Origin of the sequence: Methylobacterium sp. Leaf85 (genome assembly GCF_001422125.1) — a bacterium.
Classification (GTDB): domain Bacteria; phylum Pseudomonadota; class Alphaproteobacteria; order Rhizobiales; family Beijerinckiaceae; genus Methylobacterium; species Methylobacterium bullatum.
The window spans coordinates 114,514-168,559 of the sequence record NZ_LMME01000033.1; the positions used below are offsets into that span (position 1 = coordinate 114,514).

The window sequence follows — 54,046 nt, forward strand, 5'->3', positions numbered from 1 at the left end:
CCGGCGCGCGCCGGGAACCATCGGTCATCGCCGCCGCGTTGCCCCGGCATGGTCCTCGATGACGCCACGCGCGATCCTGTCTCTACCGGCCCTGAGCGGCCGGTCTTCCCTCTGTCACGCCCGTCGAACGCCCCCGTCTCAGCCCGCGCCCGTCTTGCCGTCTGCATCGAACCGGGTCCGCGCGGCCTGGATCGTGGGCAGGTTCGCGAAGGCCCAGGAGCCGAGCGCCTGGACCGGCACCTGAAGCGAGCGGCCGAGCTCGGTGAGTTCGTAATCCACGCGGGGCGGGATTGTCGGCGTGACCGTGCGCGAGACGAGGCCGTCGCGCTCCAGGCCGCGCAGGGTGAAGGTGAGCATCCGCTGCGAGATGCCGCCGATGATCCGCTTCAATTCGTTGAAGCGTCGGGGGCCGTCCGTGAGCGTCATCACCACGAGGATGCTCCACTTGTCGCCGACCCGCGCCAGCACCGTACCGACCACCCGGCAATCGCCGGGGCGGTGAATGGGCTGTGCCTCGGTTACCTCCGTGTGTCCGGGTTCCACGAATGTGCCTCCTTGTGCGAGCGCTGCTCCGGTACTCTATAGCGCCTCGGTATCATTCTGATACCGAGGATCGAACATGAATCTTCTGCACATCGACAGCAGCATCCTGGGCGAGCATTCCGTCAGCCGCGCCGTCTCGGCCGCCATCGTCGCCCGCCTCCGCACGGGAGCGCCCGATCTCGAGGTGACCTATCGCGATCTGGCCGCCACGCCGATCCCTCATCTCTCTGGCGCCTATCTCGCGGGCCATCAGCCCAACGCCACCAACACGCCCGACATCCAGAACGACGTCGCGCTCGGCCGCGCGGTGCTGGCGGAGTTCCTGGCCGCCGACATCGTGGTGATCGGCGCACCACTCTACAATTTCACGATCTCGACGCAGCTCAAGGCCTGGATCGACCGCATCCTCGTGGCCGGCCAGACCTTCAAATACACCGAGAGCGGCGCCGTCGGCCTCGTGCCGGAGAAACGCATCATCGTCGCCGTTGCGCGCGGCGGCCTCTACGGCGCGGGTTCACCCGCCGCCTCGGCGGAGCATGCCGAGACCTATCTACGGGTCGTCCTCGGCTTCATCGGCATCACCAACCCGGAATTCGTCATCGCCGAGGGGATCGCCCTCGGTCCGGAAGCCCGCGAGAAGGCCCTCGCCGGGGCGCTCGACGCCGCCTCCGTTCTGGCTACCGCCTGAAGGCCTAGCGCCGGCCGAACAGCCGCTCGATGTCGTGGAGTTTCAGTTCCACGAAGGTCGGGCGGCCGTGGTTGCAGGTGCCGGCGAAGGGCGTCGCCTCCATCTCGCGCAGGAGCGCGTTCATCTCCTCGGGGCGCAGGCGCCGGCCGGCGCGGATCGAGCCATGGCAGCTCATGCGCGAGAGGATCGCGTCGAGGCGCCGCCCGAGGGGGCCGCCCTCGGTGCCGTCCGCACTCCCCTCCTCCAGTCCGCTCTCGTCGAGGGCGTCGAGGATGTCCTCCAGGAGATGGCGGGTGGACGAATCGGCCAGCGCCACCGGAACCTCGCGCACGAGGACGGCGCCGGTGCCGAAGGCCTCCAGAGTGAGGCCGAGACGGTCGAGGTCGGGGGCGGCCGCGATCAGGCGCTCGGCGTCCTGGGGCGCCATCTCCACCACGTCGGGGATCAGGAGGCCCTGGCGGGCGATGCCGCCGGCGGCGCGCTCGCGCTTCAGCCGCTCGTAGACGAGGCGCTCATGGGCCGCGTGCTGGTCGACGAGGACGATCCCGTCATGGGTCTGGGCGACGATGTAGGTCTCGTGAAGCTGCGCGCGGGCGGCCCCCAGGGGATGCTCGCTGTCGGGTGGTTCGATCTCCGGCTGGCGCAGGTCGGCGCCGGGTGGTGCGAGATCGCCGGAGAACAGCGCCTGCCCGGCTTCCTCGAACCCTGTCTCCGGCCGGCCGAACGCCGCTTGCGGGGCCTCGAACAGGCCCCCGCGCGCACCGAAGGACGATGCCGGCGCGAGGCCGGCGGGCGCGCCGAACGAGGGCAGGCCCGGCGGAAGCGGCACACTGCCCGACCAGGCGCCACGACCCGAATGCGCCTGCATCGCCGGTCGCATCGTCGGTGAGGGATGGCCCGGGCGCAGGGCGTCCAGGGTCCGGGACGCGCCGGTGCTGGCGTTGCGCGCTCCCACCTGACGCAGGGTCTCGTGAATGGCGCTGACGATGAGGGCGCGCACGAGGCCCGGCTCGCGGAAGCGCACCTCCGTCTTGGCGGGATGGACGTTCACGTCGACGAGGGCGGGATCGCAGGTGATGGCGAGGCCGAGCACCGGATGACGGTCCGAACTCATCGTGTCGGCATAGGCCCCGCGCACGGCGCCCAGGAGCAGGCGGTCGCGCACCGGGCGGCCGTTGACCGTGAAGTGGATCTGGTTGCCCGCGCCGCGATGGTAGCTCGGCAGGCCGATATGGCCGGACAGGGCGAAGCCCTCCCGCGCCATGTGGAGGGGGGCCGAGCTCGCGCCGAAATCCGGCCCCAGCACCGCCGTGAGCCGGCGCAAGGCCGCGTCGTCGCCGGTCTCGGCGGAAAAGACGAGGGGGCTGCCGCTCTCGGAGCGGAGGGCGAAGCGGATCCGGGGCTGCGCCACGGCGAGGCGCCGCAACCCATCGGCGATGGCCAGCGCCTCGGCGCGGTCGGATTTCAGGAATTTCAGCCGCGCCGGCGTCGCCGAGAACAGGTCCGTGACCTCGATCCGCGTGCCGCGCGGGCTCGGCGCGGGACGGACCTCGCCCTTGATGCCGGCATCCACCACCAGGGTCGATCCGCTCTCGGCCTCGGCCGTGCGGCTGGTGAGGGAGAGGCGGGCCACCGCCCCGATGGAGGGCAGCGCCTCGCCGCGAAAGCCGAGGGACTCGATGCGGCTCAGGTCGCCACCGGGAAGTTTCGAGGTGGCGTGGCGCTCCACCGCGAGGGCGAGATCGTCGGCGCTCATGCCGGCGCCGTCATCCACCACGCGGATCAGCCGGCGGCCCCCCGCCTCGATGGTCACCTCGATGCTGGTGGCGCCGGCATCGATGGCGTTCTCAACCAGTTCCTTCACGGCGGAGGCCGGGCGCTCCACCACCTCGCCCGCGGCGATGCGGTCCACGAGGATCGGGTCGAGGCGGCGGACGGGGCGGAGCACGGGCGGCATTCCCCCAAGCATAGGCGAGCGCGCCGCCGCCTCAAAGCGCCGCCGACGTCATCGCGGTGGGAAGGATGCGATCAACCGAAGGGAAAGGCGAGACCACGCCCCGCCTGGACCCAGGCCCCCGCGATGACACAGCAGAGGAGGCAGGCCGCCAGGGGCACGAGCACCCGTCGCCTCGGCAGGCCGAGGGCGATGAAGGAGGCGGCGGCGAACGGCACGATCTGTTCCCCGTGCATGCCGAGGAAATGGGCGATCCTCAGGTCGCCGCCCGCCCGGTTCCAGCCGAGCAGGGGCAGGCTCGCACCGGTCGGGCCGACCGCATGGCCATGGTTGGCGCTGAGGGCGATGCCGGTGGCGGCCCCGAGGATCACCGTCGTCGCGAGGCCGAGAATGACCGCCAGACGCAGGCTCGGCTCGAGGCCGGGACGTGGCCGGACCGCCACCGCGATGGCCAGGGGAATCTTGGCAGCGAGCAGGGTCAGGGCCATGAACCCCATCAGGGCGTAGAGGGCGGCGTGCAGCGGATCGCCGTCGTTGAAATGCGATGCCTCGGCCCGCGCCGCCTGCAGGGTGATGTAGGCGAGCTCGAACCCGCCGGCGACGACGAGCAGGAACCGGCCGATCCGCAGCGAGCGCGAACGGCGCCGATCCGGCCGGACGTAGCCGGTGAACCAGGCGAAGGTCACGGCGTACACACCGACCGAAACGAAGAACTTCGCGGGCTTCGCCCAGACGAAGGCGCCATCGATGAGCCTCCCATCGACGAGGGGGAGTGCCAGGGTGACGGCGCCGGTCAGCAGGCAGGCGAGGCCGAAGGCGGTGAGGACGGGATCGTCCGCCCGAAGCCGGGCGAGTGCCGTGGGGCGGAGAGCGTCTCCGCCGAGGGTGAAGGCGATCATGGCCGGGTCTCCAGGCCGAGCCTGCCGGTGCTGAACCCGATGACGAGGGCAAGAAGGAGACCGGCCGGGCCGACCAGGAAGGTGAGGACGAGGCAGGGCAGGAGCAGCAGCGGCGAGATCCCCGCCCCGATCCCGGCGCGGGCGATCCAGGTGCCGACGAAGAGGTCGAAGGCGAGATAATGGATCCAGCCGGCGGTGAGCGCATGGTCGTCCGCGAACAGGGAACGCACCGCCTCGATGGAGTCGAAGCCGCCTTTCGCGCCGCCCGCCAACCCTGCCGCCAGGATGCCGATATAGGCCACCGCCAGAAGCGCCGGCAGGACGAGGCCGGTGCCGATCCAAGTGGCCCTTCGGAGCCGGGGAGCGAACAGCGCGATGGCGAGGGCGACCCAGCCCAAGAGGGCGATCGTGCTGCAGAGGGAGAACAGGCTCGCTGCGGGGATCACGTCTTGCCCATCCTTATCTTGACATCGTATAGATCGAGCATGAGTGAGCATCTTGACACTGTCAAGTCATCGAAGGGCGTCGCAGCCACGGAAGCCTCGGCCTACCATCACGGCGATCTGCGGGCCGCCTTGATCCGGGCGACGACGGCCATCCTGCGGGAGCGCGGGATCGACGGGTTTTCCCTGAGGGAGGCGGCGCGGCGGGCGGGCGTCTCGCCGGCGGCTCCGCAGCATCATTTCGGCGATGCGCGCGGGTTGCTCACCGCCGTGGCGACGGAGGGCTTTAGGATGCTGGGCGACGCGCTGGCCGCGGCCGATTCCGCCGCGACCGACCGCGACGGGCGCATTCGCGCGCAAGGCCGGGCCTATGTCGCCTTCGCCCTCGACCATCCGGCCGAGTTCGACACGATGTGGCGCTGTGCGCGGATCGATACGGGCGACGCGGCTTACGCGGCGGCGGCCGGTCGCGCCTTCGGGCTCCTGAAAGCGGCGGTGGCCGGAACCCCTTTCGAGGATGACGGGCTACCGGCGGCGTCCAATCATGCCGCCCCGGACCCGAGGGCCATCGCCTGCTGGTCCCTGGTCCATGGTCTCGCCCGGCTCGCCCTCGACGGTGCGCTGGGACCGGCCGAGGTGGCGCGTGGGGCCATCGACGGGATGCTGGAGCCTATCCTCGACTGCCTGACGGTGTGATGCCGGGACAGCGCGGCGCGACGCCAGCGCTCATCGCGAGACCATTGGCGGATCCGCTCCAGACTTCGCCGGGTAGGACCCGTCGTCAGGCGACCCCGGCCCGCAGCAGGTCGTGATAATGGACGAGGCCCACGGGGCGCTCGTTCTCGACGACGATCAGCGAGGTGATCTTCATCGATTCCTGGATTTCCAGGGCCTTGGCGAGAAGGGTCTCCGGGCTCACGGTGCGCGGCCGGACGCTCATCAGCGCCTCGACCACGAGGCTGTCGAGATCGGCCCTGAACACGTTGCGGCGCAGGTCGCCGTCGGTGAGGATGCCGGCGAGGCGGCCGTCTTCTTCCACCACCACCACCGATCCGAAGCCCTTGGCGTCGATCTCGGCGATGGCGGCCCGCATACCCGTGCCGCGCCGGACCACCGGCAGCTGGTCACCCGCATGCATCACTTCGCGGACCTGCCGGAGCGAAGCCCCCAGGCGTCCGCCGGGATGGTAGATGCCGAACTCGCGGGCGGAGAAGCCGCGGGCCTCGAGCAGGGCGATGGCGAGGGCGTCGCCCAAAGCGAGCTGCATCGCCGTGGAGGTGGTGGGCGCGAGCCCGTTGGGGCAGGCCTCGCGGGCCTTGGGCAGGGTGAGGCAGATATCGGCCTCACGCCCGAGGGTCGAGCCGGCATTCGCCGTGATGGCGATGAGGCCGACCCGATAGCGCCGCGCATAGCCGATGATGTTGGCGAGTTCCGTGGTCTCGCCCGACCAGGACAGGGCGACGACGACGTCCTGCGGCTGAATCATGCCGAGATCGCCATGGCTCGCCTCGGCCGGATGGACATACAGCGCCGGCGTGCCGGTGGAGGCCATGGTCGCCGCGATCTTGCGGCCGACATGGCCCGATTTGCCCATGCCGGTGAGGATGGCGCGGCCCTTGGCGGCGGAGATGCGCGCGACGGCGTCCGAGAAGGCGGTGCCGAGACCGTTGCCGATGGCCTCCATCAGGCAGCGCAGGCCCTCGCACTCGGTCTCGATGGTGCGCAGGGCCGAGGCGATGGCGGGCGCATGGCCGGCATCGGGGGGCGTCATCCGCTTCTCCGCTGCAGCACCGCCCATGACAATCCTCGCCTTCGCCGGCGCGCGCGGCGCCATGACGTGCCGCCTATGCAAGGCGAATGTGGTCGGATGGGGGCTTGGGCGCGTGGGACGCCGCGCACCGGAATCGGCGGCGGGGCGGAGAAGAAGGTATCGGGGGCCGGCGGGAGGAGGCTCAGACCGGCGGATGGCCTGTAATACGCCGACGTTAAAATATTTCCAATGACAACAAGTGATCGTTAACCGTTCGGCTGGAATGTCAAATCCAAAGTAAAAGCTGATCGTCGCGATCCGCGGTCAGGAAGAGGTTTTCATGTCGATCCAGGCTCTCTCGATTCGTGCCAAGCTCATCACGGCATTCTCCCTGCTTACTTTGTTCGTTGTTGGCCTGGGAGTGCTTGGGATCGTCAGTACGCAGCGCATGCGCGAACAAGCTCTCGACATCGAAAACAACTGGCTCCCCAGTGTTCGTGTCCTCGGCGAGATCGATACTCTGACGGCCCGCAACAACGGCGTCATGCTGCGTCATACGCAGGAAACCGACCCCCAGAAGCTGGCGACCATCGAGGGCGACCTCGCGCGGTTCGGAAAGAGGATCGACGAGAAGAAGCTCGCCTACGAGCGGATGATCGCCTCTCCCGAAGAGCGCGAACTCTACGAGACGTTCACGCGCGAGGCCGCCAAATTCGCCGCGATCCGCCAGACCATCCTGGATATGTCCCGCAACGGGGAGAAGGCGCAGGCCTTCTCGTTCTACGAGACCAAGGGGATCACCATCCGCCGGGGCATGTCGGACGCCCTCGAGAAGCTGGTGAGCCTGAACAATGTCGGGGCGGATCAGGCGCAGGCGCGGAGCAAGTCGGTCTTCGAACAGGCCCGGACCCTGGGCATCGCCGCCATCGTCGTCGCGGTCCTCCTCTCCGTCCTGTCCGCCTTCCTGATCATCCGCGGCGTGACCCGAGGCATCGATTCCGTGGTGCAGCCGATGCAGGCCCTCGCCGCCGGCGACCTGTCGGTGACCATCCCGCACCAGAACGCCAGGACCGAGATCGGGCGCATCGCCGACGCCGTGCAGGTGTTCAAGGACGGATTGCACCGGATGAAGGCTCTGGAAGACGAGACCGTCCTGGTCCGTGCCGGCGCGGAAGCGCAGCGCAAGGCCGCCATGCGGTCCATGGCCGACGGCTTCGAGTCCGCCGTCGGCGGGATCATCCAGACCGTGTCCAGTTCGGCGACGGAGTTGCAGGCTACCGCGCAGGGCATGGCCGGCACCGCGACGCAGACCGCCGCGCAATCCACCAGCGTCGCCGCCGCGGCGGAACAGGCCGCCTCAAACGTCACCACCGTGGCGGCGGCGGCCGAGGAACTCGGCTCGTCGGTGCAGGAAATCGGCCGTCAGGTCAGCGCCTCGGCCAGCCTGGCCCATGTCGCCGTCGAGGAAACCGCGCGGACCGCGCTGCTCGTGAAGGACCTGAACAGCGCCGTGGCGAAGATCGGCGACGTGGTGACGATGATCAGCGCCATCGCGGGCCAGACCAACCTCCTGGCCCTGAACGCGACCATCGAGGCGGCCCGTGCCGGCGAGTCGGGGCGCGGATTCGCCGTCGTCGCCGCCGAGGTGAAGGAACTCGCCAACCAGACCGCCAGGGCGACCGAGGAGATCGGCGGCCATATCGCCTCGATCCAAGGCTCCACCGATCAGGCGGTCTCGGCGATCGGCGGCATCACCACCCGCATTCAGGAGATCAGCGCCGTCGCCACCACGATCGCCGCCGCGGTGGAGGAGCAGGGCGCCGCCACGCAGGAGATCGTCCGCAACGTGTCCCAGGCCGCCACCGGCACGGGAGAGGTCACGGTGAACATCGCGGGCGTGGCCGGTGCCGCCGAGGAGACCGGCGCTGCCGCCAGCCAGGTGCTCGGCGCGGCATCGGAGCTGTCGCGCCAGTCCGAACATCTCAACTCCGAGCTGGGCCGCTTCCTCGCCACGATCCGCGCGGCCTGACCGGGGTCGGGCTCCCGCGGAGGGAGCGCCGTCTCCCTCCGCGACAGGTCTGGTCGCCTCATGGGTTCGCCACGAGCGTCACGTGGCGATTGCCCTCCGGGTCGCCCATTCCGACTCGGAAGGCGACGGCGCGGCGCCGGATGCCCCTAGGTCGACTGGCGAAATCCTCCCCCGGCGCGGTATGCCTTTCGGATGCAGCGCGTCATCGTCATGGGGCCGCCCGGAAGCGGGAAATCGACACTGGCGCGGCGTCTCGGCGCCGCGCATGACCTGCCCGTCTTCCATCTCGACCAGGCCTATTTTCGTCCCGGCTGGGAGCCCGTGCCGGCCACCGAGTTCCGTACCGAAGTCGAGCGCCTCGCGGCCCTCCCCCGCTGGATCATCGACGGGAACTACACGGACCTCATCGGGCCGCGCTTCGAGGCGGCGGATACCCTGGTCTATCTCGATCTCCCGGCCTGGCTGACGATGGCGCGCGTGATCCGGCGCCTGGCGGCGAGCTATCGCCGGGTCCGGCCGGACGCGGCCCGCGGATGCCCGGAACGGCTCGACGCCGAGTTCCTGCATTACGTCTGGACCTGGAACCGCAAGAGGCGAGCCCGGAACCTCGCCCTGATCGAGAGGTTTTCCGGCAAGGTCATCATCTTGGCGAGCCGGGCGGAGCAGCGGCGGTTCGGAGGTACGTGACCTTTCTCCGAACGGCGCTCGCGTGGTCGGGGGCGGCTGTCATCGCCGGCCTGCCCTCGCTAAGAGTGCCTCACAAAACTCCCGATTACGGTCGGTTCTTGCTCCGAGCAGGACAGCGCGGCGGGAGTTTTGTGAGAGACACTAAGCAGGTTCGCTTTGGCAAGCCGACGCTTCACCCTGCTTAGCTCTCTGATGGGTCGCAGGTTTTTATCGCAGAACCGGCGGCCACTTCTGCGAAACCTGCTTAGTGTCCCGGCCGTTCTCGTAGGAACCCCTGCCCGCCCATGCCATCACCACGCACCGCCGCGAAGCACGCCGAACTCGGCCCCGATTTCTACGACGTCGTCGCCGCCGCCGACTTCCCGAAGACGATCCTTCGCTACCGGAACCGGCCCTGGTCGGCGCGGGTGGGGCTCGACGACCTTTCCGACGAATCGTGGGTGGCGCATTTCGGCCGGTTCCAGCCCCTCGCCGGCAGCCTGCCCCAGCCTTTGGCGCTGCGCTATCACGGCCACCAGTTCCGCTCTTACAACGCCGATCTCGGCGATGGGCGCGGCTTCCTGTTCGCCCAGCTTCACGACCTCGCTGACGGTCGCCTCCTCGATCTCGCCACCAAGGGCAGCGGCACCACGCCGTGGTCGCGCACGGCCGATGGCCGCCTCACCCTGAAGGGAGGCATGCGCGAGATCCTCGCCACCTCCATGCTCGAGGCCCTGGGCGTCGACACCTCGAAAACCTTCAGCCTCATCGAGACCGGCGAGGAACTGGAGCGGGGCGACGAGCCCTCCCCCACCCGGTCCAGCGTTCTGGTGCGCCTCAGCCATTCCCATATCCGCATCGGCAGCTTCCAGCGCCTGCTGGCGCTGGACGAGCCGCACAACATCGAGAAGCTCCTCGATCATGCGGTGCGGACCTATCTGCCGGAGGCCTGGCGCGACGAGACCGCGCCCCGTGCCGTCGCCTTCCTGGAGGAGGTCTGCCGCCGGGTCGCCCGCACGGGGGCCCAGTGGATGGCGGCGGGCTTCGTCCACGGGGTGCTCAACACCGACAACATCAACATCACGGGCGAAAGCTTCGATTACGGTCCGTGGCGCTTCACGCCGACCAGCGACCCGGGCTTCACCGCCGCCTATTTCGACGTCCATGGCCTCTACAGTTTCGGCCGCCAGCCCGAGGCCCTGTTCTGGAATCTCAGCCGGCTCGCCGAATGCCTGATGCCGCTCGCCGACCGCGACGCCCTCGAAGGCGCCCTCAAAGTCTTCGGATCGAGCCTTCAGGATGCCTTCGCCGAGGCTCTCCTCGCTCGGCTGGGCTTGGCAAAGCCGGCGGACGAGGCGGATTTGCACCGGTTCGTCGCCGCCTTCTGGGGCTTCCTGGCGAAGAGCCGGGCGCCGTTCGAGCAGACCTTCTTCGACTGGTACGGTGGTCTCCTCAGCGCCGACCGTGCGGCGGCGAGCCCTTCCTCCGCCTTCTACGAGCGCGAGGATTTCGCCGCCGTCAGAACCAGCCTCGCATCCTTGTCCCCGGTGGAGACCCTCCGCCTCGACCACCCGTATTTCGCCGGGACCACGCCCTGCACGATGCTGATCGAGGAGGTCGAGAGCCTGTGGGACCCCATCGCCGAGCGGGACGATTGGTCGGCACTCCATGCCAAGCTCGAGGCGATCGCCCAGATGGCGGAGGCCTACGGCACTGCGCCGTCAGCGATCGCCTGAGACGGCGCCCTGTTTCGGACACAAGGCTGCGTTGTTCTGGGGAACGGCGGCGGGCGACGTCCGCCTGGACGGCACGATGACGGACATTCGGATCACGGCAGGCACCTTCGGCGAGGGCGTGGCCACCTACGAGAACGGCGTGTTCCGTTTTCCCAACGGCGAGGCCCGCGGCGTGGAGGATCTCACCGATCTCGGGCTCGCGCCCGAGTCGACGCCGGAGGCGCATTGGAGCGGTGACATCGTGCGCGGTCTCCAGGGCGCGCTGGCCACCTCGACAAAGGCCTTACCGTCGCCCTTCGGCTTTGCTGCGTCCTTCGTGGGACTCGGGCTCGACGTGCTCGAATCCTCGGCCAATACCGCCGCGACCCTGCCGATCACGTTCAGCGACGGCGCCAGCGCGACGATGGCCGCCGACGGCGCCGTGGCGGCTCTGATCCGGCGCGACCGCGAGGTGGTCCGCCTCGCGCTCGAGCGGGTGGCCCCCGCCCCGGCGGTCCAACCGGCACCGGCACCGGAGCCGATCGTCTCGACACCGAATCCGAACGATCCGACCCTGACCTCGATGTTCCAGTACGAGAAGCGCAAGGGACGCCTGCGCCGCGTCGTCAACGAGACGACGCCTCAGGAGACGTGAGCGGACGCCACGGATCTCCCGCGCCCTGAAGGTGCACGTCTCCCGCGCGGGGGCGGGGGAATGACGTGCCTCAACCGTCGATGACGCTCACATGCGCGGCCACGACCTTCCAGCCATCGGGAAAACGGATCCAGGTCTGGCTCTGCCGGCCGACCTTGCCGGGCGATCCGTCGCGGCGGAAGAGGGTCATCGCCACGGCCGTATCCCGCCCGTAAGCCGTGATCACCGTATCGGACAGGGTCCGCCCCAGCCCGGCCGGTGAGCGGGCGCGGCGGAAGGCACGGATCGCGTCCATGCCGTAGAGGTTCTCAGCCCCGCCGTAGCGGATGGTGCGGGGATCGTCGTGGAACAGGGCTTCCAGCGTCGCCACGTCGTTGCCGGTGAGCGCCGCCTCATAGGCCGCGAAGGCGGCCTCGACCTCGGCGATCACGTCTGGCGCATCGATCTCCATCGGCTCGCTCACAGGATCGCATGCGGCGCGGAGACGACGCCGTTCCTCTCTAGGTGGCGCGCGACCCGCAGCGCCAGATCCTCGCGCCACGGGGCGGCGATGACCTGGACGCCGAGGGGCAGGCCGTCGTCGAGCCGTACCGGCACCGCCACCACGGGCAGGCCGATGAACGAGATCGGCTGGGTGAAGACGCCGATATTCGCCCGCACCGGCAGGGTCACCCCGTCGAGCTCGAAGGTGACCTGGCCCGATTTCGGAGCCCGGCACGGGGTCGAGGGGGCCAGGATGATGTCGACCTCGCGGAACAGGTCGAGCATCGCCGCCCGGTACCAGCGGCGGAAGCGCTGCGCGCGCTCCACGAAGGGGGCGGGAATCATCGCCCCCGCGATCAGCCGGTCGCGCACGGCGGGGTCGAAATCGGCGGCGCGGGTCCGCAGCCGGTCGAGATGGAGTGCGGCGCCCTCGGCGGCGGTGATGAGGTATGCGGCGGCCCGCGCCCGCGCGGCTTCTGGGATCTCCACCCGGCGCTTGGAGCCGAGGGATGCGGCGAGGGTTTCCACCGCCATGAAGGCCTCGTTGTCACCGCCACGCGCGAAGTATCCGCCCGCCATGGCGATCCGCAGGTCGCCGATGCCGTCATCGAGGCTCGGCATGGCGGGATCGGGGGCACGGGTGGTCGCCACCGGGTCGTCCGGATCGGGGCCCTGCATGGCATCGTAGGACAAGGCGAGGTCGGTGACGCTGCGCGCCATCGGCCCGAGATGATCGAGGCTGCCGACGAAGGGGAAGCTCCCCGCCCGCGTCAGCCTTCCATAGGTGGGCTTGAGGCCGAAGCAGCCGCAGAAGGCGGACGGGACGCGGATCGAGCCGTTGGTGTCCGAGCCGAGGGCCAGGGGGACGAGGCCCGCGCCGATGGCGCCCCCCGAGCCCCCGGACGAGCCGCCCGACATGCGCCCGAGGTCGTGCGGATTGCGGGTCGCGCCGTCATGGACGTTCTCCCCGGTGAAATCATAGGCATACTCGCCCATGTTGAGGCCGCCCACGAGGATGGCCCCGGCGGCTTCGAGCCGTCGCACCAGGGCGCCGTCCCGTTCGGCAGGGGCGAGATCGCGGTTGATCTTCGAGCCCGCCCGCGTCGGCAGGTCCGCGATGTCGATGAGGTTCTTCACCGCGAAGGGCACGCCCGCCAGCGGCCCCAACGCCTCCCCACGGGCTCGCGCCGCATCGACGGCATCGGCTCTCGTCAGAGCGCGTTCGGGCAGCACGTCGGTGAAGGCATTGACCGCCGTGTCCACCCGCGCGATGCGCGCCAGCACGGCCTCGACCACCAGGCGGGCGCTGATCGCCCCATCCCTGACGGACCCGGCGATGTCGGCCGCGTGCATCGTGCTCGGATCGGTCATACCGCCGCTCACGCCGCGAAGACCGGAGCCGGCTCCGCCTCGTCTGGCAGGCGAAACCCCGCGACGAGGCCGGCGGCGCCCTGAAGCACGGTGAGGTTCGCGCCCACCGCCGCGACCCAAGCGGGATCGAGGGGAATGCCGAGGAGGGCGGAGGCGGCGTCGATATAGGCATCGAGCCCACCCGATGCGGGCTCGGTCTTCGGCATCTCGGCCATGGCTTCCTCCTCAAACCCCGATCCGGCGGAACCGTCGCATCCCGGGGAGCAAGGGTCGGGCCGGACTATGTGACGATCTCACGGAAGCCCCCTGTGCGTCATGGCCGTCTTTAGGCGGTTGAGCGTCTTTCCCCATCCGCCGTCCTGAGATCGTGAGAGCGGGCGAAACGGGTCAGTCGGACCCGACGGCATCCGATCCTCACCATCGTTCCGGATGACGTCGAACTCTGCCCTTGCCTTATATGCAAAACGCATCTAACGAAGATGCAGAACGCATATAAGGCTCGCCCCGTGACCGAAACCGAATTCCTGGCCGAGTACGATCCCACCGCCTACGAGCGCCCTGCCCTCGCCGTCGATCTCGTCCTGCTGGGCCTGCGCGAGGGCCGCCCGGCGGCGCTGCTGCTGAAACGCGAACAGCATCCGCATGCCGGTCGCTGGGCGCTGCCCGGCGGTTTCGTGGGGATCGACCAGACCCTCGATGCGGCCGCTCTCCATGTCCTGCATGAGAAGGCGGGGATAACCGGGGCGCATCTGGAGCAGCTCTACACGTTCGGCGCGCTCGCCCGCGATCCGCGCATGCGGATCGTCAGCGTGGCCTATCTCGCCCTCCTGCCGGAGGCGGCCCTCGCCGAGGCTTTGGAGCGCGCACCCTCCCTCGTGGCGGCCGGGATCGAGGTGCCCTGGTCGGGCGAGGCGGGCGGAGACGTGGTGGCACTGTCGCCCAAGGGTGAGGTTCTGCCCCTCGCCTTCGACCATGCCGACATCCTGGCGATGGCCATGCTGCGTCTGCGCGGAAAGCTCGATTATTCGGATGTGGGCTTTGCCCTCCTGCCCGAGCATTTCACCCTGCGACAGCTGCAGGACGTGCACGAGGCGGTTCTCGGCACCACGCTCAACAAGCCGGCCTTCCGACGCCGGATGCTCGACCGGGGCTGGCTGGCGCCGACCGGATCGCGCGAGGCCGGAACGTCGTTCCGCCCCGCCGAACTCTACCGATTTCAACCGTCCCGCTGACCCGACAGGAGGTTTCCATGGCATCGATCCGCAACATCGGTCTGGTCGCGCAATTGCGGAGCGAGGCGAGCAGCCACGTCATCCGCTATCGCCGGGGCCGCATCCGCCAGAGCGGCCGGGGCCTCGTCTTCTGGTTCCGCCCGGAGACATCGAGCATCGCCGAGATGCCGATGGACGACCGCGAGATGACGCTGTTCGTCCGTGGCCGCAGCCAGGATTTCCAGGCCGTCGCCGTGCAGGGGACGATCGGCTGGCACGTGATCGATCCGGAACGTCTGGCCAGCCGCATCGATTTCTCCATCGACCTTCGCACCGGTAAGCTCCAGGGCGAGCCGATCGAGAAGATCGAGGCGCGCATGGCCGGCATCGCCAGTCAGGCGGTGCTGCAATATCTCGGCGGCAAGCCGGTGCGCACCATCCTCGATGCCGGCCCCGAGCCCCTGCGCGGGGGGCTGGAGGCCGTCTTGGCGGCGGACCAGTCCCTGGCCGAGATCGGCGTCGCCGCCGTGTCGGTGCGGCTCACCAACCTCGCACCCACGAGCGAACTCGAACGCGCCTTGCAGACCCCGACCTTCGAGGCGCTGCAGCAGAAGGCCGACGAGGCGACTTTCTCCCGCCGTGCCCTCGCCGTGGAGAAGGAGCGTGCCATCGCAGAGAACGAGCTCGCCACGCGCACGGAACTGGCGCGCCGGGAGAAACTCCTCATCGCCGAGGAGGCGGAGAACGCGCGAAACCGCGCCGCCGGTCTGGCCGAGGCGCAGGGCGTCGAGGCGACGGCGGAAGCGGAGCGCATCCGCCTCGTCGAGGGAGCCAAGGTCCAGGCCGAGGCACAGCGCGTCGCGATCTACCGCGACCTGCCGCCCGCGATCCTGCTCGGCCTCGCCGCGCAGGAACTGGCGGGCAAGCTCGACACGATCGAGCATGTCAGCGTGACGCCCGATCTCCTCGCCGCCGTGATGGGCGAGTTCCACAAGGCCCGTCCGATGGTGGGGGCGCGCTAAGCAGGTTCGCGTCGGCAAGCCAACGCTTCACCTCGCTTAGATCTTTGAAATGTCGCAGGTTTTAAGACACAAAACCGGTGACCACTTTTGTGAAACCTGCTCAGCATGGCCGCCCTCACCCACCGCGCCGTCTTCGTCATCCGCGAGACCGATTACGAGGCCCTGATCGCCCGGCACGCCACGAGCGGGCAGGCGCGCTTCTTCCTCGAGAGCCGCGGCCAGAAACTCGAGGATGTGGTCGAGCGGCACGAACGGTTCCACGCCGTGCTCTCCCGGGCACGGGCCTCGGTCCCGGGGGAGTGGCGCCAGGCCCTGGTGCGGCGCGCCGACCTCGACCGCTTCCTGTTCGCCGCTGACGACGTCGTCGTCGCCGTGGGCCAGGACGGGCTCGTGGCCAATGTCGCGAAGTATCTCGGCGCGCAGCCGGTGATCGGCGTCAACCCGGCGCCCGACCTCTACGACGGGATCCTCGTCCGGGTCGCCGTCGAGCGGCTCGGGCAGGTGCTCACCGCGAGCGTCAACGGCGCGGCGCAGGTGGAGCGGCGCACCATGGTCAAGGCCGTGCTCGACCATGGCGAGACGCTGTTCGCACTGAACGAGATCTTCGTCGGGCACCGCAGCCACCAATCCGCGCGCTACCGGGTCGAAGCGGCGGGCGAGGCGGAGGATCAATCCTCCAGCGGGCTCATCGTCGCGTCCGGTACGGGGGTGACCGGCTGGGCGCGGTCCATCGCCGAGGCGACGCATCTCGCCCTCCCCCTCGGCACGGAGGAGGCGGCGGTGGGCTACTGGGTGCGCGAGCCGTTCCCGAGCGTCGCCAGCGGCACGCGGCTGCGCGCGGGCAAGCTGACCGATGCCGGGCTTCTCGTGACCTCGCGCATGAACGATGGCGGCGTCGTCTTCGCCGACGGCATCGAGCAGGATTTCCTGGCCTTCGAATGGGGCCGCCAGGTCAGGCTCTCGCCGGCGGATCGCACGCTCAATCTCGCTATTGGCTAAGTGTCGCCGGGATGTTTCGAGGGATCGAGAGCGCGCAAAGAAAAACCCGCCAAGTCATGGACTTAGCGGGTCGAATTCTTGGTAGCGAGGGAGAGATTTGAACTCCCGACACAAGGATTATGATTCCTCGTAACGGAGCATTTTCGGGTCCATTCGGGCGGATCGGCACGGGCATGAAACCGGTGGAGCCCAGGCTTTTAGCATGTCCGATCAAGGCTTTGGCAACGGGTTGGCGATAGGGATGGCGGAGAACCCGGGCGGCGATCCGCCCGAAAACCTCCGCCCGAGATCCGCCCGAGTACGCCGCATGCCCGTGAAGCTCACCGAAGCCCTCGTCAAGCAAGGCGTCGCCGACGCCGTCCCCAAGGGGAAGGCGTACGACCTCATCGACGCCGGCTGCCCCGGGCTCCTCATGCGCGTCGGGCCGAGGGGCGTCCGCTTCGCCTTCAAGTTCGAGACCGGCCACAAGACCCACAGGTTGACGCTCGGCTCGACGGATCTGCTGCGGCTCGTGGAGGCGCGCGCGATCGCCACGGAGGCGCGGCGCCGTCTTGTCGACGGGCTCGGGCTCCCGGACGAGAAGTGGCTCGGGGACAAGCTGCGGCAGATGCGCAAGCTCCCTCCCAAGCCGGAGAAGGGCCCAAGGGACCCGGCCCTGGTCGAGGCGTTCCTGGATTCCTGGGGCCCGCACAAGTGGACGTGGGAGGAGGCCCGCACGGCATTCCTCACCGAAGTCGCGCGCACCCGGCGGGCGGCCACGCACACGGACTATCGCAAGCTGCTCCACTCGCCCGAGCTCGCGGTGTTCGCCGACCGGAAGGTGAAGCGCATCACGATCGAGGACCTCGCCACGATCGTGCATGCGATCCATGCCTCGGGCCGGGAGCGCCACGCCGAGCACCTCGCATCCGTCCTGCGGCCGATGTGGAGCTACCTCGCCCGGCACGAACACCGCAAGGTCAGCGGCGTCGAGGCCGGGATCCCGGGCCTGCGCGCGCCCGAGCGGACGCCGGGCGACAAGCCCCGCGCGAACGGCAAGGTGCCGGGCGGATACACGGCCAAGCCCGCCGAGATCGGGCGCGTCCTCGCGATCGCCCGGGCCGGCGTCCTGGAGCCGACCGTCGCCACGTCCTTGCAGCTCCTCGTCCTGACGGGCCAGCGTCGCCGTCCCATCGTCGAGTCCCTCGTCGAGGACTTCGTCCCGTGGGCCGAGGTGCCGGGCTGGGGCGTCTGGTCGATGGGGCCGGCGCACAGGAAGACCGCGGCCAAGAGGGGCGACAAGCACAGGCATGCCCTGCCCTTGCCGCCTGCCCTGTGGGACCTCGTCCAGCAGCAGATGGCGCGGGCGCGGGATGCCGGCAGCGAGTACCTGTTCCCCCAGATCCGGGCCGCGCGGAAGGATGCCGCCTCCGACGGGCACCTATCCGACGCCGCGATCAATCACAGGCTGCTCGACATGGGGGTCGTTGCCTCCCCGCACGACCTTCGCCGCGGCATGACGACGGTCTGCCAGTCCGTGTTCCGGATCCCGAGGGACACGGTCAAAATGGTCGTCGACCACAACGAGGGCATCCGCAGCGACGACGTGTTGGAGCGCCACTACACCGAGGACGATCGCCTGGACCTCAAGCAAACCCTGATGGCTCGCTGGCACGCGTGGTCGGACGAGCAGGCCGCGATCGCGGCGGCCGCCCTTCCCTCGGCCGTCGAGCTCGGGGCCGAGCTGGCGCGCCGGCGCAGGGAGCGCGAACTCGCCGGCAAGGGGAAGCGCGCGAAGGCGACGGCCGACGTCGAGGAGGACGCCAAACCGGTCGACCTCGCCGCGTAAGGATCTTCCCGATCGGGCATCCCGATTTGAAACACCGAAATAGTCACGCCATTTTAATGGGTTACGAGATGACCCAAATCGGGATACCCGATCGGGAAGATCGCCCTCAGCCGTCCGGCTCGTCGACGCGGGCCCAGCACCTCGCCGCCTCGTCCCAGTGGAAGGGGCGAGCGTCGCCGCCGGTGGTTTTCCAGTGGTACCCATGGGCGCCCGGTTCGCCGGAGATCTCCAGGCGTCCGATCCCGCCGTCCCAGAGGACGATCTCGACAAGCCTCCGCTTAGACCTGTTCACGCGGCCGACGCTGAGGACCTCCGTGACGTAGGTCGGCACACCTTTGGGCAGGATGGCCTGGATCGCGGCCTCGACATACGCGACGTCTGCGGGGGACGGCTACGCCTTAGCCGGCGGCGGGGTCACCGCCTCGTCGAATCGGACCCACGCGCCGTCAGCGTAGTGGAACGCGCGCTGGTCGCCCTCGGCCTCCCACTCGCGCACGGTGGGCTCGGGCCCGCAGACGACGTTGAGGATGATGGTGCCACCGTCGAACAGGCGCACGCGCGAGACGAGGTCCTCGCCATCCCGGCGGGCCGAAAGGATCTCATCGGCGAACGTCGGCACGTCGGCCGGGATGCTCGCGGCGATCGCGGCCTCGACGATCGCGATGTCCCGGGGGCGCCGGCGCCCGACACCGGCGTCGTCGATGAGGGCCGTCAGGAGAGCGCTCGGCAGCGGGGGCGAGGCGGGCGGCGCTTCCGGATCTCCGTCCATATCGAAGAGGGGCAGCTGGATGGGGCCCGGCAGGACGGGTTTCGGGGGGGCCGGGCGCGGCCAGGGCCCCAGGGGGACGTGGAATTCCTGCGCGCGCCAGGCGTCGAGGAAGGCGGCGTGGGCGGGTTCCATTGTCACTCTCCTCCCCTGCAGGCGCAGTTGATGCAGACGGTCGGCATCTCCGGATGGCGCGTCAGCACGATGGCTTCGTGGTCGTCGCAGACCTCGACGCACCATGCGCAGACGAAGCCGTACTCCTGCTCGTAGTCGTCCCTCTCGCGGGGCTCGAACCAGTCCCAATCGCGCGCCATGGTCATTCCCCCTTCAGACGGTTGGCCAGAGCCCTGGCGGTTTCGCTCTGCTCGTCCAGGATCTGGATGAGGGCGTCCCCGACCCACACGGGGATCTCGCGTTCGCCGGTCGCCCACCGGGCGGGCAGTCGGGGATCGAGCGAAGGGCGGGCCCCTTCCGGATGGAGGGGACCGAGCAGGGCGGCGAGCGGCCGGCGCCACTCGGGCCCGAGGAGGAATGTCCCCACCTCGGCGAGGGTCTCGGGCGTGATGCGGCGGGTCACGCGGGTTCTCCGATGAAGGCGCGGAAGTCGGCCATGGCGGCGGCGCGTCCGGCCTCACGGCCGGCCGAGAAGGCGTCGGCGTAGATCCGGAGCGCGGTCTCGATACCCCGCCGCTCAGTCCCGAGGGGGACGTGGAAGAGCATCTCGTCGCCCTGCAGGACCGCGATCCCTTCGAGGCACGGCCTCAGGCCGTAGCCCATCTGGAGATGGCCGATGGCATCGATCTCCAGCAGGACGTCGTAGTGGCGCAACGCCTGCAGGTGCATGAAGCGCGCCCGCCACTGCGAGGCGAGCGATGCCTTCGACGGCGACGCCGTGTACGCAACATTGGCCGAGTTGAGGTGCGCCGATGCGGCGTGGACCGTGACGAGCGCCTGAGCGAGATCTCCGGGCGCGTCCTCGCGCAGAAGCCCGTCGAGGAGGCGCGATACACTGTCACCCTGAGCGACGGTGGCGGCGTCGAAGCTCGACTGAGTGGGAGCGGCCCGGGTTGGACTGCGCCTGTCGCGGGCTTGCTGCTGCTGGCATGGCTGGGTGGTCATAGCCGGCGCGGCGGCGAGGCACTCGGCCACCGCATCAATCGTGCGGCGCGCCGTCACCGGGCTGCGGTTGGGGGTGATGAACGGACGGGCTCCGGGGCTGCTCCAGCTGTAGTGATCGTTGGCCAGCACGTACCGGGTGCGGACGACATCGCCATCGGTCGTGACGCGGTACTCGTCGCGACCATGGTCCGGGAACTCCGGGCAGGGGCCGACGCTGACGGCGACGATGCCGTGCGTGGTGACGGTCCGCACGAGCCTCATGGCGACGCGGGGGGCGGCGCAGGCCTGCTGGATCTGGGTCGGCTGGGAAACCACGGCAGCGGTCTGCTCAGCGGGCTCATCCGCCTCATCGCAGGAGCAGGCATCCATGACGTAGCTGGCGAGGCGCCGGCGCACCGTGGCGAAGTCGGCCTGGTAGATGGCGAACCCGCCCTCGGAGACCTCCCACCGCGCGCCGATGCGGGCGATGCCCATGGCGTTGCTGCCGAGCACAGCATCGACCGCGCGCATGAGGAGGGTGACGTTCGGGGCGCGCTTGATGCGCGAGACGGCGGAGAGGATTTCGGATTTCGTCATGGCGTGGTTTCCCATCGTGCGAGGAGAGGTCAGTGCCTGCTCCAGGTCCCCATTATGGGGACTTGGTTAACCATCTGTCAAGACATCACAGCAGCCTCAGGGCATCGGCGTCCTCGGCGGGTATCGGCCGCGCTCGCCGGCGTGGAGACCAGTGCGTGCCGACCAGGAGGTTGGCGAGATACCCAAATGCGCGGGCCTCGTTCGCGCCACGGACAGCGATGACGCGATCGGCCGTCACGATGACGGAGCGGTCCCCGTGCTCCAAAGGAATGTGCTCCGGCACGGCCGACACCAGGCGGCCGTACATCGTGTGCGACCGCAACATGAGGACGATTGCGCAGGGTTCGGGCCCGCCATCTTGCCGGAGTACGATCTCGAACGGCGGGTTCACGCTGGGCCGCCGGACGAGCCACCCCTCTCGGAACGCCCCGACCACCTCGGCGCGCCCGTCCCGAGTGAGGGGCGCGGTCTGCCAGAGTAAGCTCTCCTGCAGGGTCAGTACGTCCGTGAACCGGCGGCTCTCGACGGTGAGGCCGGGGTCCGCCGTGAGCTGAGTTTCCGGGTGTATCGGGAGAAGGAGGGGCCTCATCGGGCGTTCGCGGTAGGGCATCGGATCACTCCTGCGACGGGGTGGCTGCGAGGTCAGGGGGCATGGGTTCGGCAGGCCTCGTGACGTTAGGCACGCGCCACACCGGGGCCGCGCTCGGGACGGCCGCGTGGTACGCCGCCAGCTGCGCGGCGGCCCGGGCCTTGCGGCTGCCCGGGCCGGTAGGCCGCGGCGCCCGGTCCATAGGAGCGAACACCGGCAGGGGCGCCGGCGGAGGTGCGGGCGTCATCCGCCGCAGGATCTCCAGCGCGGCCGCGCCCGCCGACTGGACGCCGCCGTGCGCACGGCAGAACTCGCGGATGGTCTCGGCGGGCATCCCCCGGTGGAGGACCGTCGCCTCGCCGGCGCGGCCGTAGCCGATGCCGTAGGCAGCGAGGCCCTGCGGTAGGGCGGGGTCACCGACGCGCGTTGCGACGATGGGCGCGCCGTCGCCCTCGTAGACGGCGAAGGCGGTGCCGTCCCGCAGCGTCACGATCTCGGAATCGAGGTAGGGCATCAAAATCCGCCCCTCTGGAGCAGCCTGAGCCGGAGCTTCTCGCGGCGCTTCTCCAGGGCATAACGCCTGGACTGCTCGGCCGGTGGGAGGCCACGCACCCGGATAGCCCGGAGAGGCTGGTCTTCGATGACGAAGATCGGATCGCGCGAGAGGAGCCGCCACTGCGGCTCGCCGTCATCGCCGACGACCTGCTCTACCTGCCTGACCTTCATGGCGTGGTGAACCAGGCAGCCGGCGTGCCGCCACCCCTGCGCAGTCTGGTGCGGGGCCTCATGGCCCACCGGCACGAACCTATGCCCGGCCCACACGCGCAGGACGATCCATTCCCGCCCGAGGGTGTCTCCACCGAAGCAGGCTGCGACCTTCGTGCAGACGTGCCCGAGCCACGTTTGATGAGAGGTGCCGTCGCTATCGCTCGTGCCCTGCTCCAGGCCGAGATCGAATGCCTCTGGGTGCAGGATCGGGCGATCGGGACTCAGGACGTCGGGAATGTCAGGCGGCCCAGAGAGGGCGAAGAATGCACGGACGTCGACCATGGGCTGTCTCCTAGAAGGGGATTTCGTCGGGGCCGTACGTCACGGCGGCGCAGTGCGGGTCCTCGCCCCGGGGCATCGCGGCCCGGCAGGCATCGGGCATCGCCTCGCAGTGGCGGGCGTAGAAGAAGTCGCGGTGGTCCTCGTCGAGGCCGACGTGAACGAGGTACCGCTCGCCCGGCTGCACGCCGCGGCCGATGGGGCAGCGCTCGCAGGGGCCCGGCCTGCGGGCGGTGTGCCGCCTCATGACGCCCCGGTCCGCGAACGTCGGCGCGGGATCCGGCCCCCGTCCTCGCCGAGGGCGTGCTGATAGTCCTGCGCGAGGCTCGACCAGCTCGTCATGCCGCCCTCCTCATCGGGATGTACGGCACGCCGCGCGACCGGGCGGCGACGGTGCCGATGCAGCGGTGCCCCGGGCAGTAGGGCGAGCCGAGATCGGTGGGGTGCCCGCAAGCCGGCGCGTCCCGGCGCGGGTCCCCGGCGATCCAGCGGCACATGCCGTCCCTGACATCGAGGATCGCGACCCGCCGGCTCTCCGGCAGGGCGACGTCGGAGGCCTTCGGGCGGGGGGTGAAACGCGGGGCCGGCGGGGGCGGCGGCGCGGCCTTAACCACGACGGCCTTCGGGGCCTTCCGCGGGCCCTCGTGGGGATTACGTGCAAGGCGGGTCCTGCCGGTGCCGGGGCCCAGGAAGCTGCAGCCCTCGCGGCGCATCCTGCCGATGAACGAGGAAGCGGAACGGTGGACGCCGTCGGCGGCGAGGGCGGCCGAGATGACGCCGGCCGACGCGCCGGCGAGCCAAGCGGCTTTGACGCGCTCGACGAGGTCGGGCGACCAGTTGTGGGGATGGAGGGGCATGGGGGGGCGGGGCACCGGGGAGGCTCCTTGTGAACGCAGATCAATATGCATTAGCTGCACCTTTATGTCAATATCGCCATTGAAAATGACTATGCTGCGTATTAGTCTGCGTTAGCTATTTTATCCTGTGGACACGCCCATGCCCTGGTTGACTGCTCCCCCGTTGGATTTCGAAGACCTGCCCTGGCGCCTGGTCGGCGAGCGCCAGCGCTACGGGAACGCCCGCCTACTCCACGTCCTCGACGCCATCCCGCAGACGTTCCAGGACGCCTATCGCGGGGCGCGCGCCGAGATGATCGGCGCCGGCTACAGCTGGACGGACAAGGCGAACGCCCGCTCGCCGGACGGCACGCTCCTGCCGTGCTGGTGGACGAGCGAGGCCGAGGTCGACGTGCCCGCGCTCAGGGCCGCCGTCGACGCGGCGTTGGCCAAGGCGGGCGCCCGGCGCGGGGCGGCCGACCGGCGGGCCGAACAGCGGGCCGAGGCCGACGAGGTTCTGACGGCACCGATTCGCCAGCGTTTGCAGGACCTCGTGGCGAAGCGGCTGTGGTCTCTGGGGAAGGAGCTGGCATCCGCGCGTGAGCTGATGACGGCGACGTCCTGGACAGCGTACGGCGGGCGGATTGCCGAGCGGTGGCTGGAGGCCGCTGAGGCCAACAGGGTGCGTGCAGAGGCGCGCCTCGCCCGCCCGGCCATGCCGCACTGGCTCGCCCGCGCCCAGGACCCGGCCGTCCGGGCCGCCGTCCACGAGGGCCTGAAGTACCTGGCCGAGCTCGACGAGGACTGGGCGTCCGAGGAGAACGGGCGCGGCTATTCGCAGGCGACCTCCTGGACCGGGCACGCCTTGGCCGAGCGCGACGGCCTCAGCGAGCTGGAGGCCGCGCACGGCCTCCAGCTGCTGCACGGGCATCGGCGGCAGCTGCCGCCCTACCTCGCCTACCGCGCCCTCGGCATCGCGTCGGCGACGAGCCGGGAGGCCCCGGCTGGTGGGTTGCTGCCCGCGGCGTGAAGCTCCCCCCGTCACCCTCAGATCGAAGGACCTGCCCCGTGCGCATCCTCTACGCCCTGCTCGCCGCCCTCGCCGCCGCCCTGTCGGCCCCCTTCCGGATGTTGGGTTTCGGGGGCCCGCCCAACCCGGCGGCGGTGATGGCCGCGGCGGCGCTCGCCGATCGGGATGGGGACGACGAGGCCCCGATCGACGACGGCCAGTACGTCCTCGGCCTGCTCATCCGCGAGCACGCCCGGCGCCGGGTCGTCGGCACGAAGCCCAGCGACGAGGCGATCCCCGCCCTGCCGCCGCTCATCGCCGCGTGGCTCGACAGGCTGACGCGCGAGCAACTTTTCGCGGCGTGGCGCGCGCCGGCGCGGATCCTGGAGCAGCATGTCCTTGGCGGTCCCGAAGGCCGCATGCGGTGCGAGCTCGGCCTCGTCACGCCCGCGGCGATCGTTGCGCTCCCGATCCAGACGGCGGCGGGCAAGGACGGCGCGGCCGGCAAGGGCGGATCGTCCTCGGGCGGCAACAGGAACAAGCCGGCGGCTGAGGCGGCGGCGCCCGCGCAGGAGATGGACCTCGTCGACAAGCTGGCCTTGGCAGGCCTCACGATGGAGGAGTGCTACGCGAGCGCCCCGGCTGGCCCCCGCCGCTGACGCCTCGGACCCTGCCGACGACCGAGCCCGCCGGATCGCCCCGGCGGGCTTTACTGTGCCCGGATGCGGCCGTCGCGGACGGCCTCGACGAGGCGAGCGAGGTTCGCCTCGGCCCGGTCGGCACGGGCGCGCTCGCCGTCGACGGCGCGCTCCAGGGTGGCGACCTCGGCGCGCGCGGCGGCGGTCTCGGCCTGCGCGGCAGCGAGTAGCCGGCGGACGCGGTGGAGCTCCCGGGCGACGGCCTCGACGGCGCCGAGGTCGGCGAGGTCGCGCTGGCGCTGGAACTCGCGCAGGCCGTCGAAGGCCCCCGCCACGGCGGAGTGCCCGAGGGCGAGGCCCTGCGCGACGCGGAAGGAGCTGTCGACGGTGAAGGAACGGGTCTCGTGGGACATCGGCTTCTCTCCGGGCGGGGCGATCTCACGACTCAATTCGCGCCTGGCCGGGACTCCCCGTCAACCCGAAGTCGAAGGGATCCACACGGCATGGTGAACGATCCGTTTCCGGGGGTGCTGCAGCACGCGTCCTGAGTGATTGCGGATTTCGCTCTTGATGAATCGCCGATGTGGAAAACTGAAACGCCCAAAAATATGCTGAGGAAATGCTGCGCTCAGCACGAGGTGCGCACGAGGGCGTGCCGAGAGGGTGTCGAGGGCGTGACATGTCATGGTGCCTTGCACCTCGTCACGGCATCATCCGCCCATGAGCACTCCCCGCCCCTCATTCTCGGCCGCCCGTGCACGCGAGGCCAACCGCGCCGCCAAGGCTGCCTCCCGCGCCCGGGCAGCGGAGGCGGGCGCGCCGGATCCGGCGACGCTCGACCGCGCGATCGCCGACGGGCTGGCGGTCGTCATTGCAGGCGCTCCCAAGGGGTACCGCCTCGCGAGCCCGATCGACGCGGGTGCGGTCATCCTAGCGGCGGCGGCCGCGCTCAAGGCACGCACAAAGCGGGGCCTAGCAGCCGGGAAGAACCCCGTCATCTACCGCCGGGAGGCCGTCTCAGCGGCCCTGGCGGCCCGTCTCGGGCTGGATCCCTGAAGCCTGAAAGTTCGCAATTTCCGCGTTACACTGGATAGGAGTAACGGGGGGAGGAGATGAGCTGGTCGAAAGCACTCGACTGACGCGTCGCCTCTTCGCGGCACCTTCCTCTACGCTGGAGAAGCTGCCGGTCGGGGCGTGTCCCGATCTAGTGGTCCGAACCTGACGCTTGGTACCCACCTGCGAAGTCGCAACTGGTGGGAAGCGGACCCTGACCCTTCGCCCTGAAGCGGACGTTCCGCCTCCGACCCAACTAGGTCATAGGAGCAATCTAACGGCGGCCTCGAAAGCAGACGTTGCAGCCGGACGCGCGCTGCGAACGCATGCTCTCGGATTCCCGCTTCCCGCGCTCGTGAGGCCGCCCGTTCAATCCACAGTCTGCATCTGGACGACGCCGCCGAGTTCACCGGGCTTGCCCGAGACCACCACGAGGTAGCGCCGGCTCGCGCCGGCATCCGTGCGGGTGATCTGGCGGATCGGGCCGATGGCGTTGACGATGGCCGCGCCGGCCGGGTTGGTCATGAAGGCGGCGAGCGGCTCCAGGCCGGCGGCCCCCTTCGGATCGGCGGCGAGCGCCAGGACGAACGGCGTCTTCGGCGCCAGTCCCGTGACCGCGGCCTGCAGGGTCTGCAGCACGCCCTGGTCGAACAGGGTCACCTGCGTCGCCGGCTTGCCATCGGTGCCTGCGAGCGTCAGCGCGCTGGTCTTGCCGGCTGCGCCCAGCGGCTGGAGGTTCTGCTTTCCGTCCCCCTCCGGCACGGCGTTCGGGACGTAGGCCACGCCCTGCGGCCCCTGGCCGATCGGAACCTCGGCGATCACGGTGTTCGATGCGGTGTCGATCACCGCCGCCTTGTCGGCGTTCTCTAGGCCGACATAGACGCGGCTGCCGTCGCCCGAGGGCCAGAGCCCGTGCGGCAGGGCGCCGGTCGGGATGGTGGCGACCTGGGTGAAGTCGTCGGTGCGGAACACCTTGACCTGGTTCAGGCCGCCGATCGTCACGTAGGCGAACTGGCCGGCCTTGGTCGAGACGATGTTGACGTGGTTGGTGATCGGCCCGGTCTCGATGGTCTTCAGCGGCGCGAAGGGCGGCGTCGCAGAGAACACCTGGGTCCGGCCGACATCCTTGAGGGTCAACCACACCTGCTTGCCGTCCGGTGTCGCGGCGATGTCGGGGCAGAACGGGCTCTCCTGCTTCACGCGCCCGACGATGGTGTGGGTCTTCGTGTCGATCACCACCGTCTCGGGGCTGAAGCTGGAGCAGACATAGCCGTAGGCGCCGTCCGGCGAGAAGATCGTCATGCCGGGCCCGTTCGGCACGGTGATCCGGCGCGTCTCCTTGGCGGTCGCGGCATCGAGTACGGCGATGTAGTCCTCGCCGCGCACGCTCACCCAGGCCTCCCGGCCGTCCGGCGTGAAGAAGGCCTCGTGCGGCGCGCGGCCGACATAGGCCGTGTGGCGGACCGTGTTGGTCGCCGTGTCGATGAAGCTCACGGAGTTCGAACCGATCGAGACCGCGAGCAGCGTCCTGTGGTCGGGCGAGAAGCCCATGCCGTGGACGAGGAGCTGGCCGCGATAGAGCGGGCTCAGGTTCATCGGCGTCGGGTCGCCGAGCCGGATCACGCCGAGCAGGACGTTGGCGGCGGGATCGACCACCGAGACCGTGTTGGAGAACTGGTCCGAGGTGTAGAACCGGTCCCTGCCGCTGACCGGCACGTCCGGTGCGGAGGCTGCGCCCGGGGCCTGCCCGGCGAGAGCCGAGCCGGAGAGCAGCGCGAGCGCGAGGAGGGTGAGGGCGGTCTTCATCGGCAGATCTCCGAAGGCATCTCGGCGGCAGGGGCCGTGCCATGGTGGTGAAGGTGGGCGGCTGCGGCGGACGAATCCGGCGCGGGAGGGAGATCGGCGAGCGCCCGGCGCATCACCGCGATCTCCTGGCCCTGTTCGACGATGATCCCCTGCGCGAGGCGGCGCAGGACCGGATCCTTGCCGTAGAGCAGCTCCGCCTGGGCCATCGCGATCGCGCCCTCGTGGTGCGGGATCATCATCGCGGCGAAGTCGCGGTCCGGATCGCCCGAGGGCGGGACCATCATGTCGGCATGCATCCGCGTCATCGACTGCGCCATCACCGCGTCGAAGGACGCGGAGACGACGGCCGGCGGCTCGGCAGCGGCCAGCGTCGGGGGCATCATCATCCGGCCGCCGACGAGGCCGCCGGCCATCACGGCGGCCGTGAGCGCAAATCCCAATGCTCCGCGCATGAGCCGTCCTCCCTGTTCGTTGTCGAGGGGAGAGATGCCGGGGAAACGGTTTTATTCCCTGGCCGGGGACGAATTCGCGGCCCTGCCGATGTGATCGATCTTTTCCAAATGTCAGTGGAATAGACGCGCCCGTTCGGCATCTCTCCCAATGCGGTCATGGTCGACCGCCGGAGACCTCACTCATGCGCACCATGCTGATCCGCGCCGCCTTTGCGGCCTTCGCCTTCTCCGCCGTCGCCGCCCAGGCCGCTGCGCCTGCGATGACGGCCGAGACTGCCAAGGGGCCGGCGCTCGTCGATGCCAAGAGCATGACCCTCTACACCTTCGACAAGGACATGGGCGGCAAGTCGATGTGCAACGGCCCCTGCGCCGCCAACTGGCCCGCCCTGATGGCGGCGCCCGGCTCGGCTGCTAGTGGCGACTGGACGATGGTGACGCGGGACGACGGCACGATGCAGTGGGCCTATAAGGGCAAGCCGCTCTACACCTTCGCCAAGGATACGAAGCCCGGCGACATCACCGGCGACGGATTCCTCAACGGTGCATGGCACATCGCCAAGCCCTGATCGGTAAAGCCTCGTGGACGAGATCGCTGCCCTCATCGAACCGCAGATCCCAGCGTTGCGGCGCTACGCCGTCGCGCTGTTACGGGACCGCGAAGCGGCGGACGACCTCGTCCAGGACACTTTGGAGCGGGCGTTGTCCGGCTGGTCCGGACGCCGCCGCGACGGCGACCTGCGGGCCTGGCTGTTCACGATCGAGCGCAACCTGTTCCTCGGCACTGTTCGACGCCGGGGCCGGCGCGGCGTCGATCTCGGCGCGGAGGCTTTGGAGCAGGTGCCTGATCCGGGTGCCGACCCCGAGACCGCTATGGGAGCCCGTGACGTGCTCACCGGGCTCGATGCGCTGCCCGAGGAGCAGCGCTCGGTGCTGCTGCTCGTCGCGGTTGAGGATCTGTCTTATGCGGAAGCGGCCCAGGTGCTCGGAGTACCGCTCGGCACGGTGATGTCGCGGTTAAGCCGAGCCCGGGAGCGGATGCGAAGTTTTCTGGAAACGGGCCGAACCGGCTTGTTGAGGAGGGTAAAATGAGCGGGGATCCGCGCCCGGTCGGCGAGGACGACCTGCACGGCCTGATCGACGGTCGTCTGGAACCGGAGCGGCAGGCGCTGGTCGAGGCATGGCTCAGGGGAAATCCCGCGCGGGCGGCCGAGGTCTCGGCGGATCGCGCCTTGCGCGAGCGCTTGCGTGCCCGCCTCGCGCCGATCGCCGAGGAGGCGATCCCGGCGCGGCTCAGGGTCGCCAATATCCGCTCGCGACATCGCCCGATAACCGGGCGCTGGCTTCCGGTCGCGGCTGCGGCCGTGCTCTGCCTCGCGGTCGGCGGTGCCGCCGGCTGGTTCGGCCATGCCGTGCGGCAGGTACCCACGGTCACGCTCGCGCGAACCGAGCCGGCGACCGACGACGCAGTGGCGGCCTTCCGCACCTACGTGGTCGAGGCGGTGCATCCGGTGGAGGTGCGCGCCGACGAGAAGCCGCACCTCGTGACGTGGCTCTCGAAGCGCCTCGGCCGGGCGGTGACCACCCCCGACCTCACGGCCTACGGCTTCCGCCTGATGGGCGGCCGGCTGCTGCCGGCGGGTTCCGAATCCGCCGCGATGCTGATGTACGATGACGATCACGGCACCCGGCTGACGCTCTACAGCCGCGTGGGCGATGCGGATGGCCGCACGGTGTTCCGCTTCGCCCGCGAGGGCGATGTCGCTGCCTTCTCCTGGGTCGATGGCGGCATGTCCTACGTCGTGACGGGTCGCACCGACGAGGCGCGGCTGTTGACCGTCGCGCAGGCGGTTGACGCGCAGGTCCGTGGATTGCCGGTTCCGCCGCGGCAACCATGACCCTCGACCAACTCCGCATCTTCGTGGCCGTGGCGGAGCGGCAGCACGTGACCCGGGCTGCAGAGGCGCTGAACCTCGTCCAGTCGGCAGTCAGCACGGCGATCGCCAACATCGAGGGGCGGCACGCCACCAAGCTGTTTCACCGGGTCGGCCGCGGGATCGAGCTGACCGAGGCGGGACGCGTGTTCCTCGTCGAGGCCCGCGCCGTACTCGCCCGGGCCGAGGCCGCCGAACTGGTGCTCGCCGACCTCAGTGGCATGCGACGCGGGACGCTGGCCCTCTATGCCAGCCAGACCATCGCCAGCGACTGGCTGCCGCGCCACCTCGTCGCCTTCCGCCGGGCCTACCCTGAGATCGCCATCCGGTTGGCGGTGGGCAACACCACCGACGCCGCCGACGCGGTGCGCGCGGGGCAGGCCGAACTCGGCTTTGTCGAGGGGGCGCTGGACGACCCGACGCTCGCGAGCACGACCATCGCGCAGGACCAACTGGTCCTCGTGGTCGCCCCTGGCCATGCCTTCGCCGAGGCGACCCACCTCGAACCCGAAAACCTCGCCGGGGTCGATTGGGTGCTGCGCGAGGCGGGATCGGGAACCCGCTCGGCCTTCGAGGCGGCCCTGGGTGCGGCCGGCCTCGCAGCCGCCCAGCTTCGGGTCACGCTCGAACTGCCCTCTAACGAGGCGGTCCGCGCCGCCGTCGAGGCCGGGGGCGGGGCCGCCGTCCTGTCCGAGACCGTGGTCGCCGCCGCGCTTCGGGCCGGGACCCTGGTCCGGGCGGCGTTCGACTTACCGAGCCGGCCGTTCCGGGTGCTGCGCCACAAGGAGCGCTACCGCAGCCGGGCCGCCGACGCGCTTCTCGACCTGATCGCGACAGCGAATGCCGGATGAGCGAGCTCGCGAAACCCGTGCCCCCCGACGATCCCCGGGTGAGACTCGCCGAGGATCGGACGGTTCTAGCGGCCGAACGCACCTTCGTGGCGTGGCTTCGCACCGGGCTCGCGTTCCTAGGCGTCGGCCTCGCCGCGCAGCGCTTCCTGCGGGAGGTGCTCGCGGTCTGGCCGCTGAAGGTATTGTCGCTGACGCTGATCGGCTGCGCGCTCGCCTCATTCGCCGGCGCCGTGTGGCGGGACCGGGCGATCCGGGCACGGCTCGCCCATTCCGAGATCCCGATGATGCCGCGCCTCCTCACCGTCGGGATTGCGGCCCTGCTCATCGCGATCTCCGGCCTCGCGGCCACCGCCCTGCTCTGGGCGTGAGGGTCAGGCCACCGTCACTCGCACCCGGTGCCAGGCGGCGCTGAGGTAACCCTTGTAGTTCCAGGTGTCGTCGGGGGCGGCCGGCTGGGTCTGGCCGGCGGAATCCCAGGCCCGCACCGCGAGCTCGTGCTCGCCCGCGGTCAGTTCGCGCTCGATCTCCCAGAACGTCCAGGCGTAGGGCGCGTCGGCATCGCGCTTGATCCGGGCTTGCGCCCAGCTGCGGCCGCCATCCGTCGAGACGTCGACGCGGGCGACCGCGCGGTCGCTGGCGATGGCGTAGCCGCGGATCGCGTGCCGGCCGGCCTTCAACGCAGCGCCGCGGGCGGGCTCGCAGATCGCGCTGTTCAACGGCATCGCCTCGATGGTGATGCCGTGGGCCGGGTCGGCGGTCTCGGCCGTCACGTCGGGCGGAAACAGCTTGTAGTCGTCGGCCTGCATCGGGTTGTCGGAGGGCCGGTCCTGCACCGTGATCCGGGCGAGCCATTTCGGGCTGCGGATGCCGGCAAAGCCCGGCACCACCACGCGTAACGGATGGCCGTGCTCGGGGGCGAGAGGCTCGCCGTTCATCGCGAAGGCAAGCAGCGTCTCGGGCGCCAGCGCCTTGGCGAGCGGGATCGAGGCGCCGAAGCGCGTGTCCGTGTCCGCGATCCGGTCGTGGCTCTCGAAGGCGACGTGGCGCTCATCATCCGCTTTGATGCCGGCCGCGCGCAGCACGTCGGCGAGCCGCACGCCGGTCCATTCCGCATTACCGATGGCGCCGGGCGCCCACGGGTCGCCGGAGACCGGGGCCACCGCCAGCATGTCGGCCCGGCGGTTGCCGGCGCATTGCATCACCGCCGTCACGGTGACGGGCGCGAAGCGTTCTTTGAGATCGGCGAGGGAGAGGTCGAGGGGCGTCGCGACCATCCCGTCGACGGTCAGGCGGTAGCCGTCGGCGTCGAGGTCCGGGATGTCGCCGTGGCTGCGGACGTAGAAGTCGGCTTGATCAGTCAGGAAGGCGGCCCGCAGGCGATCGAGCGGCGGCTCGGCGTTGTAGGGCGTCTTTCCGTGGACGATGAGGCGGTCCTTGCGCTGGAACAGGCCGAGCATGGGGTCTTTGTCCTGCGTTCGCGACGTGTCGAGATCGAGAACGCGCCGGGCGCCGAAAGGCACCCGGCGCGCGACGCTTCACGGCTTCATCGTCGAAACCACCGCGTTCTTCGCGCGGTCGACCACGGCCACGCTGAGGTCGCGGTTGAGGACGTACGCGTGGGCGTTGTCACTGGAGAATGCGATCGCCTGGCGCGGCTCGTTCAGCCCGGTCACCGTGGCGACGACCTTGAGCGTGTCGGTGTCGATCACCGAGAGCGAGTTGTCCTTGAGGTTGCCCGAATAGACGAAGCGCCCGTCCGGGGTCAGCGCGGCACCGTAGGGGTCCTTGCCCACCGCGACTTCTGACGTGACCTTGCGGGCGGCGACATCGACCACACTGACGGTGTTGCGGCCGCTGTTGGCGGCAAACAGCGTCTTGCCGTCCTTGGTGATCGAGATGGCGCGCAGCTTGTCGAACCCGGCGATCTCGCTGGTGATCTTGTTGGTGGCGGTGTCGACCAACGTGATCTTGTCGCCGAGGAAGTTCGTCACGAACACGGTCTTGCCGTCCGGCGACAGCTTCACGCCTTGGCGCGGCTGCGCAAAGCCGGGGATCACGGCGACTGCGAGCATGGTCTTGGTGTCGAACACGGTCAGCGTGCTCGCGGCCTCGTTGTTGACGTAGAGCTTTGTCCCGTCGGCCGAGAGCACCGTGCCGAACGCACCGGGGCCCGCGGCAAGAACGCCGGCTTCTTTGCCGGTGCCGGTCTCGTAGACCGTGATCCGGCCCGTGCCGCTGTCGGAGACGTAGAAGCGGGCGCCGTCCGGCGCGAACACGATGTTGCGCGGCGTGACGAAGCCGTCGAGGCGGCGGAGCACCGTGCCCTTGGCGACGTCGTAGACGATGACGGCGCTCTCCTCGCTGTTCGACACCGCGGCGACCGTGCCGGCGGCGTTCAGGGCGAGCGCGTTGTTCTTGATTGCGCCGTCGAAGCCGGCGGCGAATCCAGGTTGGTTCTGGGTGAGGAGCAAGGCAGCTCCGGCGAGGAGGGCGCGGAGGCTGGTACGGACGTGGGTCATGAAGCGTGTCTCTCGGGCATGCGCCCTCGTTCGACGGCCTGGGGCCGGCCGTGCGGGCGAGTTCGAAATCGGATTGCGTCGTGCGGGACCGGTCAGGCCGTGCATCGCCTTAGGGAGATGCCAGCGAGGGCGGTCTATTCCCCGAGGCCGGCGAAAAAAGCACGGCGGCCTCGGGATTCGAGGGTTCAGGGCGTGGGCTTCAACGCCGTGAGGTAATCGACGATGGTCTGCACATCGGCCTGATCGACCGGCGCTTTGTAGACGTGGACCATCTTGTTCACGGTCTCGGTCCACTGCGCCTTCGTGAGCTTGGGCTGGGTCAGCACCATCCCGGCCGAGTGGCAGGCGAGGCAATTGTTATTGACCGCCTCGGCTCCCGGCCCGTCCGGAAAGATCCGGTCGGACGTCGGAAATTCGATCGATTGCGAACTGAAGCGCATCGGCTCGGGAGCAGGCGCCGCGAGCGCCACCAGGGGAGACAGGATGAGCGCGGCGATGAGGGCCGCAGGGCGAATTGTGTTCATGGCTGTTCTCCTCAAGCGGCCTGGAAGGACACGGTCTCGATGCCGTTCTGCATGAAGCCGTTGGCGTTCCAGACTCGGTCCATGCCTTGCGCGACGCCCTTGGTATTGGTGCAGCGGACCCTGACCGTGTGGGTCCCGGCGGCCAGCGCCGGCAGGCTGCCGTCGAAGCGGCGGAAGCTGTAGGGGCCCTCGTCGGCACCGAGTTGCGCCGGGAACCACGTCGCCCCGCCGTCGCCGGAGAACTCGACCGCCTTCACCCCACAATCGCCGCCGAACGCGATGCCGCGGATGGCCACCGGCGTTCCGGCCGCCACCTTGGCGCCGTCGGTCAGGTTGGTGACGAACGAGCGCGGCACCATCCTGTTAATCGGCACTGTCTTGAACCCTGTCTGCCCGGGCTTGATGTTAGCACCCGGCACGTCGGGAATACGGTAGGCGGTCTTCATCCAATATTGTTCGTCGGGCTTGTCCAGCACCTCGATGTCGGACAGCATCTTGACCCAGTAGGTTGAGTACCAGCCCGGCACCACGAGCCGGAGCGGGAAACCGTTGAGCAGCGGGAGCTGCTCGCCGTTCATCGCGTAGGCGATCATCACCTCACCATTGTTGGCGTGGTCGAGATCGAGGGACTTCTTGAAGTCCGGCGCGTCGTCGACCACGGGCTCGTCGAGGCCGTTGAAGCGCACCTGCACGGCACCGGCCTTCACCCCGGCCTTTTCGAGCACGTCCTTGAGGCGCACCCCGGTCCAGCGGGCGTTGCCCATTGAGCCGTTGGCCCATTGCGCGCCGGGCACCCGCGGCTCGAACAGCCCGCGTGAATTGCCCGAGCACTGGTTGACCGCGGCGATCTCGAAGCGCGGCAGGCCGGCGATGGCATCGAGGGAGAGCGAGAGTTCCTTCTCCACATGGCCGTGGACCTTGAGCCGGAAGGTGCCGGCATCGACCTCGGTCGGGATCGAGGCCCAGTGCCAGCGCACGTAGAAGCGGTCGTTGGGGGTGAACACGCCCGCGTCGAACACCGAGAACGGCGTCTCCAGCAGCGGCGGATGGGTGCGCTGGAGGATCATCTCGCCCTTGCCCGGAAAGGCGGTGGTCAGCGCCCGCTCGTCCGGGCCGCCGGGCAGCGGCAGCTTCACCGAGCCCGCGGCCCAGGCCGGCAACGCGGCGCCGAGGCTGCCGAGCCCGAGTCCACCCAGGACGAGGCGGCGGTTCGTCGGTCTGTCCAATCCGTGCATGGTCTCTCCCCTTGAAGAATGTCGGCGTCGATGCGTTCGAGCGCATCGGGCCTCGTGGCGATTCCTCGCGACAAGGGAGATGCTACGGAAAGCGATTTATTCCCTCCAACGGTCTTTCGCGATGCGAACGATCTCCCGGTGCGATGATTCGAGAATTTTCAATCTCCCGCTTAATCCGGATTTCTTCGGGGCATCGCGCCGGATGAAAACCTGGATCGGTGGTGGAGCCGGATCCACACCCGGATCAGACAAGGCCCAGCACGTGGATCAGGCCGAGGCTGACGGCGCCGAGCGCGAGGAGCGAGGCGACTACCGCCAGCGTCACCCGCGCCCCGGCCTTGGCGACGCTGCGCACGTCGACCCCGAGGCCGAGCGCCGCCATCGAGACCACGGTCAGCACGTTGGCGGTCTCCGACATCGGCGCGAGCGCGACCTGCGGGATCAGCCCGGCCGAGCGAAGTCCCGCGAGCGCGAGGAATGCGAGGATGAACCACGGCACCAGGCGGTGGATCGCGAGGCTGGCGCGGGCCGGGCGGTCGCCGGCTGTGACGCCGGGGGCGGCCTCGTCGGTCTTCTCGCCCAGCCGGCTCGCGCCGAGCGAGAGCACCAGGACGACCGGGCCGAGCATCAGCACCCGGACGAGCTTCACCAGGGTTCCGACCTGGACGCTGAGTGCCGCGACCGGCGCGGTGGCGGCGAGAACCTGCGGAACAGCGTAGACGGTGAGGCCGGCGAGCACCCCGTACTGCATCGGCGAGAGACCGAGCAGGGGCACCAGTAGCGGCAGCCCGAGCACCACCAGCACGCCTAGAACCGCGGTGAAGGCGATGGAGGCGGCGACGTCCTCGCCGTCGGCACCAATCACCGGCGCCGTGGCGGCGATGGCCGAGTTGCCGCAGATCGAGTTACCGCAGGCGACGAGGATCGCCATGCGCGGGTGCAGCCCGAGCGCCCGACCGATGCCGTAACTCGACAGGATCGCCACCGTGACGACGCCCGCGATGCCGAAGAGCAGACCCGGACCGGCCGCCAAGATCGTCGCGAGGCTGAGCGAGGCCCCGAGAAGAACAACCGCGATCTCCAGTACGGTCTTGGCCCCGAAGGCGATGCCGGGAAAGAAACGTTGCGACGGGGTCCAGGCCGTGCGGATCGCGCTGCCGAGCAGGATCGCCAGCACCAGGGCTTCGAGCCAGGCGCGACCGAACAGATGCGCCTCGACGGCCTCGAAGCCGACCGCTGCGGCGGTGACCGCCACGCAGAGGCCCAGTCCCGGAAGGATGGCTTTCGTGCCGGCCAAGGCGCCCATCGATCGAGGGTGGGAGAAAAGTCTGGGCATGGACATGGATGGCTCCGATGTGATGCCAGAGAATCCCATGTCCCTTTCATTCACTCCAACGGAATGATCAGATGTTTCCCATCAACGGAATAGATGAAAAGGGGCCCCTTCGCGGCTTGCGGAGATCCATTCTGGGGGGCCGACAAGCGCATTCACCCGTCAATCCAGCGTGCCTTGATCGTCGTGTCCGCGGCAAACTCATAGATCCTGACGGAGCCCGTCGCGAGTTCGAGGTGCTCGACCTCCGCCGGGTTGAGGTCTTCGAGCGCCATCACAAGCGCCCGCAGGCAATTACCGTGGGCGACGACCAGCACGTCCCCGCCCATGACCGCCGGTAGGATGGATCGGAGGTAGCAGGGCACGATGCGCGCGACAGTGTCGCGCAGGCTCTCACCATTCGGCGGCGCATCAGCGTAGGAGCGGCGCCAGGTCTCAATCCGCACCGCCCCCCAGCGCGCATCGGCGGTGGTCTTGTCGAGCCCGCTGAGGTCGCCGTAGTCTCGCTCGTCGAGCGCGGCGAAGCGTTGGGGGATTAATCCGGGTTGCCCGAGCGCATCGAGGATAAGCCGGCCGCTCACGACGGCCCGCGTCAGCGTCGAGGTGAAGGCAACAGAAAAGCGCCAGCGGCGCTCGGCCAAACGCCGGCCGGCTGCCTCGGCTTCCATCCGGCCCTGCTCGGTCAAGGGCGAGTCCAGCAATCCCGTGAACAGGCCGGATCGGTTGGCTACGCTCTGGCCATGCCGGACCAGCACGAGACGTCGCGTGACCGGGGCTTTGCAATCGTGAATCACGCTGTCTCCCGAGGCAGAGCACTTTCGCGCCGGTGGCATCGCCTCTGATGAAGTCGGCATCCGGCTTTAACAAAATTCGACCCTGAGATGAGTTGGACCGACCGTCCGGAGACGGTGATTCATCCTTGGTCCGCTTTAGAACGTCTTGCGACTGAAAGCAGCCAAGCTGCTTGCCACCCTTCTCGGACGTTCACGGATGAGTACCAAGCGTCAGGTTCCGACCACTAGTACGACTGTGTCACGAAGCCCATAACAGACTGCAGAACCTGCGTTTTTCTCTCGCTGCCGCGCCGAGAAAGAGTGAGCAATATCAGGAACATAGAAAATTTTGTGACACAGCAGTACTAGGTGCCCGGCCCTCAACTCGGTCTAGCCGTGGGAATCCTTTATCCCCTCGCGGTAGCTGAGGCGGCACGGCTTGGCCGAGGGAACGACCTTCTTCACCCGCTCGCAGAAGGCGTCCATCGTGCCGGCATGAGCGACGGCGAGTTGCTGGGCCGCGTCGTCGCGGGTCCGGTCGGCCATCGCCGCGCCCCGGGACGCGTCGTAGCTCTTGATGATGCGGTCGTTGCGGATGCCGAGGAGGCGGCGGGTGGCTGAGATGACCTGGGCGGCTTGGGCGCGGGCGACCTGATCGACGAAGTGTGGGTAGCGTGACGCTCTAAAAGAAGCCCTTTGACGCTCTAACGCCGCGCAGGAAGATGGACATGCGCTTGAGCCACGTGAACTTCTTCAACAAAGTGGACAAGGCCTATAGGCGGCGACCCGAGGACTAACGGGGCGGAGCCCGCGACGACGTCGGCGCCCCTTACAGATCCGTGGCCTGCTGCTAAGCTCGAACCCATGCGGGGGAATGGGTCTCGATGGCGGCGACGGGTTCGGTCTTCGAGATCATCCTACAATGGTCGAGGAATAAGCCTGACTGGCAGCGGGACGCTCTGCGTCGCATCGTGGCAAAGCGCACCCTCGACGCCGACGATCACCGCGAGCTTGCGCTACTCTGTAAGAGGGGATGCGGCTTCCCAGGGATCGAGGTGACCCCGTCGCCCTTTGGCGTCGAGCATGTTCCGTCCATGGCCACCACTAGCGAGAAGGTGGCGCTAACCTCGATCAGGGACGTCATGGGTGTCAATCGGCTGGCTCCCGGCCAGGAACTCCAGTTTCAACCCGATGGGATCACGATCGTCTACGGCGACAACGGGGTGGGGAAATCCGGGTACGCCCGCATCCTGAAGCGGGCGTGCCGCGCGCGTTCCCCCGGCGAGATCCTGCCGAACGCCTTCGGCGGCGGTGCCGATGCGGGATCCGCCACGATCGGATGCGTCGTATCGGGCGATCCGATCGCGCCGCTGGCCTGGACCGACGCGGGCTCTCCCCACGCCCTCCTTTCCAGCGTCAGCGTCTTCGACCGCGAATGCGGAATGGTCCATGTGCGCGAGAGGAACGAGGTCGCGTTCCGTCCGTTCGGGCTCGACATCCCCGATGAGCTCGCCGGCGTCTGCCAAGCGATCCGCACGGCGCTGACGGCGGAACAGGGGGCGCTTGAGCAGGCGCGGGATTCGGCGTTCACGGAACCCGCGTTCGGGTCTGGGACCCGGGTCGGGCGGCTTCTCGGCGCGCTCGCTCCGGGTACCGACCTCGGACCCCTGGAGAAGCTGTCGAACCTGTCAGCGGAGGAGCGCGCAAGGCTTCGCCGGCTTGAGGAGGACCTGGCCCGCGACCCGGTCCGGGCCTCGGGGGAGCAGCGCGAGCTGGCCCGGGCCGTACGCCGCCTCTCCGAGGAGCTTGATAGGGTCTTCGGGGCGGTGTCGGATGCGGAGCTCACGCAGCTTGCGGCGCTCGCCGGGACCGCCCGCTCCAAACGCTCCGCCGCCTCGCTCGCGGCCGAACGCGCCTTCGGCGGAAGCGCCCTGAAGGGGGTCGGGGAGGCGACCTGGCGAGCCCTATGGGACGCGGCGCGGCATTACTCGGAGCATGTCGCCTACGAGGGGCACGACTTCCCGCGGACGGACGCGGAAGCGGTCTGCGTGCTCTGCCACCAGCCGATCTCCGAAGGGACCGGGGATCTGAAGCTGACCTTTGAGGAGTTCGTGAAGGCCGACAGCGAGCGCGAGGCGCGGAAGGCCGAGGTGGCCTACGAGGAGGCCCTGGGGAAGCTGTCGGGTCTGTCGCTGCGGATGTCCGGGTTTCCGCTGCGCCGCCAGCTGTCGGTGACCCATCCGGATGTCGCCGCCGCGATCCTGCGCGGGCTGGCGACCGTCCGGCTTCGGCGATGGATCTGCACGCGGGCACTCGCCGACCGCGGCGCGGGTCCAATGCCCGTGGTTGCGGCCGGCATCATCGGCACGCTAACGACTCTTGCGGATGATACGCAGGCCTATGCCAAGGAGCTTCTGACGGCGGTCGATCCCGCCGGTCGGGTACGGCTGGTTGCGGAACGGGACGAGTTGCGTGACCGCGCACTCTTGGAGGCACTGCTGCCGAAGGCGAGGATCGAGGTGGCACGGCTGAGCGAGCTGGCGGGTTTGAAGGACTGCCTGTCCGAGATGGCGACGAATGCCATCACGACGCTCGGCAACACGATCGCCGACAAGGTCATCACGCCGAAGGTCCGCGATCGCTTTCAGGAAGAGATCCAGAAGCTGGCCGCCCACAGGGTGAGGGTCGACATCGTCCGTTCGGGCGGCAGGTACGGCTCCCCGCAGTACCAGGTCCGGCTGTTCGCCAACGAGAGGGCGAAGGTCGGCGAGATCCTGAGCGAGGGCGAGCAGACCTGCGTGGCCCTGGCCGCCTTCCTGACCGAGCTCGCTACCGCGGCTCATGGATCGACGCTGGTCTTCGACGATCCGGTCTCCTCGCTGGACCATCGGTGGCGGCGCAAGGTCGCCGAGCGGCTGGTCGAGGAAGGGGGCGTCCGGCAGATTATCGTCTTCACGCATGACCTCGTCTTCCTGAACGACCTGCATGCGCTGTCAATCGACGGCAGGATCCCGGTCTCCCTGATCTCGCTCACCCACACCTCTGTCGGCGCGGGCGTCGTGAACCAGGGACTGCCCTGGATCGGGGCTAAGGTCCGGGAGCGCCTCGACGCTCTTGAGAAGGACGCGCGGGCGGCCAAGGTCCTCTACGACGACAATCGGGATGATGAGTACGGGGCTGCGGCCTCCCACTTCTTCAGCAGGTTACGAAGTACGTGGGAACGGGCCCTTGAGGAGGTGGCCTTCAACTGTGTCATCCAAAGGCACCGCGACTACATCAGCACCAAGGACCTGAGAAAGGTGGCGAGCCTGACCGTTGCCAACGTCGAGGATTTCGCCGCCGGCTTCAAACGGTGCTGCGATCAGACGGAAGCCCACGATCCATCTCCCGGGCGGAACGCTGCTCCCCTGCGCCCAGACGAACTGCTCAAGGCCGTCGGGGACCTGAGGGCCTGGGTGGACCAGCTTCGTGAGCAGCAAAAGGGCGTTTGACGGCCTTCTGTCATCGTCGCCTGCCGCAGTAGGTGCCGCGGCCACCTGGTTGAGAGCGACGGCGCCCTCCGCCGCGGCAGCCTGGCCCTGCTCGCCCCCAACACCATGCAAGGCCCCTTTCTAATGATCGCCGAGCGGATCCCCGACGCGCTGACCACCTCGACCTTCGAGCGGGATGCCGACCGGAACATCGCAGGCTGCGACGAGCCCTGATGCGCCTTAACGGTTTTCACCTATCAATCGGATTTGGAGGTGCGGGCCCCGGCCTACCGCCGATAGGCATCGTGCCAGGAGTGGTCATCCCACCATCGACGAGAAGGGTGTCGCCGACGATGTAGTCGGACAGGTCGCAGGCCAGGAGCGCGATGGCCGCGGCGATGTCCTCGACCCGTCCGATGCGACCATACGGGATCTGCGACACCGCACTGCGGAGATTTTTACCCTGCATCTCGCCCGCGTTAATGCCGGTCCTCACGGCGCCGGGTCGATGGCGTTCACGCGCACCCCGCGCGGGGCGAATTCCTGGGCGAGGGTGCACATCAGCGTCGTCGTGCCGCCCTTCGAGGCCGCGCAATTAACGTGATCGCCCCACGGGATGCAGTCGTGTGACCTGAAGGCTCCCGACGCGATGGGAACCAGCGTCGTCGGCTGACTTCCCGGCTATTGAGCCAGCCCCGGCTTCTGTTCACTTCCGGCCGTTTGTAGTTTGCACTGATCAGTGTAAAAGGCAATTTTTCAAATATCAAAAATCGCCTTTTCATCGTCTATCGAAGGTAATCGGGGGCTCCTAAGCAGTCTCAATCTTTCATGTCTTACATATGCTGCCCTTTCAATTTGTCCTCTGAGTGAACTTCGCATGATTTCACCGGGGACAGTTTCGAGAATATCTGAAATTGTTTGATCTTTTATTGGTAAGAACAAACTCTTTTTCAGAACGCTTTTATTGAGAGGTTCTTTCCCCCAATATGTTTTTAAATCACGAATGACAGGCTGGATTTGATCAAGCACGGCAGCCCCATGTAATCGCGTGAATTCTAAGTGATCCATATCTTGATCATCATCGTGCATCCGATTTATATCTCTCAAGCAACATGCAGGAAATCCGTTTACATATAGATTTGACTCTGGTCTTGACAGACTAAATCTGAGATCAGTTGATATTTCTTGACAGTCAACTATTCCGAATGCGACGGCCTTAACGAGTAGGTCAACATCTTCAGTAAGTCGCTTGGGTCCAATTTTTATGAAAGGTAGCTTCTGTTCTCGCTGATACATACAGGCTTGTACGAAGCCGACAGCATCCAAATCAAAATTATGCGCAGTGAAGATTGCGCGAATTCTGAGTTCGATGTCGGACGGCGCAAGCTGATTTATATCAGCAAATATTCGAGGTTTTTCTATTTCCTCGTGAAATATTTTGTAGAATTCCGTGCCTCCGATACCTATCATGCCATTATTATCTCTCGTTGAGAGGTTCACGTAGAGAATGCGTGATAATTAGTTCGTGATTGATATATACAAGTACAATACAATCCGATGATATAGATCGCGTGACAACGCTTATAGCTTCTTAGATGCGCTTTCATCAAAACCCCGTTACCAAGGTTACAGCAAATCGCCGCGGCACACCGAAACTGATGCCCGGGCTCAGGCCTTGAGCGCCTCGATGCTGTCGAGGAGGTCTGGGCCGCCGGTCCGGCGGGCGCTCCACTTGCGGAAGATCGCGAGGACACTGCGATCGGTGATGCCGTGGCGGGCTGGGTTGTTCTCGTCCAGGACGCGCCGGAGCCGGGCGGGGACGTCGCGGTGCCAGAACTTGGTATGGTTCGGGCCGACCTCGCGTCCGAGTTCCTGGTAGGCGCCGTTGCCCGCCCAGCGCAGGCCCTTGGCGCCGAGCAGGGTACCGATCTCGCTGGCGCGGAAGTCGAGCTTCCGGCCGATACTGCCCGCGGTACAGATGTAGACCACTGCGGACTCCGCGGAGACGGTGGGCAGGTCCGGGGCGGCGCCCTCGCCGCCGACGCGGGCGAAGGCCTCCTCCGCCTTGCCGGTCCGGACGCCGTGCATCTCGGTGACGAGGAGCTCGACGCCGCGGGTGAGCCGCTCAATGAGCTCGCCTTGCCGCTGGAGGCGCTCATCCTGTTCCCGGACACGCGCTAGATGCTCACCGCGCTCGGCGCGGAGGATCTCGTTCTGCTCCCGGAACTGTGCCGCGATGGTCTCTCCCACGTCGCGCCGGAAATCCTCCATATCCGCGAGGGGTTTCCTCGGCGGAAGGTGGTGGAGCACGCCCATGGGAGGCTTCTCGCTCATGCGGCGACGGCTTCCGGGTTCGCGTGGTTACCGTGGAAGGCGTCGAAGGCCGCGTCGGCAGCGAGGGCGGCGAAGCGCTCGTGGTCGATCTCGGTGCGCCGCCCGAGGGCGTCGCGCATGACGGCGTGGGCGCGCTTGCGATCGTCAAGCTCGATCTGGGCGAAGACGCCCTCGGCCTCCGGGTTTACGACCCCGGCCGCAAGCATCTCGCGGCGGGCGAGGTAGGGGTCCCGGGCTAGGGCGCGGATGTAGCGGTCGGCGACCTTGCTCTGAGGAACCTTGCCGCGCTCCCAGCGGGTCCAGGTCTTCGGGCCGGTGGAGAGGATCTGTTCCATGTCGGCCTGGCGGAGCTTGTACTTGAGGCGGATGGCGTTGAGCTCGGCGGCGGACAGGAGCCCGTCCATCTCTCGCACGGCGTTGGCGACGGCGAGCTCGTGCTCAGAGATCTGAGAGCCCTGATAGCTGACGTTCCCGCATTCGGCGCAGACCATGCGACGGTCCTGGATGGCGAGGCTCTTCCCCGACCGTTCGACCACGAAGGGCTCGACGCGCTCGCAGACCGCGATCGCCTCGCAGGCTTGGCAGGCCTCCATCGTCATCGATCGATATCCTTCTTGAATGAGGTGACGACCAGGACGTCAGCGCCGGTGACCAGCAGCTTCAGGAACATCCAGTCGGCGCAGTCGTCGACCCAGATCGAGTAGTAGTCCGACACGGTGGTCGGGTGGTGTCTTCGCGTCGGCTCGGACTTGCTGAAGTGCGCCTCGCCCAATTCCGTCTGGATGATCGCCCGCAGGTCGTCAGTGTCGAGCTTACGGGTCCTGAGCTCTTCGAGGACGGGAGAAAAGAACGAACAGGCCTCCTCGTCGGCGGCGAGCGCGCGGACCTTTGCCAGGGGATTGTGCGGCGCCATCCAGCCTCCAAGAGGTAGCACCATGCTACCCGAACTTCAACCGCGGCATTCTGCTGAGGCTGGCGGCCCGGCTCCCTTGGTTGATCCTCGGTAAGCGTGGCCTGGAGCGTTTTACGCATGGGCCGGTGCGCGGTTCCGTCCCTTCGTGGAAGGGGCCGCCCGTGCCTAACCCAGCTCCATCTTTGGCTTGTCGGACGATCGCCAGGACCGGTTCCAAAACTAGGTGCGCAGCATGTCCGATGCCCGGTCCCGCTCCTCGCCGACCTGCTCGGGCGGGCGGGAATCGCGACGCTACGGCGACCCAAGTCGCAGAGGGGGGCGACGTCTCCGCGGACGCACCCCCGAGCATGTCGGCATTCGGATAGGCGTCCTGGGACGCCCGTCCGGCATGTACGAGCGCCTCCGGATCGTCCATAAGGCAGTCATGAGCGCGGGATTCCCGATCAGGGCCTACGAGGCGTCGCGCGGCTGGTGGGCGACCGCCGTCCGCCTGCTGTCGTTCGTCCTCCTCCTGGCGCTCATGGCGCCCTGTGCGATTTCCTCCGCCGACGCCCATCGCCTTCCTGATCACGCGCCCGCGTTCGCCACGTCCTCGCATAAGGGTGCGCCGGACCAGCCCGACGGGTGCCCGGCCTGCCATGCGACCTGCGGCTGCCATCTGGCCATTTGCATCGAGGCGTCACCCGGGATTCCGATCGCCACCGCCGGACGCCCGTCCTATGCCACGGCCGACGTCACCGTAGCCTCGATCTCCGCCGGTCGCCTTCCAAGGCCCCCTCGCGCCTGAGGCGGCACCGCCACGGCTGTGGCGGATGCAGACCGGACATCCCAGCGGATGCCGGCTCCTTGAGCGAGCTTGACTTGATCCGGACCGTCGACCCAGCCCCAGGCGGTGACCGCGGTCCTATGCGAACGGCCTCCCTTCCATGCGTGCAATCATATCCGTGGCCCTCCTGGCCATAGGCGTCGCCATCGGCGGTGCCGTCCCCCGCGTGTCCGAGACCGTGCGGGGCGCGCTGGCCGCCGCCGGCCTGTCCTCCACCGCGGCCAAGACTCCGGCGACCAACGCGGCCGTGACCGGGGCGCAGGCCACCAAGGTCGACGGCGACCACAAACACGCCGAGGGCGAGGCGCACGGCCACGACGAGGCAAGCGAGGGCAAGATCAAGATGACGGCCGAGCAGGCCGCCGAGCAGGACATCAAGCTGGCGCATGTCGAGGGCGGCATCCTCTCGCGCCATCTCCTGGTGCCCGGCACCATCACCCAGGACGCCGACCGGATCGCCCGGGTGCCTGCGCGGGTCGCCGGGACAGTGGCGGAGATGCGCAAGCGTCTCGGCGAAGACGTCGCCAAGGGCGAGATCGTCGCCGTCCTGGACAGCCGCGAGGTCGCGGATGCCAAGAGCGACTTCCTCACCGCGACGGTCAAGGCGGATCTGGAAAAGACCAACTTCGACCGGCAGCAGGCCCTCTGGGACAAGAGGATCTCGGCGGAATCGGCCTTCCTCAACGCGAAGGCCGCCTACTCCGAGGCGGGCCTGCGGGTCGATCTCTCCCGCCAGAAGCTATCGGCCCTCGGGCTGAACGCGACCGAGGTCGCCGCCGCGGCCAAGAAGGACGAAACCACTCCGAACTTGTCGTCGCTTCGCCGCTTCGAGCTCAGGTCCCCCCTCGCAGGGCGGATCGTGGAGCGCAAGGTCGACGTCGGAACGAAGGTCGGCAGCGAGGGGGACCCGGCCGACGTCTATACCGTGGCCGACCTCTCCTCCCTCTGGATCGAGCTCCCCGTCCCCACCACCGAGCTGTCCAAGGTCCGCGAGGGCGCCAGGGTGACTATCGTCGGGAGCGAGGACGCTCCCCGCCCCGAGGGCAAGGTCGTCTTCGTCAGCCCGATCCTCAACCCGGAGACGCGCTCGGCCCGGGTCATCGTCGCCCTGCCGAACAAGGACATGTCCTGGCGCCCGGGCACCTTCGTCACGACCGAGATCGAGATCGCCCAGGACAAGGTCGTTGTGCGGCTGCCGAAGTCCGCCATCCAGACCATCGGTGGCGAGAAGGTGGTGTTCGTGCGGACCGAGGAGGGCTTCTCGAAGCGGGAGGTGACCCTCGGCAAGGCGGACGACGATGCCTACGAGGTCGTCGCCGGCCTGGAGCCCGGCGACGAGGTCGCGGTGGCCAACTCCTTCGTCCTGAAGGCCGAGCTCGGCAAGGCCGAAGCCGACCACGACCACTGAGGGCGGCCGCCATGATCTCGAAGATCCTCGACTTCTCCGTCCGCCAGCGTTGGCTCGTGGTGCTCCTGTCGCTGCTCGCGGCCGGGTTCGGCGTGTTCTCACTGACGAAGCTTCCCATCGACGCGGTGCCGGACATCACCAACAACCAGGTGCAGATCAACACCACGGCGCCCTCGCTCTCGCCGAACGACATCGAGCGCATCATCACGTACCAGGTCGAGACCGCGCTCGCAGGCATCAAGGGCCTGGAATACACCCGCTCGCTATCCCGGAACGGGTTCTCCCAGGTCACCGCCGTCTTCTCCGAGGCGACGAACATCTATTTCGCCCGCCAGCAGGTCGCCGAGCGCCTTCAGGAGGCCGAGGCGGCGATGCCGTCCGGGGTCGAGCCGCGCATGGGGCCGATCTCGACGGGCCTGGGCGAGATCTACATGTGGTCGGTGCACTACGCGAAACCTGCCGAGCGCAAGGTCTCGAAGCCCGGTAAACCCGGTTGGCAGCCGGACGGCAGCTACCTCACACCCGAGAGCCACAGGCTCTCGACGGAGCTCGAACGCACGGCCTACCTGCGCACGGTCCAGGACTGGATCATTCGCCCACAGGTGAGGACCGTCCCAGGTGTGGCCGGCGTCGACGGCATCGGCGGCTTCGAGAAGCAGTACCACGTCCAGCCCGACCCGATGAGGCTGACGGCCCTCGACCTGTCCTTCGCCGACATCGGCAGGGCGCTGGAGGCCAACAACGCCAACCAGGGCGCGCGCTACCTGGAGGACAACGGCGAGGGCTACGTCGTGCGCGCCGCCGGCCGCTTGGAGAGCATGGAGGACATCGGGTCGGTCGTCGTGACCACACGCGGCGGCGTGCCGGTCCGCATCTCCGACGTCGCCGAGGTGCGGATCGGGCGCGATCTGCGCACCGGGTCGGGCAGCGAGGACGGGCAGGAGGTCGTCATCGGCACCGCCCTGATGCTCATCGGCGAGAACAGCCGCACCGTCGCCGCCGCGGTCGACGCGCGCATGACCGGCATCCGGCGCACGCTCCCGCCCGGCGTCGAGGTCCAGACGGTCCTCAATCGCACGGTCCTGGTCGAGGCCACCATCCGAACGGTCGCCAAGAACCTGGCCGAGGGCGCCGCCCTCGTCGTGGTCATCCTGTTCCTGCTGCTCGGCAACATCCGCGCGGCCATCGTCACGGCCCTAGTCATCCCGGTGGCGATGCTGATGACCATGACGGGCATGGTCCAGGGGCGCATCAGCGCCAACCTGATGAGCCTCGGGGCCCTCGATTTCGGCCTTATCGTCGACGGGGCAGTCATCATCACCGAGAACGCCCTTCGCCACCTCGCCGAACGCCAAGGGGAACTCGGGCGAAAGCTCGACTTGGAGGAGCGCCTCGCCACCGTGCGGGCCTCGGCCGAGGAGATGATCAAGCCCTCCCTCTACGGGCAGGCCATCATCATCCTCGTCTACGTGCCGCTCCTCACCTTCACCGGGGTCGAGGGCAAGATGTTCGAGCCGATGGCGCTTACCGTCATCATCGCCCTGGTCGCGGCCTTCGTCCTGTCGCTCACCTTCGTCCCGGCGATGATCTCCATCGTCATCACCGGCAAGGTCACCGAGACCGACAACTTCTTCGTCCGGGCGATCAAGGCCGCCTACCGCCCGGTCCTCGGGGCCGCCCTGCGCGTGCCCATGCTTTTCGTCGCGGTCGCCCTGGTGCTGCTCGTCGGAGCCGGCGTCCTGTTCAGGGGTCTGGGGCAGGAGTTCATCCCGCAGCTCGACGAGAAGAGCATCGCGTTGAACGCCCAGCGCATCCCGTCGACGTCCCTGTCGCAATCGCAGGCGATGCAATTGAAGGTCGAGCAGGCCATCGGCCGGTTCCCCCAGGTCGCCTACGTCTTCTCGAAGACCGGCACCGCCGAGGTCGCCTCGGACCCGATGCCGCCGAGCTCGTCGGACACCTTCGTCATCCTGAAGCCGCAAGCCGAATGGCCGGACCCGGACCTGTCCAAGGCCGAGTTGCAGGAGAGCATCGAGAAGGCCCTCGGGGCGCTCGCGGGCAACGTCTACGAGTTCTCCCAGCCCATCCAGCTTCGCTTCAACGAGCTGTTGGCCGGCACCCGCGGCGACCTCGCCGTAAAGGTCTTCGGCGATGATCTGGGCGCGATGACCGCGGCCGCGAACCAGATCGCCGGCATCCTGCGCGGGGTCGAGGGCGCGGACGACGTGAAGGTCGAGCAGACGGCTGGGCTGCCGTTCCTGGAGATCGGGATCAACAAGGCCGAGGCGGCCCGCCTGGGCCTGAGCACGTCCGCGATCCAGGACGTCATCGGGGCGGCCATCGGGGGCCGCGAGGCGGGCGTCGTCTTCGAGGGCGACCGGCGCTTCCCCATCGTCGTGCGCCTCAACGACAAGGTGCGCGAGGACCGCGAGGCCCTGGAGAACATCCCGGTGCCGTTGCCTCCCGGACCGAACGGGCGCGCCGCGTCCGTGCTCCTGAAGCAGGTCGCGAGCTTCTCGGTGACGGAGGGCCCGAACCAGATCTCGCGCGAGAACGGCCGGCGCCGGGTCGTGGTCACCGCCAACGTCCGGGGCCGCGACATCGGCTCGCTCGTGGCCGAGGCGCAAGACAAGGTGGCCACGGGGGTCTCACTTCCGGCCGGCTACTACGTCACCTGGGGCGGGCAATTCGAGAACCTGGCTTCCGCCCGCCAGCGCCTGATGGTGGTCGTCCCGGTGTGCTTCTTCCTGATCTTCCTGCTGCTGTTCTCGGCCCTGAACTCGGCCCGGGACGCGCTCCTGGTGTTCAGCGCGGTTCCTTTGGCGCTGACCGGGGGCATCGCCGCCCTATGGCTGCGGGGCATGCCGTTCTCGGTGCCCGCGGCCGTCGGCTTCATCGCCCTGTCCGGGGTGGCGGTGCTCAACGGCTTGGTGATGCTGACCTACATCAAGCAGCTCATCGCCGAGGGACGGCCAAGGCGCGAGGCCATCATGGAGGGCGCCATGACCCGGCTCCGTCCAGTGGCGATGACCGCGCTGGTGGCATCTCTCGGGTTCGTACCGATGGCGCTGGCGACCGAGACCGGGGCAGAGATCCAGCGCCCCCTGGCGACGGTAGTCATCGGCGGCCTCATCTCGGCGACCCTTCTGACCCTCGTCGTCCTGCCGGCCCTCTATGCCAGGTTCGCCGGTGCGGTCGCCCCCGAGAGGAAGGATCGGCCCATGCCGGTCCAACCGCATCTCCGCGCCGCCGAGTAGGAGGGTCGGCATGAGCAAGAAGGTCGCCCGAACCATCGCTGACTGGGGCGGCGGCGGCTCACGTCGCCGACGCCGCGTCAGGCCCCACGTCCGTCGCGCGGCCGGCCGGGCGTTCGCCCTGGCCCTCATCGCCATCCCGGCCTGCGTCTACCTTCTGTACTGCCTCTGCAACATCGGCGGGAGGACGCACTTCCACCTGATGCCGACGAGGCCGATCCATCCTCAGGACGGATCCCCGTGGGGAGACAAAGCCTCAATGATGCGGCAGTCGGCGACGGACCCGCAGCCGCACTGACCGATGACGTCACGCAGCTCATGCGCCAACCGGGTCAGGTCGGCCAGCTTGCGCTCGACCTGCGCCAGGTGGGCGCGGGCGATGGTGTCGACCTCGGCGCAGGACCGGTCGCGGTCGTCGGCCATGGCGAGAAGCTCCCGGATCTGGTCGACCGTGAAGCCGAGGTCCCGTCCCCGCCGGATGAAGCTCAGGCGGCGCAGGTGCTCCGGACCGTAGAGACGGTAGTTGCCCGCCGACCTTTCCGGCGCCGGCAGGAGCTTCACCTTCTCGTACCACCGGACCGTCTCGACGCGGGTGTTCGTCGCCGCGGCCAGGTCGCCGATGGTCATGGGGGGTGCGTGCGCCATGGCCTTGACCCTGTAGTTCCTACAGGGTGCATGTAGGGCCTCAGACCCTTCGGCGCGAGGCCCGGGTCGACGGAGCTTGCCATGTCAGGGCTAGGAACATCGGGAGCGGTCCCCGCGGGCGCCGCGCTGCGCTACCGCGTGAAGGGCATGGATTGCCCGAGCTGCGCGACCAAGATCGAAACGGCGGTAACCCGCCTGCCCGGCGTCCGCGACGTGCGCGTGAACTACACGGCCCAGGTCCTCGACCTCGTGCTCGACGAGGGCTCGACGCCCAGGGCGGACCTGGAGAACCGGATCACGGGGCTCGGCTATGGCGTCGGGTCCCTGCCGATCGCGGCCGACCTCGCCCGCTCGCAGACGACGGGCATCGCGGCCCCGGCCATCGTCGAGGAGGAGGCGGAGACCCCCGCCTGGCGCAGCCGCAAGGGGCTTTTGGCGCTGGGCATCGCCGTCCTGTTCGCAAGCGGATTTCTCCTGCAGACGGTTCGGCCCGGGCTGGCCGGGGAATACGCCTACTGGCCCGGCGCGCTCCTGGGTCTCGCCTTCTACGGACGCCGCGCCATCGCCGCCGCCCGCAACGGCTCGCCCTTCTCCATCGAGATGCTGATGTCGGTCGCCACCATCGGGGCGCTCGCCATCCATGCCGCCGAGGAAGCGGCGGTGGTGGTCCTCCTCTTCACCGTTGGCGAGATGCTCGAAGGCTTTGCGGCCGGCCGGTCCCGGGCCGGCATCAAGGCCCTCGTGGGCCTGGTGCCGAAGACGGCGCGCCTGGTCGAGGGGGACGGCGCCGTGCGTGAGGTGGCGGCCGCCTCCCTGGTGATCGGCCAAACCGTGCTGGTGCGCCCGGGTGACCGCGTCCCTGCGGACGGCGAGGTCACGGACGGCACGTCGAGCCTCGACGAGTCCCCGATCACGGGGGAATCGGTGCCCCGGCCAAAGGAGGTCGGGGACGCCGTCTATGCCGGCAGCGTCAATGCGGACGGGGCCCTGCAGGTCAGGGTCGCCCGGATGCCGTCGGACAACACCGTCGCCCGCATCCTGCACATGGTGGAGGAGGCGCAGGCGTCGAAGTCGCCGACCGCCCGGTTCATCGACCGCTTCAGCGCCGTCTACACCCCGGTCGCCTTCGCGGTCGCCGCGCTGGCGACGCTTGGCCCGCCGCTGCTGCTCGGCGCCGACTGGGGCACCTGGATCTATCGCGGACTGGCGTTGCTCCTCATCGCCTGCCCCTGCGCCCTCGTGCTCTCGACCCCGGCCGCCATCGCCTCGGGTCTTGCCGCCGGAGCGCGGCGGGGACTGCTGGTGAAGGGCGGCGCCGCCCTGGAGACCATCGGACGGGTGCGTACCGTCGCGTTCGACAAGACGGGGACGCTCACGGCAGGGCGTCCAAGGGTCACCGACGTCCTCCGATTTGCCCCGGACATGACGGATCGCACCCTGCTCGGGCTCGCGGCGACGGTGGAGGCCGGATCGAGCCACCCCATCGCTCGTGCGATCCTCGAACGTACGGAGGCCGACGCCATCCCCCTGCGCCCCGTACGCGATGCCCGTGCGGTTCCCGGCAAGGCCGTCCAGGCCACGGTTGCGGGACGCACGGTCGCGGTGGCATCCCCGCGCCACGCCGCGACACTGGCCAGCCTCTCGCCGGAAGCGGAAGCAACGGTGCGGGCCCTTGAGGAAGCGGGCAAGACCGCCGTCGTCGTGGTTCGGGACGGAGAGGCGCTCGGCGTCGTGGCGGTCCGGGACGAGCCCAGACAGGATGCGGCCGCCGGCGTCGCGGCCCTGCGCCGGCTCGGGGTCGAATGCGTGATGCTGACCGGCGACAACCGGCGCACCGGCGAGGCCATCGCCAAGGGCCTGGGACTATCGGTCCGGGCCGACCTGCTGCCGGCCGACAAGCTCGCCGAGATCGGCGCGTTGAAGGAGGTCGGGCCGGTCGCGATGGTCGGCGACGGCATCAACGATGCCCCCGCGCTCGCCTCCGCCAGCGTCGGGATCGCGATGGGCGGCGGCACCGATGCGGCGCTGGAGACAGCCGATGCGGCCATCCTCAACGACCGGGTGACGGACGTGGCGGCGCTCGTGGCGCTCTCCCGGGCGACGCTCGGCAACATCCATCAGAACGTGGCCATCTCCCTCGGGCTGAAGGGCGTGTTCCTGGTGACGACACTCGCCGGCATCACCGGGCTATGGCCGGCCATTCTGGCGGATACCGGGGCGACCGTCCTGGTGACGGCCAACGCCCTTCGCCTGCTTCGGGCCTGAGACGACGGTTTCGTGCTGGCTACGCGCCGGTGCCATCGTTGTGACCGGAGGCCGGAAACCACGACGCCGAGTTTCCGGAAAAGCTTTCCTTATCCAAGGCGACCGGGAGACTGCGCACCCACGGAACCGTCTCAGAAGCGGAGCCGTTCCTCGTCGCTCCCGTACCGTCCGTGCCGGTCCCATGATCGGCTCGGGCGAGACCGAGCCACCAACAACCCACGAGGAAGCCCCCATGAGGAAGTCCCTTTTCGCCGTCGCTGCCCTGGCCGCGCTCGGCGCCATCGGCATCGCCGCCCCCGCGTCGGCAGCCCCGGGCATGGTCGGCGCCGTCGAGGCCCAGACCAGCATCGTCGACGTCCGCATGGACGGGATGCACGGCCACCGCGGCCATGGCCGCATGATGGGCCATCGTCACGGGCACGGCCACATGATGCGCCACCATCACCACCGCGGCCACATGATGCGCCACGGTCATGGTCATCGCCACCACCGCATGTGATCGTCCAGGGGCCCTTCGGGGCCCCTTATTCCTTCTCTATTAAAACGACGGACCTCAAGGCAGGCAGGTCGCGCGGCCTGGCGGAAGCGAGCTTACATCCGCTCCTTGATGCTGGAGCCGACGAGCCACCAGTTCACCGGGTAGCTGGTCATGAATCCCGCGACCACGGCGACCTGCATGGCGAACCAGAACTCAACTGAGTTCACCGGCGCCCGTTGACCGGCAAGGTGCGGGAACACGGCGAACTGCGCGAGCGCCATGAAGCCGTACATGCCGACCTGCCAGGCGATCAGCGACAAGGTGTCGGCCTTGAGCGCGGCGACGATGCCCCGGCCCGGGGAGAGCCCGCGCATCGGCACGATGGCGTAATACTGGAACACGATCCCAAGCCCGAAGGCGAAGACGAAGTCCAGCGCCCAGACCGCGTACATCTTCTCCTCGAACAGCGACTGCCAGCCGAACCAGACCGCCACCACCGGCGCCAGGAAGGCGAGCCACTCGGCGGCGACGTCGCCCAGCATGCAGCCGCTCCCGCAGTGGAGCGCGCCCTTGCCCACCATCACCGGGAACGGCGTTTGCGTCATGTTCGGCGGCTTCTCGTCCCGCTCCATCGCGCGGTGATGCGCCTCCATGGTCGCGAGGCGGCCATAGCGAAAGTAGGCCCAGACCACGACCACCGTGCCGAACAAGGCGCTGACCGGCCAGACCACGTTCATCACGGTCATGTGCTGCGGATGCCGAATGACCTGCACCGACAGCAGCAACGAGCAGGCGGCCCCGAGCAGCAGGGCCAGGATCGAGAGCGCGTGGAGCCAGGCGGGGAACGTCGTGGCCATGCCGCTCAATGCCCCATCGCCAGCATCCAGACGGCCATGGCGACCATCATCACATTCTCGGTCAACGAGACGAAGCCGAGCGGCACCTTGCTCGATCCGCCGACGCAGGCGCACTTGATCTCGCGCTTGTCGACGTAGACCGCCTTGAACACCGAGACCGCGCCGATGGTGCCGATGAACAGGGCCACGGGGATCGACAGCCAGTTAAGGGCGCCGGCCACCATCAGGACGCCGGCGATGCCCTCCAGGAACGGGTAGGCGTAGGCGTAGCGCACCCAGCGCT

At 68.7% G+C, this 54,046-nt stretch carries 60 protein-coding genes (1 of these 60 cut by a window edge); 24 read left to right on the forward strand and 36 right to left on the reverse strand.

What is annotated here, in order from left to right; all coding sequences use genetic code 11:
- Nucleotides 1-138 precede the first annotated feature (138 nt).
- Nucleotides 139-543 carry a winged helix-turn-helix transcriptional regulator gene (locus ASF08_RS20180; protein WP_056149041.1) on the reverse strand — a complete coding sequence of 135 codons (405 nt, stop codon included), beginning with the start codon at nt 541-543 and terminating at the stop codon, nt 139-141.
- 76 nt (nt 544-619) lie between these two features.
- Here ASF08_RS20180 and ASF08_RS20185 point away from each other — a divergent pair, with 76 nt between their 5' ends.
- The gene (locus ASF08_RS20185) at nt 620-1,231 is read left to right on the forward strand and encodes an FMN-dependent NADH-azoreductase (protein ID WP_056149043.1); all 612 of its coding nucleotides are present in this window, start codon (nt 620-622) and stop codon (nt 1,229-1,231) included.
- Between the two features lie 4 nt (nt 1,232-1,235).
- Here ASF08_RS20185 and mutL read toward each other — a convergent pair whose 3' ends face one another.
- The 3 genes from mutL to ASF08_RS20200 form a co-directional block, all read right to left on the reverse strand.
- Nucleotides 1,236-3,188: a DNA mismatch repair endonuclease MutL gene (mutL, locus tag ASF08_RS20190; RefSeq protein WP_056149046.1), complete on the reverse strand. Its 1,953-nt coding sequence runs from the start codon at nt 3,186-3,188 to the stop codon at nt 1,236-1,238.
- Between the two features lie 71 nt (nt 3,189-3,259).
- On the reverse strand, nt 3,260-4,084 hold the full coding sequence (locus ASF08_RS20195) for a hypothetical protein (RefSeq protein WP_056149048.1): 825 nt from the start codon (nt 4,082-4,084) through the stop codon (nt 3,260-3,262).
- A complete protein-coding gene (locus ASF08_RS20200) occupies nt 4,081-4,530 on the reverse strand; it encodes an abscisic acid-deficient protein Aba4 family protein (protein ID WP_056149049.1) in 450 nt (149 codons plus the stop codon). The genes ASF08_RS20195 and ASF08_RS20200 overlap by 4 nt, the downstream gene beginning before the upstream one ends.
- A gap of 39 nt (nt 4,531-4,569) precedes the next feature.
- Between ASF08_RS20200 and ASF08_RS20205 the strand changes: the two genes are divergently transcribed.
- Nucleotides 4,570-5,223 (forward strand): TetR/AcrR family transcriptional regulator, encoded by a 654-nt coding sequence (locus ASF08_RS20205; protein WP_056149051.1) that lies wholly within the window; start codon nt 4,570-4,572, stop codon nt 5,221-5,223.
- Between the two features lie 85 nt (nt 5,224-5,308).
- On the opposite strand, the gene ASF08_RS20210 is transcribed toward ASF08_RS20205, so the two are convergent.
- The gene (locus ASF08_RS20210) at nt 5,309-6,325 is read right to left on the reverse strand and encodes a KpsF/GutQ family sugar-phosphate isomerase (protein ID WP_056149053.1); all 1,017 of its coding nucleotides are present in this window, start codon (nt 6,323-6,325) and stop codon (nt 5,309-5,311) included.
- Between the two features lie 292 nt (nt 6,326-6,617).
- On the opposite strand from ASF08_RS20210, the gene ASF08_RS20215 reads away from it, so the two are divergent.
- The 4 genes from ASF08_RS20215 to ASF08_RS20230 all read left to right on the forward strand — a co-directional run bounded on the left by ASF08_RS20215 (nt 6,618) and on the right by ASF08_RS20230 (nt 11,342).
- Nucleotides 6,618-8,306 (forward strand): methyl-accepting chemotaxis protein, encoded by a 1,689-nt coding sequence (locus ASF08_RS20215; RefSeq protein WP_056149055.1) that lies wholly within the window; start codon nt 6,618-6,620, stop codon nt 8,304-8,306.
- A gap of 192 nt (nt 8,307-8,498) precedes the next feature.
- Nucleotides 8,499-8,993 carry an AAA family ATPase gene (locus ASF08_RS20220; protein ID WP_056149057.1) on the forward strand — a complete coding sequence of 165 codons (495 nt, stop codon included), beginning with the start codon at nt 8,499-8,501 and terminating at the stop codon, nt 8,991-8,993.
- A gap of 284 nt (nt 8,994-9,277) precedes the next feature.
- Nucleotides 9,278-10,708, forward strand: coding sequence for a protein adenylyltransferase SelO (locus ASF08_RS20225; protein ID WP_056149059.1), 1,431 nt, complete (start codon nt 9,278-9,280; stop codon nt 10,706-10,708).
- Nucleotides 10,709-10,784: 76 nt separating this feature from the next.
- Complete coding sequence (locus tag ASF08_RS20230; protein WP_056149235.1) at nt 10,785-11,342, forward strand: hypothetical protein; 558 nt, start codon at nt 10,785-10,787, stop codon at nt 11,340-11,342.
- 70 nt (nt 11,343-11,412) lie between these two features.
- On the opposite strand, the gene hpxZ is transcribed toward ASF08_RS20230, so the two are convergent.
- From hpxZ to ASF08_RS20245, 3 genes are read right to left on the reverse strand one after another with little or no spacing between them, the layout of a single operon-like run.
- Nucleotides 11,413-11,793 (reverse strand): oxalurate catabolism protein HpxZ, encoded by a 381-nt coding sequence (hpxZ, locus tag ASF08_RS20235; protein ID WP_056149061.1) that lies wholly within the window; start codon nt 11,791-11,793, stop codon nt 11,413-11,415.
- Nucleotides 11,794-11,801: 8 nt separating this feature from the next.
- The gene (locus ASF08_RS20240; RefSeq protein ID WP_056149063.1) at nt 11,802-13,196 is read right to left on the reverse strand and encodes an AtzE family amidohydrolase; all 1,395 of its coding nucleotides are present in this window, start codon (nt 13,194-13,196) and stop codon (nt 11,802-11,804) included.
- A gap of 8 nt (nt 13,197-13,204) precedes the next feature.
- Entirely contained in the window at nt 13,205-13,411 is a 207-nt protein-coding gene (locus ASF08_RS20245) for a DUF4089 domain-containing protein (RefSeq protein ID WP_082473291.1), read from the reverse strand.
- 291 nt (nt 13,412-13,702) lie between these two features.
- Between ASF08_RS20245 and ASF08_RS20250 the strand changes: the two genes are divergently transcribed.
- From ASF08_RS20250 to ASF08_RS20265, 4 genes are all read left to right on the forward strand, one after another.
- The gene (locus ASF08_RS20250; RefSeq protein WP_056149238.1) at nt 13,703-14,428 is read left to right on the forward strand and encodes an NUDIX hydrolase; all 726 of its coding nucleotides are present in this window, start codon (nt 13,703-13,705) and stop codon (nt 14,426-14,428) included.
- A 17-nt stretch (nt 14,429-14,445) separates the two neighbouring features.
- A complete protein-coding gene (locus tag ASF08_RS20255; RefSeq protein ID WP_056149065.1) occupies nt 14,446-15,429 on the forward strand; it encodes an SPFH domain-containing protein in 984 nt (327 codons plus the stop codon).
- Nucleotides 15,430-15,534: 105 nt separating this feature from the next.
- A complete protein-coding gene (locus ASF08_RS20260) occupies nt 15,535-16,428 on the forward strand; it encodes an NAD(+)/NADH kinase (protein WP_056149066.1) in 894 nt (297 codons plus the stop codon).
- Between the two features lie 307 nt (nt 16,429-16,735).
- Complete coding sequence (locus ASF08_RS20265; RefSeq protein ID WP_055958871.1) at nt 16,736-18,256, forward strand: tyrosine-type recombinase/integrase; 1,521 nt, start codon at nt 16,736-16,738, stop codon at nt 18,254-18,256.
- 106 nt (nt 18,257-18,362) lie between these two features.
- Here ASF08_RS20265 and ASF08_RS20270 read toward each other — a convergent pair whose 3' ends face one another.
- The 10 genes from ASF08_RS20270 to ASF08_RS20315 form a co-directional block, all read right to left on the reverse strand.
- Nucleotides 18,363-18,548, reverse strand: coding sequence for a hypothetical protein (locus ASF08_RS20270; RefSeq protein WP_156375890.1), 186 nt, complete (start codon nt 18,546-18,548; stop codon nt 18,363-18,365).
- A 99-nt stretch (nt 18,549-18,647) separates the two neighbouring features.
- Nucleotides 18,648-19,157: a hypothetical protein gene (locus ASF08_RS20275; RefSeq protein ID WP_055958875.1), complete on the reverse strand. Its 510-nt coding sequence runs from the start codon at nt 19,155-19,157 to the stop codon at nt 18,648-18,650.
- 2 nt (nt 19,158-19,159) lie between these two features.
- Nucleotides 19,160-19,342, reverse strand: coding sequence for a hypothetical protein (locus ASF08_RS20280; protein WP_056149068.1), 183 nt, complete (start codon nt 19,340-19,342; stop codon nt 19,160-19,162).
- On the reverse strand, nt 19,339-19,599 hold the full coding sequence (locus ASF08_RS20285; protein ID WP_055958882.1) for a hypothetical protein: 261 nt from the start codon (nt 19,597-19,599) through the stop codon (nt 19,339-19,341). The genes ASF08_RS20280 and ASF08_RS20285 overlap by 4 nt, the downstream gene beginning before the upstream one ends.
- Complete coding sequence (locus ASF08_RS20290) at nt 19,596-20,717, reverse strand: hypothetical protein (protein WP_055958885.1); 1,122 nt, start codon at nt 20,715-20,717, stop codon at nt 19,596-19,598. Before ASF08_RS20290 ends, ASF08_RS20285 begins: the two co-directional genes overlap by 4 nt.
- An 85-nt stretch (nt 20,718-20,802) precedes the next feature.
- Nucleotides 20,803-21,327, reverse strand: a complete 525-nt coding sequence (locus ASF08_RS20295; protein ID WP_055958888.1) for a hypothetical protein — start codon at nt 21,325-21,327, stop codon at nt 20,803-20,805.
- 4 nt (nt 21,328-21,331) lie between these two features.
- Nucleotides 21,332-21,820 (reverse strand): hypothetical protein, encoded by a 489-nt coding sequence (locus tag ASF08_RS20300; RefSeq protein WP_055958892.1) that lies wholly within the window; start codon nt 21,818-21,820, stop codon nt 21,332-21,334.
- On the reverse strand, nt 21,820-22,356 hold the full coding sequence (locus ASF08_RS20305) for a hypothetical protein (protein ID WP_055958895.1): 537 nt from the start codon (nt 22,354-22,356) through the stop codon (nt 21,820-21,822). The genes ASF08_RS20300 and ASF08_RS20305 overlap by 1 nt, the downstream gene beginning before the upstream one ends.
- Nucleotides 22,357-22,366: 10 nt before the next feature.
- A complete protein-coding gene (locus tag ASF08_RS20310; protein WP_243214750.1) occupies nt 22,367-22,600 on the reverse strand; it encodes a hypothetical protein in 234 nt (77 codons plus the stop codon).
- Nucleotides 22,601-22,691: 91 nt separating this feature from the next.
- The gene (locus ASF08_RS20315) at nt 22,692-23,225 is read right to left on the reverse strand and encodes a GcrA family cell cycle regulator (RefSeq protein WP_162238977.1); all 534 of its coding nucleotides are present in this window, start codon (nt 23,223-23,225) and stop codon (nt 22,692-22,694) included.
- A 124-nt stretch (nt 23,226-23,349) separates the two neighbouring features.
- On the opposite strand from ASF08_RS20315, the gene ASF08_RS20320 reads away from it, so the two are divergent.
- On the forward strand, nt 23,350-24,219 hold the full coding sequence (locus ASF08_RS20320; RefSeq protein ID WP_055958901.1) for a hypothetical protein: 870 nt from the start codon (nt 23,350-23,352) through the stop codon (nt 24,217-24,219).
- 38 nt (nt 24,220-24,257) lie between these two features.
- On the forward strand, nt 24,258-24,857 hold the full coding sequence (locus ASF08_RS20325; RefSeq protein ID WP_055958904.1) for a hypothetical protein: 600 nt from the start codon (nt 24,258-24,260) through the stop codon (nt 24,855-24,857).
- A gap of 50 nt (nt 24,858-24,907) precedes the next feature.
- Here the strand turns inward: ASF08_RS20325 and ASF08_RS20330 are convergent, their stop codons facing one another.
- Nucleotides 24,908-25,249 carry a hypothetical protein gene (locus ASF08_RS20330; RefSeq protein ID WP_055958907.1) on the reverse strand — a complete coding sequence of 114 codons (342 nt, stop codon included), beginning with the start codon at nt 25,247-25,249 and terminating at the stop codon, nt 24,908-24,910.
- A 307-nt stretch (nt 25,250-25,556) separates the two neighbouring features.
- On the opposite strand from ASF08_RS20330, the gene ASF08_RS20335 reads away from it, so the two are divergent.
- Nucleotides 25,557-25,892 carry a hypothetical protein gene (locus ASF08_RS20335; RefSeq protein WP_055958910.1) on the forward strand — a complete coding sequence of 112 codons (336 nt, stop codon included), beginning with the start codon at nt 25,557-25,559 and terminating at the stop codon, nt 25,890-25,892.
- 366 nt (nt 25,893-26,258) lie between these two features.
- Here the strand turns inward: ASF08_RS20335 and ASF08_RS20340 are convergent, their stop codons facing one another.
- A complete protein-coding gene (locus ASF08_RS20340; protein WP_055958914.1) occupies nt 26,259-27,695 on the reverse strand; it encodes a YncE family protein in 1,437 nt (478 codons plus the stop codon).
- On the reverse strand, nt 27,692-28,147 hold the full coding sequence (gene copM / locus ASF08_RS20345) for a CopM family metallochaperone (protein WP_055958917.1): 456 nt from the start codon (nt 28,145-28,147) through the stop codon (nt 27,692-27,694). The genes ASF08_RS20340 and copM overlap by 4 nt, the downstream gene beginning before the upstream one ends.
- Before the next feature lie 182 nt (nt 28,148-28,329).
- Between copM and ASF08_RS20350 the strand changes: the two genes are divergently transcribed.
- Genes ASF08_RS20350 through ASF08_RS20370 form a run of 5 tightly spaced genes read left to right on the forward strand, consistent with a single transcriptional unit; the run spans nt 28,330 to nt 31,297 of the window.
- Nucleotides 28,330-28,713 (forward strand): COG4315 family predicted lipoprotein, encoded by a 384-nt coding sequence (locus ASF08_RS20350; protein ID WP_055958920.1) that lies wholly within the window; start codon nt 28,330-28,332, stop codon nt 28,711-28,713.
- A gap of 13 nt (nt 28,714-28,726) precedes the next feature.
- Nucleotides 28,727-29,236 carry an RNA polymerase sigma factor gene (locus ASF08_RS20355; protein ID WP_055958922.1) on the forward strand — a complete coding sequence of 170 codons (510 nt, stop codon included), beginning with the start codon at nt 28,727-28,729 and terminating at the stop codon, nt 29,234-29,236.
- Nucleotides 29,233-30,042, forward strand: a complete 810-nt coding sequence (locus ASF08_RS20360; RefSeq protein WP_055958925.1) for an anti-sigma factor family protein — start codon at nt 29,233-29,235, stop codon at nt 30,040-30,042. The genes ASF08_RS20355 and ASF08_RS20360 overlap by 4 nt, the downstream gene beginning before the upstream one ends.
- On the forward strand, nt 30,039-30,929 hold the full coding sequence (locus ASF08_RS20365) for a LysR family transcriptional regulator (protein WP_055958927.1): 891 nt from the start codon (nt 30,039-30,041) through the stop codon (nt 30,927-30,929). Before ASF08_RS20360 ends, ASF08_RS20365 begins: the two co-directional genes overlap by 4 nt.
- Nucleotides 30,926-31,297 (forward strand): YidH family protein, encoded by a 372-nt coding sequence (locus tag ASF08_RS20370; protein WP_055958930.1) that lies wholly within the window; start codon nt 30,926-30,928, stop codon nt 31,295-31,297. The genes ASF08_RS20365 and ASF08_RS20370 overlap by 4 nt, the downstream gene beginning before the upstream one ends.
- Nucleotides 31,298-31,300: 3 nt before the next feature.
- Here the strand turns inward: ASF08_RS20370 and ASF08_RS20375 are convergent, their stop codons facing one another.
- From ASF08_RS20375 to ASF08_RS25020, 7 genes are all read right to left on the reverse strand, one after another.
- The gene (locus ASF08_RS20375) at nt 31,301-32,386 is read right to left on the reverse strand and encodes a molybdopterin-dependent oxidoreductase (RefSeq protein ID WP_055958933.1); all 1,086 of its coding nucleotides are present in this window, start codon (nt 32,384-32,386) and stop codon (nt 31,301-31,303) included.
- A gap of 78 nt (nt 32,387-32,464) precedes the next feature.
- Nucleotides 32,465-33,448, reverse strand: coding sequence for a beta-propeller fold lactonase family protein (locus ASF08_RS20380; protein ID WP_055958936.1), 984 nt, complete (start codon nt 33,446-33,448; stop codon nt 32,465-32,467).
- 185 nt (nt 33,449-33,633) lie between these two features.
- Nucleotides 33,634-33,972 (reverse strand): c-type cytochrome, encoded by a 339-nt coding sequence (locus tag ASF08_RS20385; protein ID WP_055958939.1) that lies wholly within the window; start codon nt 33,970-33,972, stop codon nt 33,634-33,636.
- 11 nt (nt 33,973-33,983) lie between these two features.
- Nucleotides 33,984-35,207: a molybdopterin-dependent oxidoreductase gene (locus ASF08_RS20390; protein WP_055958942.1), complete on the reverse strand. Its 1,224-nt coding sequence runs from the start codon at nt 35,205-35,207 to the stop codon at nt 33,984-33,986.
- A 244-nt stretch (nt 35,208-35,451) separates the two neighbouring features.
- Complete coding sequence (locus ASF08_RS20395) at nt 35,452-36,513, reverse strand: YeiH family protein (protein ID WP_055958946.1); 1,062 nt, start codon at nt 36,511-36,513, stop codon at nt 35,452-35,454.
- A 182-nt stretch (nt 36,514-36,695) separates the two neighbouring features.
- Nucleotides 36,696-37,334 (reverse strand): 2,3-bisphosphoglycerate-dependent phosphoglycerate mutase, encoded by a 639-nt coding sequence (locus ASF08_RS20400; RefSeq protein ID WP_055958948.1) that lies wholly within the window; start codon nt 37,332-37,334, stop codon nt 36,696-36,698.
- A 369-nt stretch (nt 37,335-37,703) separates the two neighbouring features.
- Complete coding sequence (locus tag ASF08_RS25020; protein ID WP_156375892.1) at nt 37,704-37,859, reverse strand: hypothetical protein; 156 nt, start codon at nt 37,857-37,859, stop codon at nt 37,704-37,706.
- A 338-nt stretch (nt 37,860-38,197) separates the two neighbouring features.
- Between ASF08_RS25020 and ASF08_RS20405 the strand changes: the two genes are divergently transcribed.
- Entirely contained in the window at nt 38,198-40,804 is a 2,607-nt protein-coding gene (locus ASF08_RS20405; RefSeq protein ID WP_055958950.1) for an AAA family ATPase, read from the forward strand.
- A gap of 229 nt (nt 40,805-41,033) precedes the next feature.
- Here the strand turns inward: ASF08_RS20405 and ASF08_RS20410 are convergent, their stop codons facing one another.
- The 5 genes from ASF08_RS20410 to ASF08_RS20425 all read right to left on the reverse strand — a co-directional run bounded on the left by ASF08_RS20410 (nt 41,034) and on the right by ASF08_RS20425 (nt 44,030).
- Entirely contained in the window at nt 41,034-41,279 is a 246-nt protein-coding gene (locus ASF08_RS20410) for an SDR family oxidoreductase (protein WP_055958954.1), read from the reverse strand.
- A 260-nt stretch (nt 41,280-41,539) separates the two neighbouring features.
- Nucleotides 41,540-42,253: a hypothetical protein gene (locus tag ASF08_RS25025; protein WP_156629666.1), complete on the reverse strand. Its 714-nt coding sequence runs from the start codon at nt 42,251-42,253 to the stop codon at nt 41,540-41,542.
- A 198-nt stretch (nt 42,254-42,451) separates the two neighbouring features.
- Nucleotides 42,452-43,117, reverse strand: coding sequence for a hypothetical protein (locus tag ASF08_RS20415; RefSeq protein WP_056149076.1), 666 nt, complete (start codon nt 43,115-43,117; stop codon nt 42,452-42,454).
- Complete coding sequence (locus ASF08_RS20420) at nt 43,114-43,716, reverse strand: type II TA system antitoxin MqsA family protein (protein WP_082473294.1); 603 nt, start codon at nt 43,714-43,716, stop codon at nt 43,114-43,116. The genes ASF08_RS20415 and ASF08_RS20420 overlap by 4 nt, the downstream gene beginning before the upstream one ends.
- Complete coding sequence (locus ASF08_RS20425) at nt 43,713-44,030, reverse strand: type II toxin-antitoxin system MqsR family toxin (RefSeq protein WP_055958963.1); 318 nt, start codon at nt 44,028-44,030, stop codon at nt 43,713-43,715. The genes ASF08_RS20420 and ASF08_RS20425 overlap by 4 nt, the downstream gene beginning before the upstream one ends.
- A 388-nt stretch (nt 44,031-44,418) precedes the next feature.
- Between ASF08_RS20425 and ASF08_RS20430 the strand changes: the two genes are divergently transcribed.
- From ASF08_RS20430 to ASF08_RS20440, 3 genes are all read left to right on the forward strand, one after another.
- A complete protein-coding gene (locus tag ASF08_RS20430; RefSeq protein ID WP_243214755.1) occupies nt 44,419-44,817 on the forward strand; it encodes a hypothetical protein in 399 nt (132 codons plus the stop codon).
- A 139-nt stretch (nt 44,818-44,956) separates the two neighbouring features.
- Nucleotides 44,957-46,264: an efflux RND transporter periplasmic adaptor subunit gene (locus tag ASF08_RS20435; protein ID WP_055958966.1), complete on the forward strand. Its 1,308-nt coding sequence runs from the start codon at nt 44,957-44,959 to the stop codon at nt 46,262-46,264.
- Nucleotides 46,265-46,275: 11 nt separating this feature from the next.
- A complete protein-coding gene (locus tag ASF08_RS20440; protein WP_055958969.1) occupies nt 46,276-49,521 on the forward strand; it encodes an efflux RND transporter permease subunit in 3,246 nt (1,081 codons plus the stop codon).
- 222 nt (nt 49,522-49,743) lie between these two features.
- Here ASF08_RS20440 and ASF08_RS20445 read toward each other — a convergent pair whose 3' ends face one another.
- The gene (locus tag ASF08_RS20445) at nt 49,744-50,145 is read right to left on the reverse strand and encodes a MerR family transcriptional regulator (RefSeq protein WP_055958972.1); all 402 of its coding nucleotides are present in this window, start codon (nt 50,143-50,145) and stop codon (nt 49,744-49,746) included.
- Between the two features lie 99 nt (nt 50,146-50,244).
- On the opposite strand from ASF08_RS20445, the gene ASF08_RS20450 reads away from it, so the two are divergent.
- Nucleotides 50,245-52,428, forward strand: a complete 2,184-nt coding sequence (locus ASF08_RS20450) for a heavy metal translocating P-type ATPase (protein WP_055958976.1) — start codon at nt 50,245-50,247, stop codon at nt 52,426-52,428.
- 232 nt (nt 52,429-52,660) lie between these two features.
- Nucleotides 52,661-52,927, forward strand: coding sequence for a hypothetical protein (locus tag ASF08_RS24325; protein ID WP_055958979.1), 267 nt, complete (start codon nt 52,661-52,663; stop codon nt 52,925-52,927).
- 92 nt (nt 52,928-53,019) lie between these two features.
- On the opposite strand, the gene ASF08_RS20460 is transcribed toward ASF08_RS24325, so the two are convergent.
- Together ASF08_RS20460 and ASF08_RS20465 are read right to left on the reverse strand one after the other, a co-directional pair.
- Nucleotides 53,020-53,763, reverse strand: coding sequence for a DUF4396 domain-containing protein (locus tag ASF08_RS20460; protein ID WP_055958982.1), 744 nt, complete (start codon nt 53,761-53,763; stop codon nt 53,020-53,022).
- A gap of 5 nt (nt 53,764-53,768) precedes the next feature.
- A protein-coding gene (locus ASF08_RS20465; protein ID WP_055958985.1) for a MauE/DoxX family redox-associated membrane protein crosses the window boundary here: on the reverse strand, nt 53,769-54,046 show its 3' end. Its footprint extends 472 nt past the window's final position; the window shows 278 of its 750 coding nt (coding positions 473-750); the start codon falls outside the window, past its right edge — the gene reads right to left on this strand; its stop codon occupies nt 53,769-53,771.

What these genes read in the sequence shown, in the direction of transcription:
- ASF08_RS20185 (WP_056149043.1), top strand. Translation starts at nt 620, where the DNA reads ATGAATCTTCTGCACATCGACAGCAGCATCCTGGGCGAGCATTCCGTC.
- mutL (WP_056149046.1), bottom strand. Translation starts at nt 3,188, where the DNA reads ATGCCGCCCGTGCTCCGCCCCGTCCGCCGCCTCGACCCGATCCTCGTG.
- ASF08_RS20195 (WP_056149048.1), bottom strand. Translation starts at nt 4,084, where the DNA reads ATGATCGCCTTCACCCTCGGCGGAGACGCTCTCCGCCCCACGGCACTC.
- ASF08_RS20205 (WP_056149051.1), top strand. Translation starts at nt 4,570, where the DNA reads ATGAGTGAGCATCTTGACACTGTCAAGTCATCGAAGGGCGTCGCAGCC.
- ASF08_RS20210 (WP_056149053.1), bottom strand. Translation starts at nt 6,325, where the DNA reads ATGGGCGGTGCTGCAGCGGAGAAGCGGATGACGCCCCCCGATGCCGGC.
- ASF08_RS20215 (WP_056149055.1), top strand. Translation starts at nt 6,618, where the DNA reads ATGTCGATCCAGGCTCTCTCGATTCGTGCCAAGCTCATCACGGCATTC.
- ASF08_RS20220 (WP_056149057.1), top strand. Translation starts at nt 8,499, where the DNA reads ATGCAGCGCGTCATCGTCATGGGGCCGCCCGGAAGCGGGAAATCGACA.
- ASF08_RS20225 (WP_056149059.1), top strand. Translation starts at nt 9,278, where the DNA reads ATGCCATCACCACGCACCGCCGCGAAGCACGCCGAACTCGGCCCCGAT.
- ASF08_RS20230 (WP_056149235.1), top strand. Translation starts at nt 10,785, where the DNA reads ATGACGGACATTCGGATCACGGCAGGCACCTTCGGCGAGGGCGTGGCC.
- hpxZ (WP_056149061.1), bottom strand. Translation starts at nt 11,793, where the DNA reads ATGGAGATCGATGCGCCAGACGTGATCGCCGAGGTCGAGGCCGCCTTC.
- ASF08_RS20240 (WP_056149063.1), bottom strand. Translation starts at nt 13,196, where the DNA reads ATGACCGATCCGAGCACGATGCACGCGGCCGACATCGCCGGGTCCGTC.
- ASF08_RS20245 (WP_082473291.1), bottom strand. Translation starts at nt 13,411, where the DNA reads ATGGCCGAGATGCCGAAGACCGAGCCCGCATCGGGTGGGCTCGATGCC.
- ASF08_RS20255 (WP_056149065.1), top strand. Translation starts at nt 14,446, where the DNA reads ATGGCATCGATCCGCAACATCGGTCTGGTCGCGCAATTGCGGAGCGAG.
- ASF08_RS20260 (WP_056149066.1), top strand. Translation starts at nt 15,535, where the DNA reads ATGGCCGCCCTCACCCACCGCGCCGTCTTCGTCATCCGCGAGACCGAT.
- ASF08_RS20265 (WP_055958871.1), top strand. Translation starts at nt 16,736, where the DNA reads ATGCCCGTGAAGCTCACCGAAGCCCTCGTCAAGCAAGGCGTCGCCGAC.
- ASF08_RS20275 (WP_055958875.1), bottom strand. Translation starts at nt 19,157, where the DNA reads ATGGAACCCGCCCACGCCGCCTTCCTCGACGCCTGGCGCGCGCAGGAA.
- ASF08_RS20280 (WP_056149068.1), bottom strand. Translation starts at nt 19,342, where the DNA reads ATGACCATGGCGCGCGATTGGGACTGGTTCGAGCCCCGCGAGAGGGAC.
- ASF08_RS20290 (WP_055958885.1), bottom strand. Translation starts at nt 20,717, where the DNA reads ATGACGAAATCCGAAATCCTCTCCGCCGTCTCGCGCATCAAGCGCGCC.
- ASF08_RS20295 (WP_055958888.1), bottom strand. Translation starts at nt 21,327, where the DNA reads ATGCCCTACCGCGAACGCCCGATGAGGCCCCTCCTTCTCCCGATACAC.
- ASF08_RS20300 (WP_055958892.1), bottom strand. Translation starts at nt 21,820, where the DNA reads ATGCCCTACCTCGATTCCGAGATCGTGACGCTGCGGGACGGCACCGCC.
- ASF08_RS20305 (WP_055958895.1), bottom strand. Translation starts at nt 22,356, where the DNA reads ATGGTCGACGTCCGTGCATTCTTCGCCCTCTCTGGGCCGCCTGACATT.
- ASF08_RS20310 (WP_243214750.1), bottom strand. Translation starts at nt 22,600, where the DNA reads ATGAGGCGGCACACCGCCCGCAGGCCGGGCCCCTGCGAGCGCTGCCCC.
- ASF08_RS20320 (WP_055958901.1), top strand. Translation starts at nt 23,350, where the DNA reads ATGCCCTGGTTGACTGCTCCCCCGTTGGATTTCGAAGACCTGCCCTGG.
- ASF08_RS20330 (WP_055958907.1), bottom strand. Translation starts at nt 25,249, where the DNA reads ATGTCCCACGAGACCCGTTCCTTCACCGTCGACAGCTCCTTCCGCGTC.
- ASF08_RS20335 (WP_055958910.1), top strand. Translation starts at nt 25,557, where the DNA reads ATGAGCACTCCCCGCCCCTCATTCTCGGCCGCCCGTGCACGCGAGGCC.
- ASF08_RS20340 (WP_055958914.1), bottom strand. Translation starts at nt 27,695, where the DNA reads ATGAAGACCGCCCTCACCCTCCTCGCGCTCGCGCTGCTCTCCGGCTCG.
- copM (WP_055958917.1), bottom strand. Translation starts at nt 28,147, where the DNA reads ATGCGCGGAGCATTGGGATTTGCGCTCACGGCCGCCGTGATGGCCGGC.
- ASF08_RS20350 (WP_055958920.1), top strand. Translation starts at nt 28,330, where the DNA reads ATGCGCACCATGCTGATCCGCGCCGCCTTTGCGGCCTTCGCCTTCTCC.
- ASF08_RS20360 (WP_055958925.1), top strand. Translation starts at nt 29,233, where the DNA reads ATGAGCGGGGATCCGCGCCCGGTCGGCGAGGACGACCTGCACGGCCTG.
- ASF08_RS20365 (WP_055958927.1), top strand. Translation starts at nt 30,039, where the DNA reads ATGACCCTCGACCAACTCCGCATCTTCGTGGCCGTGGCGGAGCGGCAG.
- ASF08_RS20370 (WP_055958930.1), top strand. Translation starts at nt 30,926, where the DNA reads ATGAGCGAGCTCGCGAAACCCGTGCCCCCCGACGATCCCCGGGTGAGA.
- ASF08_RS20375 (WP_055958933.1), bottom strand. Translation starts at nt 32,386, where the DNA reads ATGCTCGGCCTGTTCCAGCGCAAGGACCGCCTCATCGTCCACGGAAAG.
- ASF08_RS20380 (WP_055958936.1), bottom strand. Translation starts at nt 33,448, where the DNA reads ATGACCCACGTCCGTACCAGCCTCCGCGCCCTCCTCGCCGGAGCTGCC.
- ASF08_RS20385 (WP_055958939.1), bottom strand. Translation starts at nt 33,972, where the DNA reads ATGAACACAATTCGCCCTGCGGCCCTCATCGCCGCGCTCATCCTGTCT.
- ASF08_RS20390 (WP_055958942.1), bottom strand. Translation starts at nt 35,207, where the DNA reads ATGCACGGATTGGACAGACCGACGAACCGCCGCCTCGTCCTGGGTGGA.
- ASF08_RS20395 (WP_055958946.1), bottom strand. Translation starts at nt 36,513, where the DNA reads ATGGGCGCCTTGGCCGGCACGAAAGCCATCCTTCCGGGACTGGGCCTC.
- ASF08_RS25020 (WP_156375892.1), bottom strand. Translation starts at nt 37,859, where the DNA reads ATGGCCGACCGGACCCGCGACGACGCGGCCCAGCAACTCGCCGTCGCT.
- ASF08_RS20405 (WP_055958950.1), top strand. Translation starts at nt 38,198, where the DNA reads ATGGCGGCGACGGGTTCGGTCTTCGAGATCATCCTACAATGGTCGAGG.
- ASF08_RS25025 (WP_156629666.1), bottom strand. Translation starts at nt 42,253, where the DNA reads ATGATAGGTATCGGAGGCACGGAATTCTACAAAATATTTCACGAGGAA.
- ASF08_RS20415 (WP_056149076.1), bottom strand. Translation starts at nt 43,117, where the DNA reads ATGAGCGAGAAGCCTCCCATGGGCGTGCTCCACCACCTTCCGCCGAGG.
- ASF08_RS20420 (WP_082473294.1), bottom strand. Translation starts at nt 43,716, where the DNA reads ATGACGATGGAGGCCTGCCAAGCCTGCGAGGCGATCGCGGTCTGCGAG.
- ASF08_RS20425 (WP_055958963.1), bottom strand. Translation starts at nt 44,030, where the DNA reads ATGGCGCCGCACAATCCCCTGGCAAAGGTCCGCGCGCTCGCCGCCGAC.
- ASF08_RS20430 (WP_243214755.1), top strand. Translation starts at nt 44,419, where the DNA reads ATGTACGAGCGCCTCCGGATCGTCCATAAGGCAGTCATGAGCGCGGGA.
- ASF08_RS20435 (WP_055958966.1), top strand. Translation starts at nt 44,957, where the DNA reads ATGCGTGCAATCATATCCGTGGCCCTCCTGGCCATAGGCGTCGCCATC.
- ASF08_RS20440 (WP_055958969.1), top strand. Translation starts at nt 46,276, where the DNA reads ATGATCTCGAAGATCCTCGACTTCTCCGTCCGCCAGCGTTGGCTCGTG.
- ASF08_RS20445 (WP_055958972.1), bottom strand. Translation starts at nt 50,145, where the DNA reads ATGACCATCGGCGACCTGGCCGCGGCGACGAACACCCGCGTCGAGACG.
- ASF08_RS20450 (WP_055958976.1), top strand. Translation starts at nt 50,245, where the DNA reads ATGTCAGGGCTAGGAACATCGGGAGCGGTCCCCGCGGGCGCCGCGCTG.
- ASF08_RS24325 (WP_055958979.1), top strand. Translation starts at nt 52,661, where the DNA reads ATGAGGAAGTCCCTTTTCGCCGTCGCTGCCCTGGCCGCGCTCGGCGCC.
- ASF08_RS20460 (WP_055958982.1), bottom strand. Translation starts at nt 53,763, where the DNA reads ATGGCCACGACGTTCCCCGCCTGGCTCCACGCGCTCTCGATCCTGGCC.